This window comes from Streptomyces glaucus, from assembly GCF_039533365.1.
Classification (GTDB): domain Bacteria; phylum Actinomycetota; class Actinomycetes; order Streptomycetales; family Streptomycetaceae; genus Streptomyces; species Streptomyces glaucus.
On sequence record NZ_BAAATK010000040.1, the window covers coordinates 1 to 56,101 of the forward strand.

Here is a 56,101-nt window from a genome sequence, read left to right on the forward strand (position 1 = left end):
GGGCGGGCGGTCCCGGGCGCCGGATGCGGTGCGCCGCGCCGTCCCCGCCGGGCCGGGCCGCGGACTCCGCGCGGCGGACGGGCGGCCGCCGCCCGGAGACTTCGGGGCCGGTGGGCCGTGAGCCGCTCCGGTGGGTCCGGACGCCGGGCGCGCCGGTGACGGCCGGGGCGTCCGGGCGGGCGGCGCGCGGCGGTGCCGGCGGAGGTGCCGCCTCCGTCGGCCCGGAACTGCCAGCCCGCCACGTCAGTATCCCGCTTCCGCGCTGCTCACAGCGCCCGGAGGCCGTTGATCACGTCGCGCAGAATACTCTCGTCCGGCAGTTCCGCCGGGGGCACGGGCCGGTTGACGTGGACGAGTCCGGCGTCCACGAGGTCTCCGACGAGGACCCGTACCACTCCGATCGGCAGGTCGAGTTCGGCGGCCAGTTCGGCGACCGACTGCGGGGTGTGACGGCACAGTTCGACGATGTCCACGTGTTCCGGGGACAGCGTCGAGTCGGCTTCCGGGTCGTCCGCGTGGGGCTCCGTGACGACCACCGCGATCAGGTCGAGGCGGTGCTGGACCGCGCTGGTGGTGCGGCCGCGTGTCATGGCGTACGGGCGGACGACCGGTCCGGCCTCGTCGTCGAACCAGTGGCTTCTTCCCTGACCGTCAGCGCTCATGTCATCCCACTACCCGCCCGAGGGCAGGTCGGTGCGCGGAGCGGTGCCCAGATGCACGCCGACCCGCTTCACGAGGAGGGTCATCTCGTAGGCGACCTGGCCGACGTCCGCGTCGGCGTCGGCCAGGACCGCGAGGCAGCTGCCGTCGCCCGCGGCGGTGACGAACAGGAAGGCCTCGTCGAGCTCGACGACGGTCTGCCGGACGTCGCCCGCCTCGAAGTGGCGGCCCACCCCCTTGGCGAGGCTGTGGAAGCCGGAGGCGACGGCGGCCAGGTGCTCGCTGTCCTCCTGGGTCAGGTCCTTCGAGGCGCCCGTCGGCAGGCCGTCTCCGGAGAGCACGACGGCCTTGCGGATGCTCGCGACGCGGTCCACCAGATCGTCGAGGAGCCAGTTCAGCTCCCCGGACTTGGTCGCGGTCTGGCCGGTCGCCTTCGATGCGGTCATCGACCGTCTCCCTTGGTCGTTCCTTGTGGTGCTGTGCCGCTGTGGGCGTCGTCGCCCGCGGCGTTCTCTGCACGGCCGCGCTGCCAGCCGCGCTGGAGCGAGGCCATACGGCTGCGTACTTCGTCGGCGTCCCGTTCGGCGGGTCCGGCCCGCTCCTCGGTGCGCCGTCGGGGGCCCTGCCTCAGCTGGGGGGCCAGGCTGGCCTGCCGCACGCGCCGGGGCAGCGAGCGCGTGCCCGAACCGTCCGGTTCGGCGTCCCGCGGATCGGGGCCGGCGGGCCGGGCGGGGCCGTCCGGGCCGGCCGGGGGTTCCCCGCCGCCGCGACGGGCGGCCGGCGGGGAAGCGGACCCGGGTTCGTGCCCGCTCGTGTCCCGGCCGGCCGGGGCGTCCTGGCCGCGGCGGCGGGCCGGCAGCGAAGGCAGTGCCGCCGGCTCCGGGCGGCCGGTGGCCGCGGGCTCCTCCCCGGTCCGCTCCCGCCGGGTGCGCTCGGTGACCGGGCGCCCGTGCGAACTGACCAGCTTGGGGGTGCGGGGGCGGGGCAGCGGGCCCGGGGCGCCCGGGCGGTCCCCCGTTCCGGCCCCGCCGCGGGTCCCGGGCGCCTGGTGGCGCTGTTCGCCGTCGCGGGCCGCCGGCTCGTCCTGCGCGCGGGCGAGGGAGCGGTGCGGACGCGACGGGCCGCCGCCGTCGCCGGCGAAGTCGTCCAGGGCGTCCAGGTCGACGGGGGCCTCCAGTTCGACGGGCCCGTCCAGCGGCGCGGCGGGCAGGCGGCCCGGCAGCCGCCCGGGCACCCGGGAGAGCCCGGCGCGGCGCCCGTCGTCCGGTTCGCCCGCCGTGGAGCGCTGGGGGCGGTCGAGGCGGAAGCCGATGCCGTTGGTGTCGGGGACGTCGTCCGTCAGCAGCGTGTCGGGGATGAAGACGACGGCGGTGGTGCCGCCGTACGGGGAGGGCTGCAGGGAGACCCGGACGTTCTGCCGCTGGGCGAGCCGGCTGACCACGAACAGGCCGAGCCGGTCGGTGTCGGACAGCTCGAACTCGGGTGTCTCGGCGAGGCGGAGGTTGGCGTCCAGCAGGGCGTCGGCCGCCATGCCGAGGCCCCGGTCGTGGATCTCCAGGGTGAAGCCGTTGGCGACCCGCTCGCCCACGACCTGGACGGCGGTGTGCGGCGGGGAGAACACCGTGGCGTTCTCCAGGAGTTCGGCGACGAGGTGGGTCAGGTCCGCGACCGCCGGGCCGGTGACGGCGATCCGCGGCAGGCGGCGGACCTCGATGCGCTCGTAGTCCTCGACCTCGGCGACGGCGGCGCGCACCACGTCCATCAGCTGGACGGGCTTGCGCCACTGCCGGGAGGGGGCGGCGCCGGAGAGGATCACCAGGCCCTCGGCGTGCCGGCGCATGCGGGTGGTCAGGTGGTCCAGGCGGAACAGGTCGGCGAGTTCCGCGGTGTCCTCGGTCCTGCGCTCCATGGCGTCGAGCAGCGTGAGCTGCTTGTGCAGCAGGACCTGGCTGCGCCGGGCGAGGTTGACGAAGACCTCCGAGACGCCGGCGCGCAGTTCGGCCTGCTTGACGGCGGCTTCGACGGCGGCGCGCTGCAGGGTGTTGAGGGCCTGGCCGACCTCGCCGATCTCGTTCTTGTCGTACTCCAGGCGCGGGACCTCGGTCTCCACGTCGACCTGTTCGCCGGCCGAGAGGCGGCGCATGACGCTGGGCAGCCGGACGCCGGACGCCTCGTGGGCCTCCAGGCGCAGCTGCCGCAGGTCCCGGATGAGGCCGCGGCCGACGCGCACCGACAGGAAGAGCGAGAACAGCAGGGCGAGCAGGCCGAGGACGCCGACGACGACGGACTTGGTGATGACGGACATCGCGGCCGGGCGGACCCGGTCCTGGTAGCGGTCGTTCGCCTGGTCGTTGAGCGCGGCCAGGTCGCCGAGCACGCTCTCGGCGGCGGCGTCCCAGCTCCGGGCGGTCACCGTGCGCGGGGGCTCGGAGCCGACGGAGGAGATGACGGCCTGTTCCTCCGAGCGCAGGGGGGCGGTGGTGGCGCCCTTCCAGAAGCGGGTGTAGCGCTCGCGCTCGGCCGCCGGCAGGACCGGCAGGCTGACGTCGTACAGCAGGTTGCGCTGGGCGACGAGGTAGGAGACGTCCAGGACCTCGTCGCGGGAGAGCTCGCCGACCACGAGGGCGGAACCGAGCAGGGCGTCCTCGCGGGCGAGCAGTTCGCGGGCGCGGGCCAGGTTGACGAGGGCGCGGTTCTGCTTGTCCATCTCGACGCTGTCGATGCCGTCGAGGGAGGCGAGCAGGACGTAGCACGGGTCGACGAGGCGGTTGTACAGGTCGAGGGCCTGGGCCCGGGTGACGGAGCCGTCCTCGACGCTGCGCCGCACTTCGTCGATGCCCTGCAGGGTGTCCAGGACCGCGGTGAGGTGCTCCCCGTCGTCCTCGTCCACTCCCCCGCGGATGTCGGGATCCTGCCCGTTCCGCCGGATCCCGGCGACCGCCTCGTCGGTGGCGGTCCGGGTGGCGCGCAGCGCGGACAGCGCGTCCGCCGCGCGGGGGTCGGCGAGGTACACGAGCGTCTGGCGGCGTTCCTGCTGCAACGCGCGGACGACGTCCTCGGCGGGATAACCGATCTTCTCCACCAGGGACGTCACGTGCCAGAGCTGGGCCACCTCACGCCCCGTCAGCGCCGTGGTGAACGCCCAGATCGCGGCCAGGGACATCAGCGGCACGAGAAGCAGCGCCACGATCTTCCGGCGGATCGACTTCCCGCGAAAGCGCATGGCCTCCCCCAGCTCGACCCCCACTGACAGGGGGTACACATGTGCGTCAACAAACGGCGTGAGCCTACTACTGAAGTCCGGTCGGCTCGAAGGCAGATCCGGGGAATGAACTTTCGCACAGCGGCGGGGTATGCGGAGTTGTCCGCCTATTGCGGGAGATTGCCCCCGGATCCGGCGAGGACCGCGGGAACGGATGGGCCCGGCGGGCTCGGGCAGTTGGCCGGATTCTTTCGCTCCCCGGGAATCCTGGGGCCGCGCCGTTCGTCCTTCTCCACGGGAGACGGGGGCGGAACCGGCGGCAGGAGCCGCATTCCGCGTCCCGGCGGCGTAGAACAGCGCAAGCCGGGCAGCCACTGGGGAGCCGGGTCTTCGGACGCGGGCGAGGGGTCTGCCGGCGGTGGGGAGTGACACGGTGATGGGCACGGCGGAGCGGCGCGAGGCGCCCGGGGACGGCGGGACGGTCCGGCCGGCGGCGCAGCGGGGGCCCGGCGTCCCGGCGGCCGGACGCGGGACGGTGGGCGCGCGTGAGCTCCCGGCGGACGCGGCCGGCGGGACGGCGGCGTACGCGGCGGGGACGGCGCCCGGCGGGGACGGCGGGGAGCAGCCGCCCGGCCGGCCGTTGTGGACGGAGGAGCCGGCGCGGCGGCGCCGGCTGCCCGACCCGGTGCGGACGGCCGCGGTGCGGGCCGTGCTCGTCGTGGCGGTGACGCTGATCCAGGCCATGGTGGCCTTCCTGTGCACGATGGCCGGATCCTGGCTGGCGTTCCCGATGGTGATCAGCAGTGTGGCCAGCACGGTGGTGGCCACCTGGGGCGTGCTCGACGTCTGGGTGACACGCCAGGTGTGGAACCAGCGCAACGGCGTGGTCTCGACACCGAGCAGCACCGCGCGCGCCCTCCGGCGCGAACGCCGCCGGGCCCGGCGCCGGGCGCGGGCCGCCGAACGCGCCCAGGAGCGCATACGGCGGCGGGGCGGCACCGGCCAGCTGTCGCACTCGTGAGGACCGGCGCCGGGCGCCGTGTCCCCGGGAGCCGGCGCCCGGCGGCCGCGCTCCCGGGGACCGGCGGCCGGGACGGTCGCGGACCCCGGCGGCACGGACCCGCCGGGAGCGCCCGCTTCCTGACCGGCCCCGGGGTGCTCTCGTCCCGGCCGGCCGAGGTGCTCCCGGAGTCCGCCGGCGCTGCGCCGCCCGGCCGTCACGACGACGGCCGGCGTGCCGTGCGCGGATCCGCCGCGGGAGGACGCCCGACGGCTACGCGGGCCGTCTGAACATCCGGGTCGCCGTGATCTCGCTGTGCACCGCCTCCCCGGCCGGGATCTCCCGCGGCAGCCCCGGCCGGAGGTGTTCCTCCACGCTGATGTACTTCAGCCCGGCCCTGAGGTCCGCGTCGTTGCGCAACCGGATGACGAGGGGGAACTCGGCGAGCGCGGTGGTGTCGAACAGGCCGGTGGTGTACAGCAGTTGCACGCCCAGCGCGTCGGCGACGGCCCGCTGGAGCTCCAGCAGGTACGTGGCATTGGCGCGGCCGATCGGGTTGTCGAGGAACAGCGTGCCGGCGTGCCGGTGCCTGTCGCGGCCCCGGTCGTTGCTGCGCAGCGCGGCCATCGTGCAGTACAGGGCGATGGCCGCGGTGAGCAGCTGCCCGCCGGAGAACACGTCGCCCATCTGCCCGACGGGCACCCGCTCGGCGCGCAGCACGGCGTCCGGCTTGAGGATCTCCACAGCGACGCCCTTGGGCTGGAGGGCGGCGGCGACGCCCCGCAGCAGCAGGGACATGCCGTCGCGCCGCAGGTCGGAGTTCTTCTTGACGGCGGCGCGGGTCGCCTCGTCGATGACCTCGCCGAGCCGCTCGGTGAGCGTGGCCTGGTCGGGCTCCTCGAAGCGGATCCGCAGGAACTCCTGCCCGGACCACTCGCCGAGCCCCTCGGGCAGCCGGGACAGCCGCTGGGCCGACCGCAGGGTGGCGAGGGCCGACTCGACCAGTCCCCGCAGCCGGTCCACGATCGAGTCGCGGTTGCGTTCCAGCTGCGCCAGCTCGTCCGTCAGGACCCGCAGCCGGGGCGCGAAGGCGTCCGCCCACTTCTGCGCGTGCTCGGGCAGCGCGGCCGCGGGCAGCTCGCGGATCTGCTGCCGCGCGGGGGTGCGGACCTGTTCGTAGCGCGTGGAGTTGGCGTGCCGGACGAGCACGTCGCCGGCCTCCCGCACGGCGGCCTCCGCGGCGGACAGGTCGGCGGCGCAGCCGCGCAGCGACCGGCGGGCCTCGGCGGCGGACCGCCGGGCCTCCTCCAGAGAGCCGGGGTAGGGCTCGGGCTCCTCCCGCTCCTCCTCCGGGGCCTGCTCGCGCAGCAGGTCGCGGAGCATCGCGGCGATCTCGTCGAAGCCGCCGGCCGCGTCCTCGGCGGCGCGGTGGGCCTCGAGGAGTTCGGCATGCGCCTCCCGGGCCCCGGCCAGCTCCTCGGTGCGGGAGGCGAGTTCGGCCGTCGCCGTGCGCAGCAGCGCCTGCGCGTGCTCGGCGTCACGCGGCACCAGCTCCTCGGGCAGCTCGGTGTGCGCCTCGCCGTCCTCGGGCGCGAGCCGCTCCGCCTCGCCGCGCAGCCGGCCCAGCTGCTCGCTCGCGCTGGACATCCGGGTCTCCAGGAGCTGCACCAGTTCCTCCGCGCGCGCGGCGGCGGCCTGCCGGGAGGGCCCGTCCGCCCCGTCGGGGGACTCCAGCAGCTGCTCCGCCCGGGTGCGGACCTTGTTGCTGAGCCGGTCCAGCTCCGCGCGCGCCGCGCTCTCGTCGCTCTCCGCCCGGGCCTGCTCGGCCCGCAGGTCGGCGCCGACGCCGACCTTCTCGTAGACCTGGGAGGCCGCCCGGTAGGCCTCGCGGAGCGCGGGCAGGGACGCCTTCGGGGCGTCCGTCCCGTCCTGCGGCACGTCGTCGGGGGCGCCCGCGATCTCGGAGCGCTCGGCGCGCAGCGCACGCGCGGTGCGGCGGGCGTCGTCGGCGGCGCGCTGGGCGGCCCGCCGGTCCTCGTCGGCGGCGCGGGCGTGCTCCAGGCAGGCCTGGGCGCGGGCCTCCGCCTCGGTCGCCTCGTCGGCCAGCTCCCGCAGCCTGGCCTGCCAGCCGGCCCGTTCGCGCAGCCGGAAGGCGAGCCCGGCGAGGGCGTCGGCGGCGCGCCGGGCCTTCTGCGCGGTCTCCTGCCGCTCGTCCCGCACCCGTACGGCCTCGGCGGCGGCCTCCTCGGCCTCGGCCCGCTCGGTCCGCGCCTCGGCCAGCTCGGCCTCGGTCTCCTGCGCGAAGGCCCGTGCCTCGCGCGCGGTCTGCGCCAGCTCGGCGAGCCGCCCCGCGGGGCAGCCGGTGCGCCAGGAGGCGAGCCGCGCGGCCAGTTCCCGGTCCTTGCCGAGCCGCGCGGCGAGGGTGCGGATCTCCTCGTCCCGCTCGGCCGCCCGCGCGCGCAGCGCCTGCCGCTCCTCGTCGGCGGCGTGTTCGTCGTGCATGGCGGGGTTCGGCGGTACGAGGAAGACGTCGTCGGCGCCGGCGTCCGGGGCGGGGGTCGGGGCGAGCAGGGCGGCGGCGGTGCCGACCGCGACGGCGGAGCGCGGCAGCAGGGCGGCGTCGCTCAGCGCCGCGCGGGCCCGCGCGTGCGAGTCCGGGTCGGTGATGATCACGCCGTCGACCAGCTCGGGCCGGGCGGCCAGCACCCGCGCGTGGTCGGCGGGGTCGACGGCCTGCGCGAGGTAGCGCCAGCCGGGCAGCGCCGGGATGCCGTGCTCGCCGAGGAACTCGACCGTGGCCAGCACGTCCGGGCCGGGCGGCAGCAGCCCGCCGTCGCCGAGCGCCCCGAGGATCCGGGCGTCGTCGGCTGCGGCCGTGCGCAGCTCGAACAGCTGCCGTTCGGCGGCGGACACGGCGTCGTCGAGGAGTTCGCGCAGGTCGTCGGCGAAGCGGTCGAGTTCCTCGGGGGTGAGGGGGCCTTCGGCGCCGGAGGCGTCGTCGTCGCCCGTCCGGGGGTCCGGCGCGCCCGCGGCGCCCGCCAGCCCCAGCAGCTCCACCAGCCGCTCCTCCGCCGCCAGCGCCTCGGCCGTACGCCGCTCCCCGTCGTAGGCGCGCTCGGCGGCGATCGCGGCGTCCGCCGCACGCGCCGCCGTCAGTTCCGCCCGGGTCTCGGCGGCGGCCGCCTCGCGGGCGTGCTCCGTGGCGCGGCGGGCCGTCTCGCGGGCGGTGTCCCAGGCCGCGACCGCCGTCTTCTCGGCGTCGCTGGCGGCGAGGGCGGCGCGGGCCGGGTCGGCGTCGGGCGCGCTGTCGTCGAGCCAGCCGGCGCGCACCGCCTCGGCGGTCTCCTGCTCGACCTCGGCGAGGCGCTGCCGCAGATGCCCGGCCTCGCTGCGGGCCCGCTGCGCCTCGGTGGCGGCGGCGGTGGAGTCCCGGTACGCGGCCTCGCCGGCCTGCTGCAGCGCGGCCGACCGCTCCTCCTCCTCGTTGGCGAGGTGCTCGGCGTCCCGCGCGGCGGCGTGCAGGGCGCGGACGAGGTCGACGGCGGCCCTGGCGCGGGCGGCCAGCGCGGGGGCCGCGTCCCGCTCGGCCTCCTGGATCGCGGCGGACACCCGGGCGACGCGGTCGGCGGCGGCGCGGTGGCGCAGGACGGCCTCGGCGGCCTGCCAGGCGGAGTACAGGGTGCGCGCGTCGGCGAGCTCCCGCTTCTGCGCGGCGGCGGCCTTCTCCGCGGCGGCGAGCGCCAGCGAGGCGTGCCGGTAGGCGAGTTCGGCGGCGATCAGCGCGCTGCGCTCCCGGGCCGTCTCGGCGTGCGTGACGGCGTGCGCGGCGGCGGTGACGCGCTGCGCGAGGTCGGCGGCCCGTGCCCGCTCCCGGGCGCCGCGCGCGGACAGGCGGCGCGCCAGGGTCCTGGTCCGGCGCTCGGCGGCGGCGTGGACGTCCCGCGCGCGGGTGCGGGCCCCGGCGGCCTCGACGATCCGGCCGAGCAGGTCGACGGACCCCGCGGTGAAGTCGCGTTCGGCGATCAGCTCGGCGCGGCGGCCCAGCTTGTTGCCGAAGCCGCTGACCAGGTCGGCGAGCCCGTCGGTGTCGCGGGTGTCGGTGACGGCGCGCAGCAGCAGGTCGGTGAAGTCGGAGTCCTTCTTCACCGCGAACAGGCCGGCGGCCTCGCCCTCGTCGGCGTTCATCTCGCGCTGGTAGCGGAAGAGTTCGGGGTCGAGGCCGAGTTCGCCGAGGTGCTCGGTCCAGCGCTCGTGGATCTCCTCCCAGTGCACCTCCAGGTGCGGGTAGGCCTTCCCGGCCTCCATGAGGGCGTCCCGGAAGCCCTTCATGGTGCGGCGGCGTCCCTGCGCGCCCGAGGCGCCCTCGACGGGCGGGCGTACGGCGGTGGACTCGGCGACGGGCAGGTTGTCCAGGGACAGTCCGGGGCCGGGCCGGAAGGAGTACCAGGCCTCGGCGAACTTCCGCGGGTCGCTGGAGACCTGGCGTCCGCGCCACTCGCTGACCTTGCCGACGACGACGCACTCGCCGGTCTGCACGTGCTGCCACTCCAGGGCGACGTGCCCGCAGTCGTCGGCGAGCAGGAACTTGCGCAGCACACCGGAGCTGGCGCCGCCGAGGGTGTTGCGGTGGCCCGGCAGCATCACCGAGAAGATCAGTTTGAGCAGGACGGACTTGCCGCCGCCGTTCTCCAGGAAGAGCACCCCGGCGGGCGCGGGCCGGCGCGGCGGGCCGACGGGCTCCTCCTCGAAGAACTCCGCCTGGGTGGGCGCGGGGTCGGGCACGGGCTCGCCCACCCCGCGCAGGTCGAGCACGGTGTCGGCGTAGCGCGCACCGGCCGGCCCGATGGAGTAGAGGCGGACCCGGGACAGCTCGTACATGGCGGACTCTCGTAAGTCTTCTTCGGGCGGGGATGCGGGGAACGGGGGGACGGGAGGGTCAGGAGGAGTGGAAGGGCAGCCCGGCGTCGGCCACCAGCTCCAGGTCGTCGGTGTCGTCGGGGGGCAGCAGGGTCGGCGTGCCGTCGGTCACCGGGACCACGCCGAGTTCCAGCAGCTCGGCCATGGCGGCGCTGCCCGCCATGTCGCGCACCTGGAGCTGGTAGCGGGCCGTGGTGCGGTAGGTGCCGCCGTTGTCGTCGCCGGTGCGCTGCAGGAACCCGGAGTCGGTGAGGAAGGCCAGCGCCTTGGCCACGATGCCCGTGGTCGAGGAGGCCGGCCGGCGCGCGTCCTTGGTGGCGCCGGTCGCGCTGCGCCTCGACCAGATCCGCCAGGCGGCCTCCAGGCCGGGCGCGTCGGTGGCCGGGTCGGTGTTCTCGCCCTGCTCGGCGGCCCGCTCCTCCAGCCGCCGGCAGGCCTGGCGGACGAAGGCGTCGACGCCGTTGACCGTGACGCGGCCGATGTAGCCGTCGTCGGCGAGGTCCTCGGGGCGCGGGAACGCCAGGGCGGCGACGGCGAGGTGGGCGAGCCCGTGCAGGAACCGGTCGCCGGAGTCGGCGGCGGTGCGACGCGCGTAGTCGCTCATGCGGACGGCGAACACCGAGTCCTCGGCGGCGGTCACGGCCATCCCCGCGCGCGGGGACACCTCCAGGACGACCAGCCCGAGCCCGGCGGCCACGGCGTCCGCGAGCCGCGCGAACGCCGGGTCCTCCCGGTAGCGGCGCAGCAGGTCCGCGTACTCCTGGTCGCGTGCGGGCGCCAGCTTGGGCTGGAGGCCGAAGGCGACGAGCCGCGCGGCGTCGGCGGCGTCGGCGGGCGTGACGGCGGCGGGGGCCGGTACGGCGCCGGTCTCCGGTTCGCTCCGGTCGGCGTGCTCGGTCACGGTCGGTGCTCCTTGCTGCGCTGTCGCTGGTACGTGCTGGTGCGGCTCATGCGGCCTCGGTCCGGTCCGCCGCCATGCCCGCCGCGTCCAGCAGGGCCGTGCCGACGATGAGGTCGGCGCCGCCGAACTCGGGGTCGTCCAGCTCGGTGCCGTCGTCCACGGCGAACAGCAGTTTCTCCTCGCCCTGGCGATAGGCGGTGCCGACCGGCGGGCTGGCCGCGTGGATCGCCAGCAGGGCCACCAGGTACGGCAGCTCGGGGTCCCGTCCGCGCGCCTCGGCCAGCAGCCCGGACAGCCGGCGGGGCGCGTCGGCCGGCAGGTCGAGGAGTTCCGTCGCGGCCGCCAGCTGCTCCTCGCTGAAGCGGCTGTCGTCCGGTGTGGCGATCAGGTCGGGCTCCGGCATCTCGGCGCCCAGGTGCTCCCGTTCCACCGGCGGGGTCAGGAGGATGTCGACGAGGTCGCCGACCCGGACGGACACCGGTGTGCGCAGCCCGGTGCCGTGCGCGAAGAAGGCGTCGGTGACGCGGATCGCCTGCTCCAGGGGCAGCGGCAGCACGGGGGCGAGGAGATGGCCGTACAGGTCCATCGCCGAGGCCGCCGCGGGTGCGGCGAAGGCCTGGCGGTCCTGCTCGGCGCGGAAGAGGGGTCCGGCCTCCAGCAGCCGGGACTGCAGTTGGGTGTGGCGGCGGATGCAGTCCTTGACGATGTCCACCAGCTCGGCCGCGCGGCGCTTGTGCTCGGGGTCCTCGGACTCGTCGCGGGCCTTGCGGATGTTGGTGAGGATCGCGTTCTCGTGGCGGTACCGGTCGGCGACGTGGTCGAGGGCCTCGGCGATCATGTCGGGCACGGCGTTGAGCCAGTCCACCGCGCGGACGTTGCGCCGGGTGGCCTCCAGTGCCTTGCGCAGCGTCTCCGAGTACTGCACGGTCCGGTAGCGGGCCTGCTCGGCGGCGAGCTGCGCGTCGGCGAGCCGACCGCGGCTGATCAGCACCTCCAGTTTGACCTCGGCGGCGATCTGCGCGCTGGTGACGTCGGTGTCGAGGGCGCCGACGAGGACGTTGACCGCCTCGTCCGTCGTGCGCAGGTAGACGGTGCCGCCGGGGCCGGGGACCTCCTCGATCAGCTTGAAGTCGTAGTCGCGGCGCACATAGGTGCCGTCCGGCTCGAACGTGCCGTACACGGCGCGGAAGCCGCGGTCGGCGCTGCCGACGTTGATCAGGTTCTCCAGCACCCAGCGGGCCACGCGCTCGTGCTCGGCGGCGGGCCGCTGCGGGGCCTGGGCGGCGACGCGCGGGACGAGCCGGGCCACGATCTGCTCGTGGTCCGCGCCCGTGTCGAAGTCCATGTTCAGCGTGATCAGGTCGATGGCGGCGAGGGCCGTCTCCGCCATGCCGTACACCGAGTACTCGCCGGCCAGATTGACCTTCCGCGCGTCGAGATCGTGCAGCGGCGCGGTGCAGGCGAGCGCGCGCAGCCGCCGCGCCAGTCCTTCGTCGGCGGCCGGGCCCTGCGCGGGCCGCGGCCCCGCGCTGAGCTGGGGCGGAACACTGTCCGTCGATGCAGGCGAAGTCACGATGCACAGACTAGGTCCTGGGTCCGACAACGAACCAAACGGCGCTTCCCCGCCCCGGCGCGACGGCCGTCGCGCCCCTGCCCGGCGCCCCTGCCCGGCGCCGCGGAGCCCGCCCCGCGCGACGGCCGCCACGCCCCTGTCCGGCGGGCCCGTCCCGGACGCGACGGCCGCGTCCGCCCGCCCGGCGCGGCGACCGCCCCGTCCGGTCCTCCGGCCTCCGGCCCCTAGTGCTCTGACCGGGAAGGTTCGCCGGGGCGGTCGTCCGGGCGGTTGGATGCACGGTGACGTCCGATCCGATTGCTGGGGGTGGAGTGGCTGAGCTTGTCCATGTGCGCAGGTTGACCGACCAGGAGGGGCAGAAGCTGCAGCAAATCGTGCGCCGGGGCAGCACCAGTTCGGTGCGGTTCCGGCGCGCGATGATGCTGCTGGCCTCGGCCGGCGGAAACCGGGTGCCGGTGATCGCGAAGCTGGTGCAGGCCAACGAGGACACCGTCCGCGACGTGATCCACCGGTTCAATGAGATCGGCCTGGCCTGCTTGGACCCTCGGTGGGCGGGAGGCCGTCCCCGCCTGCTCAGCGACGACGACGAGGACTTCGTCATCCAGACGGCCACCACCCGCCCGAGCAAGCTCGGTCAGCCCTTCACCCGCTGGTCCATCCGCAAGCTCGCCGCCTACCTGCGGAGAGTGCACGGCCGTGTCATCCGGATCGGCCGCGAGGCGTTACGGTGCCTGCTCGCCCGCCGCGGTGTCACCTTTCAGCGGACCAAGACGTGGAAAGAGTCGCCTGACCCCGAGCGCGACGCCAAGCTGGACCGCATCGAGGAGGTGCTGGAGCGTTTCCCGGATCGTGTATTTGCGTTCGACGAGTTCGGGCCCCTGGGCATCCGGCCCACCGCCGGGTCGTGCTGGGCCGAGCAAGGCCGGCCCGAGCGGCATCCCGCGACTCACCACCGCACCCACGGGGTGCGGTACTTCCACGGTTGCCACTCGATCGGCGACGACACCCTCTGGGGCGTCAACCGCCGCGGGAAGGGTGCCGCGAACACCCCGGCTGCGCTGAAGTCGATCCGGACCGCCCGCCCGGACGGCGCCCCGATCTACGCGATCCTGGACAACCTGTCCGCCCACAAGCGCAGCGACACCCGCCGCTGGGCGAAGAAGAACAAGGTCGAGTTGTGCTTCACCCCGACCTACGCCTCGTGGGCCAACCCCATCGAGACGCACTTCGGACCGCTTCGCCAGTTCACCATCGCGAACTCGCACTACCCCAACCACACTGTGCAGACACGGGTCCTGCGCGCCTACCTCCGCTGGCGCAACGCCAACGCCCGCCACCGCGATGTCCTGGCCGCCGAACGCAAGGAGCGCGCCCGCATCCGCAGCGAGAAAGGGATCCGCTGGGGCAGACGCCCCCTCGCCACCGCAGGCTGAACGATCCAACGAATGTACGCGGTCACAGCACTGGCGAGCATGGGTTCACCGGGCAGGCGAACCGCTCGTGACCACGGACTCATGCGGGCGAGAGCATCTCCTGAAGGATGCGCTGCAGCTCGGTGCGGTCCCGCGGAGTGATCCTCGCCAGTCTGCGGTCGTACTCCGCCGCGAGGGCTGCAAGTGCACGATCCCGTGCCTCTGTGCCCTCAGCGGTCAGTACGAGCCGGTGACGCCGCAGGTCCGCCTCGTCGATCTCGCGGCGGACAAAGCCCTTGGCGACGAGGTTGCGGACGTAGACCGTCACGCTCGCCTTGGGCAGCAGCAGCGCCGTCGCGATCTCGGCCGGGTACGGCGATGCCTCCACCTCGGCCAGGACGAAGAACTCCTTCGTCTCCAACCCGAGCTCGGCCAGCTTCCCCGTGCAGGCATCCATCACGACGCCCAGCAGCCGCTGGTTCAGCGTCCACAGCTGCGCCCCGTCGACTGACATCGACCCTCCATCCAGATGATACAGTTTCGTATTAGTTTCATATCGTACAAGATATTGTTTTGTACTGGACTCCTATGGAACAACAATCTCACGAAGGAAGCCAGGCATGCTTCAGCACCTCACGATCCCGCGCGGTCCCATCAACCTCGCCGCCAACCTCCACCTGCCCGACAACGCCGACAGCAGCGCACCGCTGCCCGCCGTGGTGCTCTCCACCCCAGGCAGCAGCGTCAAGGAGCAGATCGGCGCCAACTACGCCTCCCGTCTCGCCGCCCACGGCATCGCCGCCCTTGTTCTCGACCCCGCCCACCAGGGCCAGAGCCAGGGCGAGCCACGCGACCTCGAAGACCCCTACCGCCGCGGTGAGGACATCTCCTACGCCATCGACGCGCTCACCACGACCCCCGGCATCGACCCGCAGCGCATCGGCGTCCTCGGCATCTGCGCCGGTGGCGGCTACGCCGTGCACACCGCCCGCACGGACCACCGCATCAAGGCGGTCGGCACGGTCGTCCCCGTCAACATCGGCCACGCGTTCCGCAGCTTCTCCCCCGACGGTCCGGCCGCAGCACTCGACGCCCTCGCGGACGCACGGACCGAGGAGGCCCGCTCCGGCGAGACGACCCGCGTGAACTGGCTGCCCGACACCCTCGAGGACGCCGCAGCAGCGGGCCTGACCGACATCGACACCACTCAGGCCATCACCTACTACCGCACCGAGCGCGGCGGCAACGAACACTCCACGAACCGGCGCCTCCTGCGCAGCGACTCCCTCCTGCTGGGCTACGACGCGTTCCACCTGGCCGATCAGCTCATGACCCAGCCCCTGCAGGTCATCCTCGCCGGACGCATCGGCAACACCGGCTCCTACAACACCGGCATGCAGCTGTGGAAGCTGGCCCCCAACCCCGTCGACCTCATGGTGATCGACGACGCCGGCCACTACGAGATGTACGACGAACCCGCATACGTCGACGCCGCCGTCGAACGACTCACCAGCTTCTATGCGAACAACCTGTAAGGCATCCGAACCGGCGAACCTTCCCGGTCAGAGCACTAGCCCTCCTCGCCGACCCTCCTGCGGTAGACCTCCACGATCTCCTTCAGGGAGTCGTCGAGGTAGACCGAGAGCAGCCGCTCGGCCCCGGCCCGGTCCCCGGTCCGCAGGGCCTGGAGGATCTCCTGGTTGCGGGCGATGTACGGCTCGTGCAGGCGGCGCGGTTCGTCCACGACGTGGAAGGCGAGGCGCAGTTCGGCGAAGACGCTGCGCATCAGCTCGTCCGTGCGCTCGCTGCCGGCGAGGGCCACCAGCTCCCGGTGGAAGTGGATGTTGGCCGTGCCCACCGCTTTCCAGTCCCCTTCGCGGGCCGCCCGCCGCCCCTCCTCGACGGCTTCGCGGAGCGCGGCGAGGTCGTAGGGGGGCGCGCCGAGTCCCCGGACGACCGCGCACTCGACGAGGGCGCGGGTGCGGTAGATGTCCTCGACGTCCCCGACGGTCAGGACCCGGACGAAGACGCCCCGGTTCAGCTCGTGGACGAGCAGGCGTTCGTGCGTGAGCAGCCGGAACGCCTCGCGCAGCGTGTTGCGAGAGACGCCGAGCGCCCCGCCGATGCCGTCCTCCGACAGCCGTGTCCCCGGCGGGAAGAACCCCTCGGAGATCCGGCTCCGGAGGATGTCGGAGACCCGTTCGGCGGTACTGGTGCGTCCGAGGAGGGCCCGGTCGCCGGCGAGTGACGTCAGCTGCTCTGCCATGCCGGAATTCAATCGCAGGGAACAAGAACGAAACAACATGGGTATTGAGGGATCGTTGAACGATCCTCTACGGTGCTCCGCAAGGTGCCGCTTCCCGCACCGCGGCGCCGACGGCTTCCGCACGGCACGGCTCACCCCTCACGCACCCTCCGTCCCCCCTCTGCGAGGTGCCCATGAGCACGACTCCTCCCCCGCGGGCCCCGGCCGCCGAAGCGCACCCCCCGGCGGCCGGACACGCCGCCGGCGACGGGGCGCCGGGCTGGCTGCGCGCCCTCGGCCCGCGCGGCCGCCGCGCCTTCGCCGGCGCGTTCGGCGGCTACGCCCTGGACTCGTACGACTACTTCACGCTGCCGCTGAGCATGGTCGCGCTGTCCGCGTACTTCGGCCTGAACAGCGGCCAGACCGGGCTGTTCACCACGGTCACGCTGGTGGTCTCCGCGATCGGCGGCGCCCTCGCGGGCGTGCTGGCCGACCGGATCGGCCGGGTGAAGGCGCTGCTGGTCACCGTGGTCACGTACGCGGTGTTCACGGTGGCCTGCGGGTTCGCGCCCGACTACGAGACGCTGCTGGTCTTCCGCGCCCTCCAGGGCCTCGGGTTCGGCGGCGAGTGGGCGGTCGGCGCGATCCTGGTCGCCGAGTACGCGAGCGCGAAGCACCGGGGCCGCACACTGGGCGCGATCCAGAGCTCCTGGGCCGTGGGCTGGGCACTCGCCGTCCTCGTGTACACGCTGGTGTTCTCGGTGGCCGACGACGACCTGGCCTGGCGGATCATGTTCTGGACCGGTGCGCTGCCCGCGCTGCTCGTCGTCTGGGTGCGGCGCAGCGTGCACGACGCGCCCAAGGCGGCCGCCGCGCTGGAGCAGGGCGCCGGCAAGGGCTCGTTCACCGCGGTCTTCCGGCCCGGCCTGCTGCGCACCACGGTCTTCGCGACGCTGCTGTCCACCGGCGTCCAGGGCGGCTACTACACGCTGGCCACCTGGGTGCCGACGTACCTGAAGACCGAGCGGGACCTGTCGGTCGTCGGCACCGGCGGCTACCTGGCGTTCCTGATCTCGGGCGCCTTCACCGGCTACCTGACCGGCGGCTACCTCACCGACCGGCTGGGCCGGCGGCGCAACATCTGGCTGTTCGCGCTGCTGTCGGCGATCTGCATCGTGGCGTACGCCGACATCCCGAGCGGCGCCGACACCCTGATCCTGGTGCTCGGTTTCCCCCTCGGGTTCTGCATGTCGGCCATCTTCAGCGGCTTCGGCTCCTACCTGAGCGAGCTGTACCCGACCGCGGTGCGCGGCACCGGGCAGGGCTTCACCTACAACGCCGGGCGCGCGGTGGGGGCGGTGTTCCCCACGACGGTCGGTTTCCTGGCGGACAGCTGGGGCGTGGGCGGCGCGCTGGTCTTCGGCGCGATCGGCTACGGCCTCGCGGCGCTGGCGCTGCTGGGACTGCCGGAGACGCGCGGGAAGGAGCTGGCGTGAACTTCCCGCACCCCCTAGACCGCCCGCCGGCCCCCGTCGACGAGCAGGCGCACGCGTGGAGCCCGCAGACCGCGCGCGCCCGCTTCCGGGCGGGCCTCACACGCCCCACGGCCGGGGTCGCGGCGGGCCGCACCCAGGCCAACCTGATCCCGGTGCCCGCCGACCGGGCCTACGACATGCTGCTGTTCTGCACCCGCAACCCCAAGCCCTGCCCGGTGCTGGACGTGACGGACGCCGGGTCCTGGACCACGGTCCTCGCGGACGGCGCGGACCTGCGCACCGATCTGCCGCGCTACCGGGTGTGGCGGGACGGCGAGCTGGTGGCCGAGCCGACGGACGTGCGCGCGCACTGGCGGGACGACCTGGTGTCGTTCCTGATCGGCTGCAGCTTCACCTTCGAGTGGGCGCTCACCCGCGCGGGCGTCCCGATCCGCCACGTCGAGCAGGGCCGCAACGTCCCGATGTACGTCACCAGCCGCCGGTGCCGCCCGGCCGGGCGGCTGCACGGGCCGATGGTGGTCTCCATGCGCCCGGTGCCGCCGGAGCACCTGTCGGCGGCGGTCCGGGAGACCAGCCTGCTGCCGGCGGTGCACGGCGGCCCCGTGCACCGCGGCGACCCCTCGGTGCTCGGCATCGACGACCTCGGCCGCCCCGACTTGGGCGACCCCGTGACGGCCGGCCCGGACGACATCCCGGTGTTCTGGGCCTGCGGAGTGACCCCGCAGGCCGCCGTCACGGCCTCCCGCCCGCCCTTCGCGATCACCCACGCGCCGGGGCACATGTTCCTCACCGACGCCCGCGACGAGCAGTACCGCGTGGCCTGGACCGGAGTTATCAAGGACTCATGACCTCCATCGATCTGAACGCCGACCTCGGCGAGGGCTTCGGCCGCTGGCGGCTCACCGACGACGAGCGGCTGCTGTCCGTCGTCACCAGCGCCAACGTGGCCTGCGGCTTCCACGCCGGGGACCCGGCCATCATGCGGCGGGTGTGCGAGCTGGCGGCCGGGCGGGGCGTGACGATCGGCGCCCAGGTCTCCTACCGGGACCTGGCCGGGTTCGGGCGGCGCGCGATGGACGTGCCGCCCGCCGAGCTGGCGGCCGAGGTCGCGTACCAGATCGGCGCCCTGGAGGTGTTCGCGCGCGCCGCCGGGACCCGGGTGGCGTACGTCAAGCCGCACGGCGCGCTCTACAACCGCGTCGTGCACGACGAGGAGCAGGCCGCCGCGGTCGTCGACGGCGTGCGCCTCGCCGGCGGCGCGCTGCCCGTGCTCGGCCTGCCCGGCTCGCGCCTGCTGGAGCTGGCCGCGAAGGCCGGTCTGCCGGCGGTCACGGAGGCGTTCGCGGACCGCGCGTACACCGACCGGGGCACGCTCGTGCCGCGCGGCCGGGAGGGCGCGGTGATCACCGACCCGGAGGCCGTCGTGGAGCGCTCGGTGGAGCTGGCCCGCTCCGGCGCGGTCACCGCGCACTCGGGGACCCGCATCGAGGTCCGCGCGCGCTCGCTGTGCCTGCACGGCGACACGCCCGGCGCGGTGGAGCTGGCCCGCCGGGTACGCGAGCGGCTGGAGGCGGCCGGTGTGCGGGTGGAGGCGTTCGCATGAGGGTCCTGCCGGCCGGCGACGCCGCCCTGCTGGTGGAGGTGGCCTCGGGCGACGAGGCGCAGGCGCTCCACGCGGAGCTGGTGCGCCGCCGCGCGCAGGGCGCGCTGACGGCCCGCGAGATCGTCCCCGCGGCCCGTACGGTCCTGCTCGACGGCCTCGACGACCCGGATCGCCTGGCAGCCGAACTGACCGCCTGGCGGATCCCGCCCGTGCCCCCGCGCGCGGGGGAGGCGGTCGAGATCCCGGTGCGCTACGACGGCCCCGACCTGGCCGAGGTGGCCGCGCACTGGGGCGTCTCCCCCGAGGAGGTCGCCCGGATCCACGCGGGCACCGGGTTCCGCGTCGCCTTCTGCGGGTTCGCGCCCGGTTTCGGCTACCTGACCGGCCTGCCGCCGCGCTACGACGTCCCGCGCCGGGCCACCCCGCGCACGGCCGTTCCGGCCGGTTCGGTGGCGCTGGCGGGCCCGTACACCGGGGTGTACCCCCGCTCGTCGCCCGGCGGCTGGCAGCTGATCGGCACCACGGACGCCGTGCTGTGGGACCACGCGCGCGTGCCGGCCGCGCTGCTGTCGCCGGGCACGCGCGTGCGCTTCGTCCCCACGGGGCCGGCCGCGTCCCCGGAACCCACCGGCCCGGCCGCGTCCCCGGAACCGGCCGGGCCGGTGGGGACGGCGGGTGCGGCATGACGGACCGCGCGCTCCGCGTCGTCCGGGCCGGGGCCCTGACCACCGTGCAGGACCGGGGGCGGCCCGGCCACGCGCACCTCGGCGTCCCCCGCTCCGGCGCGCTCGACGCCCCCGCCGCCGCGCTCGTCAACCGGCTGGTCGGCAACCCGCCCGGGGCGGCCGTCCTGGAGACCACGCTGGACGGCTGCGCCCTGCGGCCCCGTTCGACGGTCACCGCGGCGGTCGCGGGCGCCCCCTGCCCGGTTGCGGTGGACGGCCGCCCGGCGCCGTGGGGCGCGCCGGTGCGCGTGCCCGCCGGGGCGCTCCTGGAGGTCGGGGCGGCCGTGTCCGGGGTGCGCAGCTACGTGGCCGTCTCCGGCGGCATCGCGGTCGAGCCGGTGCTCGGCAGCCGCTCCACCGATCTGCTGTCCGGCCTCGGCCCGCCGCCGCTCACGGACGGCTCGGTGCTGCCGCTGGGCAGGGTCCGCGGGGTCCCCGGGCGCGTGGACGTGGCTCCGCAGCCGGCGCCCCCGGCCGAGCTGGTGCTGCGGGTGGCGCCGGGCCCGCGCGACGACTGGTTCACGCCGCGGGCCGTGCGGGCGTTCACCTCGCGCCCGTACCGGGTGTCCGCCGCGAGCAACCGCATCGGGCTGCGCATGGAGGGGCCCGCCCTGGAGCGTGCCGTTCCGGGCGAGCTCCCCAGCGAGGGCATGGTGCTGGGGGCGGTCCAGGTGCCGCCCGACGGCAGGCCGGTCGTCTTCCTGGCCGACCATCCGACCACCGGGGGCTACCCGGTGATCGCGGTGGTCCGCGCGGCCGACCTCCCGGCCGCCGCCCAGGCCGTCCCGGGCACCCCGGTCCGCTTCGTGGCCGTACGGCGCCGCTGACGCGCCGTACGGCGCCGCGTTCCGCTCCCCCGCCCCGGGACACCGGCGCCCCGGCGGCCGCGGCCCCGGCTACGCGGCCCGGGTCGCGTCCTGCCGCTCCCCCGCCGGCAGCGCCGCGAGCGCCGCCGCCACCGCGGCCGACGCCCGCAGGTCGAGCCGGGCGCTCGTCCCCCGCGCGCGGTGGCCGAGTTCGTCGGCGGCCAGTCTCAGCAGCTGCGGCAGCAGGTCGGTGCAGCGCCGGGCCACCCAGCCGGTGCCCGCGGTGGCCAGCCACCGCAGGCGTGCCGCGCGGGTGGGCGGGGGGAACTCCGGCTCGGGCGAGGGCGCGGCCCCGGTCGCGACGCCGTGCTCGGCCAGCAGGGCGTGGAAGCGCACGGCCAGCTGCCGGTGTCCCCGTTCGCCGGGGTGCAGCCGGTCCGCGCTCCACAGGGCGCGGTCGGTGATCCAGTCGCCCGCGCAGGCGTGCAGGTGCAGGGCCCCGTACCGGTCGGACAGCGCGTGCACCACGGTGTTGACGGCCCGTTGCCGCCGGGCCAGCGGACCGGCCAGCGCCCCCGGCAGCCCGAGCATCGCGCCGGGGTCGGGCAGGCACGCCGTGAGCAGCACCGCGTCCCGCCGGGCGAGGGCCGCGTACACCTCGTCCAGCCGTGCGGCCACCGCGTGGATGTCGAAGGTGCGGCGCAGCGTGTCGTTGACGCCGACGACGACGGACGCGACGTCGGGCCGCAGCGCCAGCGCGGCGGGCAGCTGCCGCTCCCGCACGTCCCGCGTCTGCGCCCCGCCGACCGCCAGGTTGGTGAACTCCACGGGCCGCTCGGCGAGGGCCGGGGCGAGCAGCGCGGCCCACCCGCGCCACCCGTCGCCGACGGGGTCGCCCACGCCCTCGGTCAGCGAGTCGCCGAGGGCGGCGAACCGCAGGGCCCTCATCCGGTGCTCCCGGGCGCGAAGGGACGGGCCGGGACCGTCGCGTCGTGCGCCGTGAGGAAGGCCGCGACCGCCGTCCCCCAGCCGAAGCACTCCGCACGCGCGCGGGCGGCCTCCCGCCGGTCGGTCTCCGGGCTCTCCAGCAGCATGTCCACGGCGTCCGCGAAGGCCTCCCCGTGGTCCGCCGCCACGGCGCCGGCGGAGCCGATCACCTCGGGCAGCGCGGAGGAGGCGCTGGCCACGACCGGCGTGCCGCACGCCATCGCCTCCAGCGCGGCCAGCCCGAACGTCTCGGCGGGGCCCGGCGCCAGGGCCACGTCGGCCGACGCCTGCAGCGCGCCCAGCTCACCGCGGCCGCAGACGTGCCCGAGGAAGGTGACCGGCAGGCCGCGCTCCCGGGCCCGCTGCTCCAGCCGCGGCCGCAGCGGCCCGTCCCCGGCCACCACCAGCACCGCCCGCCGGCCCCGCCGACGCAGCGCCTCCAGCGCGTCCAGCGCCGTGCCGGGCCGTTTCTCCACGGACAGCCGGGAGCACATCACCAGCAGCGTCTCGTCCCCGCGCGCGTACCGGGCCCGCAGCCCCGCGTCCCGCAGCGCCGGGTGCCGCTCGACGAGGTCGACGCCGAGCGGGGCCCGCACGACGTTGCGCGCCCCGATCCGCACGAACTCCCGCTCGGCGAACTCCGTGGTGCACACCACCCGCGCGTACGTGTGGGCGGTGCGGGTGTTGAGCGCGTCGGCGGCGCGCCGGGCCGCCGCCTCGGGCAGGCCCCAGGTGCGCAGCACGCCGTCGGCGGTCTCGTGGGAGACCATCACGGCGGGCACCCGGGCGCGCCGGGCCCACTTGCCGGTCCAGCGCAGCGTCGTGCGGTCGGACACCTCCAGCCGGTCGGGCTCCAGCTCCTCCAGGAGGCGGGCCAGGCGCCGCCGGTCGGTCAGGACGCGGTAGCCGCCGGTGCCGGGCAGCAGCGGCCCCGGCAGGGTGATCACCCGTCCCTGTTCGGTCTCCCGGTCGCTCGCGCGTTCGCCGGGCACGACGAGGACGGGTTCGTGTCCGGCCGCCCTGAAGCCCTTGCCCAGTTCGCGCAGCGCGGTGCGCAGGCCGCCGGAGGCGGGCGCGACGAAGTTGGCGAGCCGTACGATCCGCAGCGAGGCGCTCATGCCGCCACCACCGCCCGGCGCGCGGCGAGCACGTCGTCGTAGTGCCCGATCAGCCGGTCGCCGACGGCCGCCCAGGTGCGTGCGGCGACGGCGGCGCGGGCGGCGGCCCCGAACGCGGTCCGCAGCCCGGCGTCGGCGGCCAGGGTCCGCACCGCGTCCCGTACGGCTCCCGCGTCGCGCGGCGGGACCAGCAGGCCGGTGCGCCCGTGGGCGACCAGGTCCAGCGGGCCGCCCGCGGCGGGCGCGACGACCGGCACGCCGCTGGCCATGGCCTCCTGCACGGTCTGGCAGAAGGTCTCGAAGGGGCCGGTGTGCACGAAGACGTCCAGGGAGGCGAAGATCCGGGCCAGGTCGTGGCCGGTGCGGCGGCCCAGGAAGACGGCGCCCGGCAGCGCCTGCTCCAGGCCCGGCCGGCTGGGCCCGTCGCCGACGACCACGACCCGTACGCCCTCCAGGCCGCAGGCGCCGGCCAGCAGCTCGACCTGCTTCTCGGGGGCGAGCCGTCCGACGTAGCCGACGATCAGCTCGCCGTCCGGGGCGAGTTCGCGGCGCAGCGCCTGGTCGCGGTGGTCCGGCCGGAACCGTTCGGTGTCCACGCCGCGCGGCCACAGCCTGACCCGGGGCACCCCGTGCGCCTCCAGGTCGCGCAGGGCCGCGGTGGACGGGGCCAGGGTGAGGTCGGCGGCGGAGTGCACGGACCGGATGCGCCGCCAGGCCGCCGTCTCGCCCGCGCCCATGTAGGTGCGGGCGTAGCCGGCCAGGTCGGTCTGGTAGACGGCCACGGCGGGGACGCCGAGCCGGGCGGCGGCCGCCATGCCGCGGACGCCGAGGACGAAGGGGCCGGCCAGGTGGACCACGTCGGGGCGGTGCTCCAGGAGCGCGGCGGCCAGGCGCCGGCTGGGGAGTGCGACGCGGACCTGGGGGTAGCCGGGCAGCGGGAGGGAGGGGACGTGGACGACGGGGCACGGCGCGAAGGCGGCGGGCCGGTGCCCGGGGGCGGGGGCGGGGGCGACGACGACGGGGGCGTGACCGCGATCGACGAGGTGCCGGGCGGTCTGGAGCGCGCAGTGGGCCACGCCGTTCACATCGGGGGGAAAGGATTCGGTCACGATGACGACACGCATACGGGTGTTGTCGCCGTACCGGACGTGGCCGCGTCAACGTGGATCTTTCCGGGCGAGGAACGTCCCATGAGCGTTGCGCTCCGTGCCCGGGCGGGTCAGGCGGCGTCCATGTCCGCCTGACCCGCGGGCCGGCTCCCGTTCACCGGCCGGGCGCGCGTCCGCCCGGGGTCTTGTCCGTGCCCGGGGGGTCAGGCCGCGGGCGCGTCCGGTCCGATCCGGCTGCGCACGGCCGTCTGGACCTCGGCCTCCTCGGCCGGGTCGGCGGCGAGCCGGCGCAGTCGCTCGACGACGCGGGCGTCACCGGTCTCGGCGTGCCGGGCGGCGAGTTCGCGGGTGGACTCCTCGCAGTCCCAGAGGCACTCGACGGCGAAGCCGGCGGGGAAGGAGGGGTCGGTGGCGGCGAGGGCGCGGGCGGCCCGGCCGCGCAGGTGGGAGGAGGCGGTCTCGCGGTAGACGTGGCGCAGCACGGGGGCGGCGCAGCCGATGCCGAGCCGTCCGGCGCCGTCGACGAGGGTCCACAGGGTCGGCGCGTCGGGCCCCTCGCCCCGTACCGCCTCCCGCAGCGCGGCGAGGACCAGGTCGCGGTCCCGGGTTCCGCCGCGGCAGGCGAGCACCCGCCCGGCGGCGGCGCCCAGCGCGTCGGGCCGGTGCGCCCAGCCGCGCGCCCGGTCGACGGCGATGGGACCGCGCATGCGTTCGAAGGCGTCGACGGCGGCCTCCACGACCGTCGCCGAACCGGTGACCACCGCGCCCTCGATCAGGTCGAGGGCGTCGGGATCGTCGCTGTCGGCGAGGTAGCGCAGGGCGGCGCAGCGGGCCCCGTCGGCGCCGTCCCGGGCGGCGGCCACGATCTCGGGCCGGTCCTCGGGGCCCGCCACGGCCGTCAGACAGCGGGCCGCCGGCACGTGCAGCGCGGCGCCGCGGTCGGCGCCCTGCCGGGCCCATTCGAGGACGGCCCGCACGCTCCAGTCCGGCCGTGGGCCGGTGGGCCGCAGCTGCCGCTGCCAGCGGTCGAAGCAGCCGGCCTCCTGGGCGGCGCGCACGCGCGCGGCGACGGACGCGCGCGGATCCTCGGCCCACAGCCGCCAGGGCCGCGGTTCGAAGGCGTCGCGTACGGCGGCGGCCAGCTCGGCCTCGCCCTCGGCGTCGGTGGCGAAGCGGGCCAGGACCGGCACGGCGAGGGCGCGCAGGCCCGCGTCGTCGTCCCGGAGGGCGAGTTCGTCGAGGGCCCAGGCCCAGTTGGAGCCGTGGGCGGCATACCTGCGCAGCAGGTGGAGCGCGTCCCGCCTGCCGTAGGAGGCGAGGTGGCCGAGGACGGCGAGGGCGAGCCCGGTGCGCGACTCGTCGGTGTCCAGGGCGTCCTCGGGGTCGAGGAGGTGGGCCTCGATCGCGTCCAGTTCGCCGTTCAGGTCGAGGTAGAGGCGGGCGTAGTAGAGGGAGCGGTTCTCCACCTGCCAGTCGTGGCGGGGGTCGCGCAGCACACAGTGGTTCAGCGCCGCGAGCGCGTCGGCGCGCGGGGCGGTGAGCGCGTGCAGCGTGCCGTCGCCGCGGCCCCGCTGGAGCAGGCCGAGCAGCGTACCGCTGGGCGCTATGACCGGATCGAACATGGGAAACAGCCTCACATCAAGCGTCGACGCAACCGGGGACGTGCCTTACCTGGCCGCGTGACAGCACGTCGGGGCGCCCGCCGTTTCCTGCTCGCTGTAGACCATCTTCCTCTGCCTCTCGTCGGTGGCCCGTGCGGACCGCGTCACGGTCCGCGCGGTGCGGCAACACCTGCCCAGCCATCACGTCCGTGAACCACGACGTCATGATGGCCCGGCGGTCACACCCGCCGCGACCGAAATTCCGGCGGCCCGGTACCGCCTCCCCCGTCTTCCGCGTCTTCGCCGGTCACCGCCGTGGGGTCACCGCTCGCCGAAGAGTTCGAGCAGGTGCGTCCGGCCGAACATGCGGGCCGTGTCGACGGCCGACGGCGTGCCCGCGGACGGGTCCGCGCCGCCCTCCACGAGGGCCTCGACCACTTCCGTCTCGCCCTTGAAGACCGCCCCCGCGAGGGGGGTCTGGCCCCGGTCGTTGACGCGGTCGGCCTCGGCGCCGCGGGCCAGCAGGGCGCGCACCGCGTCGGCGTGGCCGTGGTAGGCGGCGAGCATGACGAGGGAGTCGCCGCGGTCGTTGGTGAGGTTGGCCGGAACGCCCGCGTCGACGTAGGCCACGAGTTCCTCGGTCCGCCCCTGCCGGGCGAGATCGAAGATCTTGGTCGCCAGCTCCACGACCTCGGGGTCGGGGACTTCGCTCATCGGCCGGACCGCCTTTCACTGCGCACACGAACGGGGACGGAAGGGGCGTACGGCCGCGAGCGGCGCGTCCGTACGGGTGAATCGCCAGGGTACTGGCTCGCGCGGCACATGCCCGGATGCGCCGGAGGCAAAGATCATCACGGATCGGGCCCGGCACGGAAGTCCGGCCCGGACGGAGCGGGGACCGCTCCGTCACCCAGAGTGACATATCCGTTTTCCCCCGTTTGCGCCTTTAGTCGTACAGATACATCCTGTGAGCCTGGAAGCACCCATGGTGACTGTCCCCGCGAACCAGGAGAACTCGCATGATCCTCTCCATCTCAGGCGTGGTCCTGCTCGGCATCGTCGTCTTCATCTTCTTCCGCAAGGACGGGCTGAAGGCGTCGCACGCGCTGATCTCCGCCCTGTTCGGCTTCTACCTGGCGAGCACGGCCATCGCCCCGAGCATCAAGGCGGGCGGCGAGAGCCTGGCGAGCCTCATCGGCGGCATCACGTTCTGACGGCCGCCCGCCCCCTCCCCGCACGCACCCCCAGGAGACAGCAGTGGCCCGGCGCCCCCTCCCCCGCATTCTGAGCAACGGCAGCGCGCAGCTCGCCCGGAGCCGGGAGCTGGCCCGGACGGCGGCCGACAGCGCCACCGACGTCCTCCAGCCGCTCATCGTCATCGCCCGCGGCCTGCGCCGGCTGGCGTCCGCCGGACGGCGCAAGTGGGCCGCCACCCCCAAGGACAGGCGCGGAACGCTGCTGTTCCTGGCGGCCGCGGTGGTCCTGGCCGTGGCGCTCGTGCCCTACGGCCCGCTGCTCGCCGTCATCACCCTGATGGCGGCGGCGGCCCGGCAGGGCCGGGACCGCGCCCCGTCCGCGTCCGGCGGCCCGGACGCGTCGCAGGCCGAGCGCCTGAGGTCGCTGTACGAGGCCCTGGTGCCGTACTTCTCGGCCGCCGAGGACCCGGCGCCGCTGTACGCGCACGGCGGGGCGTGGGAGAAGGCCTTCCCCGAGTACGAGTTCGACGACGGCGGCCGCGTCACCCGTCTGGTGGTCCGCTACCCCGCGTACTTCACCGACGGCGAGGCCGAGGCCCGTGCCCGGATCGAGCACCTGCTCACCGTGAAGTCCGGCCGCGGCCGCGAATACCACTTCGCCTGGGACGAGGAGGGCAACCAGCTCACCCTCACCGTCCTCGCGCCGCTGCCCACCGACATCGCCGCCCAGCGCTTCGTCACCGCGCCCGGCGAGACGGTCCTCGGCTTCACCGACCCCACCGCGGTCCACCGCACCCTGCCCCTCGCCCACGGCGCGGAGCGGCGCGACGCGCCGCCGGTCGTCTGGCGCACGGGTCCCCGCTCCACCGAGCCCCACCTGCTGGTCCTGGGCCAGCCGGGCAGCGGCACCTCGACCCTGCTGCGCTCGATCGCCCTGCAGGCCCTGCGCCACGGCGACGTGGTCGTCGTCGACGGCGGCGGCACCGGCGAGTACGCCTGCCTGACCGGCCGTGACGGCGTCCTGGCCGTCGAGTGCGGGCTGGCGGGGGCGCTGGCGAGCCTGGAGTGGGCGGCCACCGAGACCGAACGCCGGCTGATCGCGGTCAACCGTGCCCGCCAGGCCGGCCATCCGCCGCCGGACGACGCCAAGCGGCCCCTGTGGCTCCTGCTGGACCGCCCCACCGCGTTCACCCACGTGGCCGCCGCGGACGGCCGCAAGGACCCGCAGTCCCTGCTCCAGATCCCGCTGCGGCACGGCCGCGCGGCGAACGTGACGGTGGTCGTGGCCGACCAGCTGGACGGCGTGGAGGGCCTCGGCGAGGCCGTACGGCAGTACACGCGCGCGCGGGTCGTGCTCGGCCCCGCGACGGCGGACCAGCTGGAGGCCGTGCTGGGCGCGCCCCCGCACACGACGCCGGTCGCCCACGTCCCGCCCGGCCGCGGTTACGCCCGCCTGGGCACGGGCCCGGTCCACCGCCTGCAGGTCCCGGCCACCCCGGACCCCTACGACGACGCGACCGGCGACGCCCACCGGCAGGCGGTGCTGGACCTGCTCCCGCCGCGCACCACACCGGCGGACGGGGAGACCGTCCCGGAGTCCGCGCGGCCCGCGCCGGAGCCGGCCGAGGCGCCCCCGGACCGCGCCCGGCCGGAACCGGCGGGCCCCGTCCCGACGCCGGCCGAGCCGGAGCGGGCGAAGACGCTCCCGACCCTCAGCAAGCCGTAGCCCGCCCCGGACCACCCGCCGGCGCGGGCGAGCGCCTCCCGCCGCCCGCGCCCCGCCGGTTCACGCCACGAACGTCCGCGGGTCCTCCGTCCCGGCCGTCCCGCCCGTCCGCACCAGCCGCGCCGCCGCGGCCAGCCGCGCCGCCGCCTCCTCCGCCACCGCGCCCCCCACGGTGAACGGCAGCCGCACATAGCCCTCGAACGCCCCGTCGACCCCGAAACGCGGCCCGGACGGCACCCGCACCCCGACCCGCTCCCCCGCCTCCGCGAGCCGCGACCCGGACAGGCCCCCGGTGCGCACCCACAGCGTGAGCCCGCCCCCCGGCACCTCGAACTCCCAGTCGGGCAGCTCCCGGCGCACCGCCGCGACCAGCGCGTCCCGGTTCTCCCGGGCCTGCCCGCGCCGCAGCTCCAGGGCCCGCTCCCAGCCTCCGGTGCCGAACAGCCAGTGCACGGCCAGCTGCTCCAGCACGGGCGTGCCCAGATCGGCGTACGCGCGCGCGGCGACCAGGCTGCGGATCACGTCGGGGGCCGCGCGCACCCAGCCGATGCGCATCCCCGCCCAGAAGGCCTTGCTGGCCGAGCCGACGGTGACGACGGTGGACCCGGCCGGGTCGAAGGCGCACACCGGCCGCGGCAGCGCGCCCGCCAGGTCCTCGTCCAGCCACAGTTCGCTCATCGTCTCGTCGGCGACGAGCACGGTCCCCGCCGACCGGGCCGCGTCCACCAGGCGCCGCCGCTGGTCCTCGTCGGCGAGCGCGCCGGTCGGGTTGTGGAAGTCGGCGACGACGTAGGCGATCCGGGGCGCGGCGTCCCGCAGCACCTGCCGCCAGCGGTCCAGGTCCCAGCCGGCCAGTCCCTCGGCCATCGCCACGGGCACGAGCCGGGCGCCCGCCTCCCGCATCAGCTGGAGGATGTTGGCGTAACTCGGCGACTCGACCGCGACGCGCTCGCCGCGGCCCGCGAAGAGGTGGCAGATGGCGTCGATGGCGCCCATCGCCCCCGTGGTCACCATGATCTGCTCGGGCATGGTCGGGATCCCGCGCGCGGTGTAGCGGTCGGCGATCATCGCACGCAGGACGGGCAGCCCGGCCGGGTAGTCGCCGTGCGTGTGCGCGTAGGGCGGCAGCTCCTCCAGGGCGCCCTGCACGGCCCGGGTCAGCCACGGCTCGGGTGCGGGCAGCGCCGCGGTGCCGAGGTCGATCATCGAGCCGAGGGCCTCGGGCGGCAGCGGCTCCAGCCCCCGCGCGGGCAGCGGGTTCCCCGCCGGTACGGCGGTCCAGCTCCCGGCGCCGCGCCGCGACGCCAGGAACCCCTCCGTGCGCAGCGCCTCGTAGGCGGCGGCGACCGTGGTGCGGCTGACGGACAGGGCCAGGGCCAGCTCCCGCTCGGCGGGCAGCCGGGCGGCCACCGGCACGCGCCCTTCGAGCACCAGCAGCCGGATGCCGTCGGCGAGCGCCCGGTAGGCGGGCGGGCGGCGGGTCCCGGGGCCCGCCGGGCGGTCCTGCTGGGAGGTGAGCAGCCGCGCGAGCTGCGCCGCCCCCACGGCCGAGGTCCACTGCGCCATGCGAATCGGTCCACCTTCCCCGGATTGGCCATGGAAGACATCGCTTCCCGAGCCACAGGGTGTCATGCATCGGTCCATTACCACCACAGGGGGGCAGCACTGTGTCCGCACGGCACCATGTCGGGAGACGGTTGATCCAGCTGTACGCCGGCCTCGCTCTGTACGGGGCGAGTTCGGCGCTGCTCGTCGAGGCGGGCCTCGGCCTGGAGCCGTGGAACGTGCTGCACCAGGGGCTGGCCCGGCTGACGGGCCTGACGATCGGCGCCGTGTCCGTCGTCGTGGGCGCGGCGGTGCTGCTGGCCTGGATCCCGCTGCGCCAGCGCCCGGGCCTCGGCACCGTCTCCAACGTCTTCGTCGTCGGCGTCGTCATGGACGGCGCGCTCGCCCTGCTCCCCGAGGCGCGCACCCTGGCGGTGCGGGTGCCGCTGCTGCTGGCCGGCGTCCTCCTCAACGGCGCGGCCACCGGCCTGTACATCGCCGCGCGCTTCGGTCCGGGCCCCCGGGACGGGCTGATGACGGGGCTGCACCGGCGCACCGGCCGCTCGATCCGTCTGATGCGGACGGCCGTCGAGGCGGCCGTCGTGGTGACCGGCTTCGTCCTGGGCGGCACCATCGGCGTCGGCACCCTCCTGTACGCGGTGTCCATCGGTCCGCTCGCCCAGCTGTTCCTGCGCGTGTTCGCCGTCCCCCCGGCACCCGGCGGCAGCACGGTCGTCGCCGCCGGGCCACCCCGGGGGGCGATACTGCGTCGGTGAGCACGCGGACACGCCATCCCTACCTCGACCATCCCGGCCCGATCGCCTTCGCCCACCGGGGCGGGGCGGCGGACGGTCTGGAGAACACCGTGCGGCAGTTCCGGCGCGCGGTCGAGGCGGGTTACCGGTACATCGAGACCGACGTCCACGCCACGCGGGACGGCAAGCTGGTCGCCTTCCACGACGCGGCCCTGGACCGGGTGACGGACGGGGCCGGCCGGATCGCCGACCTGCCGTGGTCGGACGTGCGCCAGGCGCGCGTGGCGGGCACGGAGCCCGTGCCCCTGTTCGAGGAGCTGCTGGAGACCTTCCCCGAGGTGCGCTGGAACGTCGACGTCAAGGCGGAGGCCGCGCTGCTGCCCTTCCTGCACCTCGTCGGGCGCACCGGGTCCTGGGACCGGATCTGCCTCGGCTCCTTCTCGGAGGCGCGCGTCGCGCGCGCCCAGCGGCTGGCCGGGCCGCGCCTGGCCACGTCGTACGGCACCCGGGGCGTGCTCGGCCTGCGGCTGCGCTCGTGGGGCCTGCCGGCCGCACCGCGTCCCTCGGCGGTCGCCGCCCAGGTCCCCGAGTCCCAGTCGGGCATCCCGGTGGTGGACCGCCGCTTCCTGCGCACCGCCCACGCGCGCGGGCTGCAGGTGCACGTGTGGACGGTCAACGACGCCGACCGCATGCACCGGCTCCTGGACCTGGGGGTGGATGGCATCATGACCGATCACATCGACACGTTGCGCGAGGTCATGGAGGACCGCGGCGTCTGGGTCTGAGACCCCGGGCCGGGGCCGGGCCCGGCCGTCGCGCGTTCACGGGGAAGCGAGGGCACGGGTGGACACCGACACCGTGCGGGCGGCTCAGCCGGGGGACGCCTCCGGGCGGCGGCGCGAGCAGCGCGGCTGGTACTTCTACGACTGGGCCTGCTCGGTCTACTCGACGAGCGTGCTCACCGTGTTCCTGGGCCCTTATCTGACGTCGGTCGCCGAGTCCGCGGCGGACGCGGACGGGTTCGTCCACCCCCTGGGCGTCCCGGTGCGCGCGGGGTCCTTCTTCCCGTACGCCGTGTCCCTGTCGGTGATCGTGGCCGTGCTGCTGATGCCCCTGGTGGGCGCCGCCGCCGACCGCACCGGCCGCAAGAAGCCGCTGCTGGGCGCCGCCGCCTACACGGGGGCCGCGGCGACCGCCGGCATGTTCCTCCTGGACGGCGACCGCTATCTGCTCGGCGGGGCGCTGCTGGTCGTCGCCAACGCGGCGCAGTCCGTGGCGATGATGCTCTACAACTCCTACCTGCCGCAGATCGCCCCGCCCGAGGAGCGCGACGCGGTCTCCTCCCGGGGCTGGGCCTTCGGCTACGCGGCGGGCTCGCTGGTGCTGGTCGCGAACCTGGTGCTGTACCTGGCGCACGACTCCTTCGGCGTCTCGGAGTCCATGGCCGTCCGCATCTGCCTGGCCTCGGCCGGCCTGTGGTGGGGCGCCTTCACGCTGGTGCCGCTGCGGCGGCTGCGCGACCGCCGCTCCCCCGCGCGGGAGGCGGCCCCGCCGGGCCTGCGGCAGCTCGCGGCGACCGTCCGCGACATGCGCCGCCACCCGCTGACGCTCGCCTTCCTGCTGGCGTACCTCGTCTACAACGACGGCATCCAGACGGTGATCTCCCAGGCGTCGGTCTACGGCGCCGAGGAACTGGGGCTCGGCCAGTCCACCCTGATCGTGGCGGTGCTGCTGGTCCAGGTGCTGGCGGTGGCGGGCGCGCTGGGGCTGGGCCGGCTGGCCCGCAGGTACGGGGCGAAGCGCACGATCCTCGGCTCGCTGGTCGCGTGGACGGCGACGATCGGGGCCGGGTACTTCCTGCCCGCCGGGGCGCCCGGGTGGTTCTTCGCGCTGGCCGCCGGGATCGGCCTCGTCCTCGGCGGCAGCCAGGCGCTGTCCCGCTCCCTGTTCTCCCACCTGGTCCCGCCGGGCAAGGAGGCCGAGTACTTCTCGGCGTACGAGGTGAGCGACCGGGGCATGAGCTGGCTCGGCCCGCTGCTGTTCGGCGTCACCTACCAGCTGACCGGGAGCTACCGGGACGCGATCATCTCGCTGGTGGTCTTCTTCGTGCTCGGCTTCGCGCTGCTGGCGCGGGTGCCGGTGCGGCGGGCGATCGCCGAGGCGGGGAATCCGGTACCGGAGAGGATTTAGCGCTCGGTGCCGAAGGGCTGTAGTGTACGCGTTTGGCCTGCCAGGCGTACCGTTACTGCGTGTCAGAGATGCCGAAACGCTGGGTCATATCTGCTAGCAGATGTGACAAACCGGGCGCCGGTGGGTACGACATTGGTCAGCAAGGCTGCGGCTACGACGGCGACGCACGACCCGGAACGGGACTCGGAACGGGAATCTTTACCGCCGACCGGACGTTGACCGGATGACGACGACAGCGACACCTGTCCTGTGGGCGACAAGCCCGGGAGGCACGATTCATGAGTGAGCGAGCTCTTCGCGGCACGCGCCTCGTGGTGACCAGCTACGAGACGGACCGCGGCATCGACCTGGCCCCGCGCCAGGCCGTGGAGTACGCATGCGAGAAGGGGCACCGCTTCGAGATGCCCTTCTCGGTCGAGGCGGAGATCCCGCCGGAGTGGGAGTGCAAGGTCTGCGGGGCCCAGGCACTCCTGGTGAACGGCGACGGCCCGGAAGAGAAGAAGGCCAAGCCCGCGCGTACGCATTGGGACATGCTGATGGAGCGGCGCACCCGTGAGGAGCTCGAAGAGGTCCTCGAGGAGCGGCTGGCCGTTCTGCGGTCGGGCGCGATGAACATCGCGGTTCATCCGCGGGACAGCCGCAAGTCGGCCTAGTCCCCGCGCGGCTCGGGCGAGAGCCCGGCGCGCCGGTCACCGCGGGCGCCGCACGTGAGGTTCACGTGCGGCGCCCGCGGTTTCGTCGTGCGGTCGGGGCGGACGGCGGCCCGCCCCCGGTCCCGTCCCGGCTCCCGCCGTCCTGAGCGGCCCCGCCCCGGCTCCCCGGGCCCCTGCGGCGTCCCCGAGCCGTGCGGCAGGGGATGCCTCCGGGACGGGCCGCGCACAGCCGGCCGGCGCGGCGGGGTCAGCGCGTCAGCGGCGGACGGGGCTCCCGGGGGGCGTCCCCCGGCTCGTCCCTGACGACCTCGCCCGGGACCACCTTGCCGTCCGGGCGGTGGATGCGGGCCTGCCGGAAGGCGTCGCCCAGGGTGCCCCGGGCGGCCTCGCGGAGCCTGCGGTCGAAGGCGCGCTCCGCGTACCGGCTCACGGCCTTCTGGACCGGCGGTATCAGAAGGAGCAGGCCGGCCGCGTCCGAGATCAGGCCGGGAATCATCAGCAGCAGGCCGCCCAGCATCATCAGGCCGTTGCCCTCGCTGCCGGCCCGGGCCGCGGGCGGCGCGCCGGCCTGCTGTCGCTGCAGCGTCTCCGTGAGGCTCCGGAAGGCCCGGCGTCCGGCCCGCTTGATGACGACGGAGCCGAGGACGAAGCCCGCCACCAGGAGCAGGAAGACCACGAGGCCGGTCGACGCGGACGCGACCAGCGTCAGCAGCCAGATCTCCAGCACGAGCCACGCGGCGAGGCCCAGCGGCAGGAATGTGCGCGTCCGGGAGCGCCGGGGCAGGGTGGAACGGCTGGGGATCCGAGTGCCGGTCGTCATGTTCCCAGTGTGCCCGGCCCGGCCTCAGCACGGGATAAGGGCCCGGCCCGCCCCGCGGCGTCCCGCGCCTACGGCTGCGCCGGCTTGTCGCCGCGGCCGAGGGCCTTGCCGACCCGCTCCCCGACGCCCCACGCCGTGACCCGCCACAGCGCCTCCACGAGGATGTCGCGGTTCATCTTGGAGTCGCCGAGCTCCCGCTCGACGAAGGTGATGGGGACCTCGACGACGTGGTAGCCCGCCTTGACCGCGCGGCGGGCGAGGTCGACCTGGAAGCAGTAGCCCTGGGAGGCGACGTCGTCGAGGCCGAGGCCCTCCAGGGTCTCGCGGCGGAAGGCGCGGTACCCGCCGGTGATGTCGCGCAGCGGCAGGTCGAGCGCGAGCCGGGAGTAGAGGCTGCCGCCGCGCGAGATGAACTCGCGGGACCTGGGCCAGTTCACCACCCGGCCGCCGGGCACCCAGCGGGAGCCGAGCACCAGGTCGGCCCCCTTGAGGGCGGTCAGCAGGCGGGGCAGTTCCTCGGGCTGGTGGGAGCCGTCGGCGTCCATCTCGACGAGCACGCCGTAGCCGTGCTCCAGGCCCCAGCGGAAGCCCGCGAGGTAGGCGGCGCCCAGCCCCTCCTTGCCCTTGCGGTGCAGTACGTGGACGTGGTCGTCCCCGGCGGCCAGCTCGTCGGCCAGCTTGCCGGTGCCGTCCGGGCTGTTGTCGTCGGCCACGAGAACGTGCGCCTCGGGAACGGCCTCCCGCACCCGGCCGACGATCTTCTTGATGTTCTCCGCCTCGTTGTAGGTCGGGATGATCACCAAGGCCGTGCCGAGCGGGCCGAACTTCCTCTCCTGGCCTGCTGCCGCGAGGGTCCCGTCGCCGTCGTTCACTGCTGCCCCTTCATGTCCGTACGCAGGGGTCCACCATAGTGCTCCCGGCCTGCGGTGACGTGACGGCGCGTTCATATGGTGGTGTCACTGTCGCCCGACCCGGACAAGAGGGGCGTTCCGGCGGGCGGCGGCCGGGGCGCGCCGGCGCCCCGGCCGCGCGGATCACTCGCCCGGCCGCGCGAAGACCGTCCGCCCGCCCACCACGGTCCGCAGACAGACGGGCAGGTCCCGGCCCGGCGTCAGGTCGGGCAGGCCGGGCGTGCCGGAGCGGGGGTCGGTCGACCAGCGGGCGACCCGGTCGTCGGGGGCCTGGACCACCAGTTCGCCGGTGCGCCACACGGCGTAGTCCGCGGGCGCGCCCGGCACCAGGACGCCCGCGTCGTCGCGCCCGATCGCCCGCCAGCCGCCCCGCGTGTGCGCGGTGAACGCGGCGCGCACGGAGACCCGGTGCTCCGGCGTGCGGTGGAAGGCGGCGGCGCGGACCGTGCCCCACGGGTCGAGGGGGGTGACGGGGCTGTCGGAGCCGAGGGCGAGCGGCACGCCGGCGCGCAGCAGGGCCGCGAAGGGGTTGAGGGTGCGGGCCCGCTCCGCGCCCAGGCGCTGGGCGTACATGCCGTCCTCGCCGCCCCACAGCGCGTCGAAGGCGGGCTGCACGGAGGCGGTGAGGCCGAGTTCGGCGAAGGCGGCGACGGTCTCGGGGGTGAGCATCTCGGCGTGCTCGACGCGGTGCCGGGCGGCGCGTACCCGGGTGAGGCCCAGTTCCTCGGCGGCGGCGCGCACCCCGTCGACGACGGTGCTCACGGCGGCGTCGCCGATGGCGTGGAACCCCGCCTGGAGCCCCGCCTCGGTGCAGGCGACGACGTGCGCGGCGACGGCGGCGGCGTCCAGGTGGGCGGTGCCGGTGTGGCCGGCGTCGGCGTAGGGCTCGTGCAGGCAGGCGGTGTGCGAGCCGAGGGCGCCGTCGACGAAGAGGTCGCCGGCGGCGCCGATCGCGCCCAGCTCGCGCGCCTTGGCCACGTCCTGCTCGGCCCAGTAGCCGACGACCCGCGGGCCGGGTTCCTCGGCGGCGAGCCGCAGCAGGCCGGTGAGGTCGTCCTCGGAGGAGATCTCCGGGCCGGCGCACTCGTGGACGGTGCCGATGCCGAGGGAGGCGGCGTGCGCGAGGGCGGCGCGCTGGGCCTCGGCGCGCTGGGCCGGGGTGATCGCGCCCAGCGCGGCGGCGCGCACCGCGTGGTGGGCGTCGCCGGTGAGCGGGCCGTCCGCGCGGCCGGCGGCGCCCGGGACCAGGTCGAGCAGGGCCGTGCTGACGACCGCCGAGTGGACATCGATGCGGCTCAGGTACAGGGGGCGGCCGCCGGTGGCCTCGTCGAGCTCGGCGCGCGTCGGGGGGCGGCCGCCGGGCCACCGGGAGGCGTCCCAGCCGTGTCCGAGCAGGACGCGGTCGTGGGGGCGGGCGGCGGCGAAGTCCCGGACGAGGGCGAGGGCGGCCTCCAGGGAGGGGGCGCCGGACAGGTCGAGGCCGGTGAGCGCCAGACCGGTGGACGTGGTGTGCACGTGCGCGTCCGTGAACGCCGGAGTGACCAGCGCCCCGGCCAGGTCGATCACTTCGTCGACCCCGTCCGCGAAGGCGTCGGCGGCGCCCTCGGAACCGACCCAGGCGATCTGTCCCCGCTCGACGACCATCGCCGTCGCGAAGGGATCGGCGGGGCTGTGGACTTCGCCGCGGCGGAGCAGGACGGTTTTCGGCGGGGCGGTGCGTTCGCTCATGACGGACAGTTTCGCGCGCCGCGTCACGGGAGCCGCACGGGGGGCACGCCGCCGGGCACGGCGGATCGCGCCCGGGGGCGGCGGACGCGTCAGATCCGCGGCGGCCGCGCCTCGTACGGCGTCGACAGCACCACCGTCGTCCGGGTCGAGACCCCCGCCAGCGACCGCAGCCGCGCCAGCAGCTCCTCCAGCTCGTGCGGGGTGGCCACGCGCACCTTGAGGATGTAGTTCTCGTCGCCCGCGACACTGTGGCAGGCCTCGATCTCGGGGACGTCGGCCAGCCGGTCCGCGATGTCGTCCGGGGCGCTGGGGTCGAAGGGCTTCACCGAGATGAACGCGGTCAGGGGCAGCCCGACGGCCTCGGGGTCGACGACCGCGGCGTAACCGCGGATGACGCCGCGCTGCTCCAGCCGGCGCACCCGCTGGTGCACGGCCGACGTGGACAGGCCCGTGGCCTTGCCCAGGTCGGTGTAGCTCATCCGCCCGTCCTTGACGAGCAGCTGCACGATCTGTCGGTCCAGCTCCTCCATGGCGCTAGAACCTACAGTGCGTCTGACCTCCTCGGGCACCCGAGGAGCCCAGGTCATGCCCGGTTCGTGATGTGGCCGGGGTCCGTCGCGGGCCGGCGGGGGACGAACGCGCCGCACGAGGCACCTGCGACCGGCATGTGACGAACACCACATCGCCCGAACGGTCTCCGTGATGTTCCCGTGATTACCGCCGAGGGGTGACGGGAAGTGCTTGCTGTGGTCGAGGCCGCAGCGCCTTCACGGCCCAGCCCGAGGGGGAGAATCCCATGCAGAGTCTTAAGCGCCCTGGTCGTACCGCGTCCAAGCGTCGGCAGCCGGTCGTCGAGTCCGAGCCGGAGGGCGTCGAACCCGACGTCTTCGACGACGGGGAGTCCGAGGAGTCCGACGCGTACGACACCTTCGAGATGTACCGGGTGATCTGCCCGGACTGCGCGCAGCCCATCGCCCTGCTGGCGGACGAGGAGGTCCTGCCGGAGCACGCGCTGTGCGCCTCGCCGTGGAACCCGTTCGGGCTCACGGTGTGTCCCGGCACCGGCCGCGGCGCCTCCGAGGCCCGGCCCGCGGACGAGTCCTTCCGGCCCCAGGAACAGGACACCGCCCTGCTGCTGACGCTCCCTCAGGGGCTCGACTGGCGGACGCAGCCGTTCTCCCACGTCGGCGGGCCCGGCTCGCGCCCCGTCAGGTTCCCCGTCATGCGGCGCCAGGCCGCCTGAGCACCGTCGCCCGGCCCCGCCGGCCGTCCCGCACCACGGGGCGCACGCTGCCGTGGCGCGGGCCGGCCGGTTCAGCGCGTCTCGGGGCCCGTGAGGTGCCGGGCGATGACCATCCGCTGGATCTGGTTGGTGCCCTCGACGATCTGCAGGACCTTGGCCTCGCGCATGTAGCGTTCGACGGGGAAGTCCGCGGTGTAGCCGTAGCCGCCGAGGATCTGCACGGCGTCGGTGGTGACCCGCATCGCCGTGTCGGTGCAGTGCAGCTTGGCCATGGCCGCCTGCCCGGCGAACGGCCGGCCCGCGTCCCGCAGCCGCGCCGCCGCCAGGTACAGGGCGCGGCCCGCCTCGATCTGGGTCGCCATGTCGGCGAGCATGAACCGCAGGCCCTGGAAGTCGGCGATCGGCCTGCCGAACTGCCGCCGCTCGGCCGCGTACGCCACCGCCTCGTTCAGCGCCGCCTGCGCCAGGCCAATCGCGCAGGCCGCGATGCCCAGCCGCCCGGAGTCCAGCGCGGACAGCGCGATGGCGAAGCCCTGGCCCTCCTCGCCGATGCGCCGGCCGTCGGGGACCCGTACGCCGTCGAAGTGGACCTGGGCGGTGGGCGAGCCCTTCAGCCCCATCTTCTTCTCCGGCGCGGCGGCGCTCAGACCCGCGGCGTCGCCGGGCACCAGGAAGGCGGTGACGCCGCGCGGTCCCTCCTGTCCCGTCCGGGCCATGACGGTGTAGAAGTCGGCGACCCCGCCGTGCGTGATCCACGCCTTGGTGCCGGTGATCACCCAGTCGTCGCCGTCGCGCACGGCCCTGGTGCGCAGGGAGGCGGCGTCCGACCCGGAGGACGGCTCGGAGAGGCAGTACGCCCCGAGCAGGCCGCCGCCGAGCATCGCGGGCAGGTGCTCGGCCCGCTGCTCCTTGGTGCCGTGAGCGGCGAGCGCGTAGGAGGCCAGGGTGTGCACGCTGGCGCCGAGGCCGACGGTGAGGCGGGCCGCGGCGAGTTCCTCGAGGACCTGGAGGTAGACCTCGTACGGCTGGTCGCCGCCGCCGTACTCGGAGTCGTACGGCAGGCCGAGCAGGCCGGAGCCGGAGAGCAGGGTGAAGACCTCGCGCGGGAAGCGCCCGGCGTCCTCCTCCTCGGCCGCCTTCGGGACGATCTCGTGCTGCGCGATGTCCCGGACGAGCGAGATCAGGTCCCGGGCCTCGTCCGTGGGCAGTTGTCGGTCCACCGGCTGCGGGGCGCGGTCGGGCATGGCGACGCTCTCCTCCCTGTCGGGCACATCGGCGGACGTGCGCCCTGGGTGGAGGCGGCGCCGCCGGGTCGTTCCGGTGCCTGCCGATGCTCGCACTCCCGGGTCACGGAAGCTGCTGGCCAGCGGCTGTGCGCTGTGAGTATGCCCGATCGGACGCGCCGCGTCACCGGTTAACGACCGCTTACTTCAGGAATTCCGGCGGGCGCCGGAAACCGGGCCGGCCGGCCCCGGAGGGAGGTCCGGAACCGGGCCGGCCCACGCGGCGCGGCGACCGTCGCCGGGTTCCACGGCCGCGGCCGGACGGCGTCACCCGGCCGGTGCCCGGCGGCGCCGCGGCGGGCACGTCCGAGCCGGGCGCCGACGGCCACGAGGCGTCCGGGACGGAGCCCGGCGGGCGGCGCGTCCGTGGAGGGCGCGTCGTACGGCGTGCCGGCGCACGGCCTCTGCCCGAGGGCGACGAGTTCGGCGGGGCGCGCCGGCGAGCGTTCGGCGCCGCGCGCTCCCGGGCGTGCGGCGGGCCGCTGACCGGTGTCCGATTCCGCCCCCCGGTCCCCGGCGGGCGGCGGGGCGCCCGCGGCACGGCGGGTCGGACGCGGGTCAGGTCACAGCAGGCCGAGCTGGGTCACGAACATCGCGATCACCACCACGAGGGCCCAGCCCATGACGTGCTCGAGGAGTTCGGGGCCGTCGCCCCCGGGGCCGCCGGTGCGGACGCGGGCGGCGGTGGCTGCGTGTGCGGTCATGGCTTCTCGCTGGTCTCGGACGTGCGGTGGACTCCCCCGTGGCTGATGTCCACCTTGCCACCGCCGGCGGCCGGTGCGGCGGAGAGGTTGGTCACAGGCGGCGGCCCCGGACCGGCCCGGGGCCGCCGCGGGGCCGGTCAGCGCACGCCCACCGCGGCGAGCGCCGCCCGCCGGCGCGCACTCGGACGGGCCGGGAAGTACAGGTAGCAGACGCCTCCGGTGCCGGAGACGACCTTGCCGGAGGCGTTGTACCGCTTCGTCCTCAGCCAGATGTTCTCGAACTCGCGCCGCCGGTAGACGCGCCGCACGGCCTCGTTGTCCGGCGCGGCCGGATCGTTGGCGATCACGTCCCCGCCGGCCGTGAAGCCGATCACGGTCATCAGGTGGCCGGCGGTGCCGTACCCCGCCCCGGTCAGCTCCTCCCTCAGGAAGGACTGGGACGTGATGACCGGGATGCCGGCCGCGATCAGCCGCTCCACGTCGGTGAGGGAGCCGAGCCGGGTCACCACGCCCCGGAGGCCGTCGAAGGTCGCCGCGTAGGCGGCGTTGAACGGCCAGTTGCCGCAGCCGGCGTACTGGTGGTCGTACGTGTGCCGGGCGGCGTGGCACACCTGCGGGTCGGTGTACGACGGGTCGACCCAGGCGAGCTGTTCCGGGGTGAGGCGGCCGCCCCAGTACTCGACGACCATCTGCGAGGAGGTGGGGCTGCACCAGGCCTCGCCGCCGTTGTCGTACTCGGGGTACCGGCCCTTGTGGATCTCCTGCGAGTAGCGCGGGACGGGCAGCTCCTTCGCGAGGCCGGGGACGGACGCGGGGACCTCGAAGCGGTCCGGGACGTCCGAGCCCATGACGTCGGTCCGCCACACGGTGGGGGTGAGCCCGGTGCCCGGCCGGCGCAGGAGCGTCAGCCGCAGCCGGTACGACACCAGGCGCAGGCCGGTCGCCGGGTCGTCGACGGCGAGGGTGTCGGTCCAGACGGTGCTCCTGCCGTCGCTCTGGCCGTCGACCGAGGTGCGCTTGATGTCCCGGTCGCCGGCCGCCCAGCGGCCCATCACGTACCAGGGTGTCTCGGTGCCGTCGGAGTAGGCGCCCTTGAGCTCGGTCTGCAGCCAGGTGCCGTCCGGGGTGTGCGCGTTCCAGGAGGCGATCGCCTCCGTCGCGGGGACGGCGAGCCGGCGGACGGGAGAGGTCCAGGTCGCGTACTCCCAGGTGGAGGTCGTACCGGTGTGCGGGTCCGGGTGGTCGAGGGTGCCCGCCGGGGCGGCGATCACCAGGCCGGGCCGGGCGCCCGCGACGGCACGGGTGCCGCGCGCGGCGCCGGCCCGCCAGTCGTCGTACGTCGTCCAGGAGTGGTGGTCGACCGGGCGCGCCGGGGCCCGGCGGGTCCCGGCGCCGGCCGCCGGGGCCACGCTGCCCACGGTGGCTGCGGCGACGGCGACGGCGGCCAGGACCGTTCTGCGGGACGGCTGTTCGGCTCTGCTCATGGGCGGGAAGACCCCCAGGTGTCCGAAGTCGGGTCGGGTCCGTTGCACGGCTGTGCGCCCACTATGGACGCGGACGGCGGGTCCCGGAAGGACCCCGGCCCGTGCCGCGCCGACCGGCACCGGTCCTCACCACCGGCGTGCGCCGGGCGTGGCGTGCGCGCCGCCGGCGCCCCGGCGGGCGGCGGCCTCCGGCGCGCGCTCCCGCGCCGGACGCGCCCGGTCCTCTCGGCCGGTGCTGCCGGCGGGGCGCCGGCCGCGCCCGTGAGGCGGTGGGGAGGCGCCGGGCGCCGCGACCGGGCGGACGCCGCCCGCCGGGCACTAGAGTGCTCGGCGACAGCCGTCCGCCCCCCACCCCGGGACCAGCCATTCACGACCTCGCCGCCCGGCTTCGCCGGCTGCCCCCGTCCTGCGGCCCGGTCCGCCTGATCGGCGTCGACGGGCACGCCGGCTCCGGGAAGACCACGTTCGCCGGGCGCCTGGCCGAGACGCTCGGCGGGGCGCCGGTGCTGCACCTCGACGACATCGCCAGCCACGACGCGCTCTTCGACTGGACCGGGCGGCTGCTGAGCCAGGTGATCGGGCCGTTCCGCCGCGGCGAGACCGCCCGCTACACCCCCTACGACTGGCGCACCCGGCGCTTCGGCCCGCCCGTCCCGCTGCCGCCCGCCCCGGTGGTCCTCGTGGAGGGGGTCGGCGCGGGCCGCCGCGCGCTGCGCCCGCATCTGGCGCTGCTGCTGTGGATGGAGGTGGGGTGCGAGGAGGCGTGGGCGCGCGGGCGGTCGCGCGACGGCGAGGAGCAGCGGGAGTTCTGGGCCGGGTGGGTTCCGGCGGAGCGCCGGCACTTCCGCGGTGATCCCTCACGCCCCTTCGCCGACCTCCTGGTGCGGCAGGACGAGCGGGGATACGAACTGGTCCGGGGCCCCCGGGAGACCATTGGCCCGAACCATTCCTTCACGCAGGGTGACGACTCATCCGCAATGTGCTGAACCCGTGAAGACCCTTGCGGCCGACTTCCCGGAGTGTCCCAACTCGGCTTGACCAAGGGGCCGTACAGGACTTACGTTCTCAATGTGCGGTCATTCGCGGCCGCCACCATACGCGAAGCCCCCGGTTGTTCCCCCGTGACCGGGGGCTTCGTTCTGCCCTCCGCGGCCCCTCCGAGCGCCGAGCGGCGCGATCCGCTCACCCTCGGTCACCACCGCGGGCCCGTCCAGCCGCTCCCACCTCGCCGAACGGCCGGGACGGCACCCTTCGGCGCCGGCACCGCCGCAGGTACGATGCCCTCGGTGCGACCTACGGACGGCTGCTTCGCGCACCTTGCAACTCCGGTCCGCGGCACAGCGGTTCGACCAGGGCGGCCGGCGGGCGACGGCCCGGCGGCATACCGACGGGGGCACGGTTTGTGGGGGACGTGATGGACTTCGGCACGCAGGGCCCGCAGGCCCCGGCCGACCTCGCCTGGCTGCGAGGTGTGGACGCCTACACCATGGGCGCCTATCCACAGGCGGAAGAGGAGTTCCGGACCGCCGTGCGGATGGACCCCGGGATGGCCGACGGCTGGCTCGGGCTGCACGCGCTGCGCGTCGACACGACGACCGCGCTGCTGAAGATGTTCCGCCACCGGGACCGCTTCGGCGAACAGCGTGCCCGGCACCGCCGCACCCTCAATTCCTGGTACTGGCTCGGCTGGTGGGTGCAGCCCGTGCTGGAGACCCCGCGCGACCTGCTGCTGGCGCACGCCTCCCACTGGCTGGACGGCCGCCACGTCCCGGAGCTGGACCAGGCCCTGGCCGGGCTGCCGCCCGTGGACACCGACCCCCAGGTCCGCTTCCTGCACGCCTGCCGCGCCTACCTCGTCAAGGACTGGGAACAGCTCGTGCGGCACACCGACCCGCTGCTGGACGACCCGCTGCTCGGCATCGAGGCGGGCCTGTTCGGCGGCATGGCCCGGGTCCGCCTGGAGATGTACGGGCAGGCCGAGCCGCTGCTGTCCGCCGCGCTGATGCGCTGCCGCAGCGAGCAGCCGCAGCGCAAGGAGCTGCGCTACTGGCTGGCCCGCGCCCACGAGGGGACGGGCCGCAGCGCCGCCGCGCTGCCGCTGTACCGGGCCGTGCACCGCGTCGACCCGGCGTTCATGGACACCTCGGCCCGGCTCGCGGCGATCGCCGAGGGCGACGGGTACGACGACGGGTCCGACCTCGCGTCGCTCACGTTCACCGGTACCGGCCCGGACGCCGCGGACGGCCCCGACGGGCTGGACCCGCTCTTCGGCACCGAGGAACGCGACCTGAAGCTGTCCGACCCCGAGCCGCCGGCCGGCCCCCTGCCGTCGGTGCCGGGTCCCGCGGTGCGGGAGAAGACGGCCGCCCCCGCCCCGTCGCTGCCGGCCGGCCCCACCGACCCCGCCCTGCTGGAGGAGGCGCTCGCCGAACTGGAGCGCATGGTGGGCCTGGAACCCGTCAAGCGGCAGGTCAAAGCGCTGTCGGCGCAGCTGAACATGGCCCGGCTGCGGGCCGGGCAGGGCCTGCCCGTCCAGCCGCCGAAACGCCACTTCGTCTTCTCCGGCCCGTCCGGCACCGGCAAGACCACGGTGGCCCGCATCCTGGGCCGCGTCTTCTACGCCCTCGGCCTGCTCGGCGGCGACCACCTGGTGGAGGCGCAGCGGGCCGACCTGGTCGGCGAGTACCTGGGCCAGACGGCCGTGAAGGCCAACGAGCTGATCGACTCCGCGCTCGGCGGGGTCCTCTTCGTCGACGAGGCCTACTCCCTGTCCAACTCCGGCTACGGCAAGGGCGACGCCTACGGCGACGAGGCGCTGCAGGTGCTGCTGAAGCGGGCGGAGGACAACCGCGACCACCTCGTGGTGATCCTGGCCGGCTACCCGGAGGGCATGGACCGGCTGCTGGCCGCCAATCCGGGCCTGTCCTCCCGCTTCACGACCCGCGTCGACTTCCCCTCCTACCGGCCCCCGGAACTCACCGAGATCGGCAAGGTCCTCGCCGCGGAGAACGGCGACGTGTGGGACGAGGAGGCCCTCGACGAACTGCGCTCGATCGCCGGGCACGTGGTCGACCAGGGGTGGATCGACGAGCTGGGCAACGGGCGGTTCCTGCGGACCCTGTACGAGAAGAGCTGCGCGTACCGGGACCTCAGGCTGTCGTCGTATCCGGGGCCGCTGACGCGGGAGGACCTGGCGACGCTGCGGCTGCCGGACCTGATGCAGGCCTACGGGGAGGTCCTGTCGGGGCGGGGGCCGCAGGACCCGCCGGGGCTGTAGCGCCGGCGGGTCCCGCGGCCGGCGTCAGCCCGCCAGGGCCTGCTCCGGCTCACCGCTCGCCCGCGGCTCGGTCACCCTCACCTCCGGGACCTCCCGGTGCGCCGGGTCCCGCACCTCGCCGACCAGCAGCTCCAGCACGTCCTCCAGCGCGACCAGACCGAGCACCCGCCCGGACGCGTCGGCGACCTGCGCCAGGTGCGTCGCCGCGCGCCGCATCACCGTCAGGGCGTCGTCCAGCGGCAGCTTCGGCCGCAGCGTCGTCATGGGCCGCCACAGCCGCTGCGGCACGGCCCGGTCGGACTCCTCCAGGTCGAGCACGTCCTTCACGTGCAGGTATCCCATGAAGGCGCCGTTGTCCGCGGCGACCGGGAAGCGGGAGTACCCGGTGCGGGCGGTGAGGTCGACGATCTGCCCCGGGGTGACCGACGGCGGGACCGTCACCAGCGACTCGCGCTTCAGCAGCACGTCGGTGACCGGGCGGGAACCCAGCTCCAGGGCGTCCTCCAGGCGCTCCTGCTCCTCCGGGTCGAGGAGGCCGGCCTGGCCGGAGTCCTCCACCAGCCGGTTGAGCTGCTCGCTGGTGAAGACCGCCTCGACCTCGTCCTTCGGTTCGACGCGGAACAGCCGCAGGACGCCCTGGGCGACGGCGCCGAGTGCCACGGTGACCGGCCGGCACAGCCGGGCGAAGGCGACCAGGCCGGGGCTGAGCCACAGCGCGGCCTTCTCCGGCGCGGCCATCGCCAGGTTCTTCGGGACCATCTCGCCGATCACGAGGTGGAAGAAGACCACGGCGGCCAGCGCGATGACGTACCCGAGCGGGTGGATCATGCCGTGCGGCAGGTGGATCCACACGAAGACCGGCTCCAGCAGCCGGGCGACCGTCGGCTCGGCGACCGCGCCCAGGGTCAGCGAGCAGACCGTGATGCCGAACTGGGCCGCGGCCATCATCTGGGGCAGCCGCTCCAGGCCGTACAGCACCTGGCGGGCCCGGGCGGTGCCGAGCGGTTCGATCTGGCTGCGGCGCACCGAGACCAGCGCGAACTCGGCGCCGACGAAGAAGCCGTTGGCGAGCACGAGCAGCGCGGCGAACAGCAGTTGGAGCACGCTCATCGGGCCGCCTCCAGGTCGTCCGCGGCCTCCTCGGCGAGTACCGCCGGGGCCGTCCGCACCAGCCGTACCCGCTCGGCGCGGTAGTGCCCCACCCGGCGTACGGACAGCCGCCAGCCGGGCAGCTCCGCCCGGTCGCCGACGGCCGGGATCCGGCCGAGCAGGTCGGCGACCAGGCCGGCGACGGTCTCGTACGGCCCCTCGGGCACGTCGAGGCCGATGCGCCGCAGGATGTCGACGCGGCAGCCGCCGTCGGCGTCCCAGGCGGGACGGCCGTCCTCCGGCGGGGCGGGGGCGAGTTCGGGCAGGTCCTGGCCGTCGTGCTCGTCGCGGACCTCGCCGACGATCTCCTCGACGATGTCCTCCAGGGTGACGACGCCGGCCGTGCCGCCGTACTCGTCGACGACGACGGCGATGGGCTGCTCGCTGCGCAGGCGGGTGAGCAGCGGCCGTACCGGCAGGGTCTCGGGGACGAGCAGCGCGGGCCGGGCGATGCGGCCGACGGGGGTGCGCAGCCGGTCCTGCGCGGGCACCGCGAGGGCGTCCTTGAGGTGGACCATGCCGACGACCTCGTCGATCCTCTCCCGGTAGACCGGGAAGCGGGACAGGCCGGTGGCGCGGGTCAGGTTGACCACGTCCTCGGCGGTCGCGGACGACTGCAGCGCGCTCACCTTCACGCGCGGCGTCATGACGTGCTGCGCGGTGAGCTCGCCCAGCGACAGGGTCCGCACGAAGAGGTCCGCGGTGTCCTGTTCCAGGGCGCCGGCCTGGGCGGAGTGCCGGGCCAGGGAGACGAGTTCGCCGGGGGTGCGGGCGGAGGCCAGCTCCTCGGTGGGTTCCACGCCCAGAGCCCGTACGAGGCGGTTGGCGACCGCGTTCAGCCCGGCGATCACCGGGCGGAACAGGCGGGCGAAGAGGTGCTGCGGGCCGGCGACGAAGCGCGCGACCTGCATCGGCCGGGACACCGCCCAGTTCTTCGGCACGAGTTCGCCGATCACCATCTGCACGGCCGAGGCCAGCAGCATGCCGACGATCACGGCCACGCCGTGCACCGCGCCCTCGGGGACGCCGACGGCGGTGAACGGGCCGCCGAGCAGGTCGGCGAGGGCCGGTTCGGCGAGCATGCCGACGACCAGGGAGGTGATGGTGATGCCGAGCTGGGTGCCGGAGAGCTGGAAGGACAGCTCCTTGAGCGACTCGACGACCCGGCGGGCCCGTCGGTCGCCCTCCGCGGCGGCCTTCTCGGCGTCCGTGGCCTCGACGGTCACGAGGCCGAACTCGGCCGCGACGAAGAAGCCGTTGGCGAGGATCAGCAGGAACGCGGCTGCCAGGAGCAGCAGGGGGGTGGTCATGATGCCGCCGCCCGAACACGCTCGCGGACACGGTCCGCGCTATGTCGGCAGGGGGCGGCGCAGGTACTACAGGACGATCCGTCCATCGCCGGAGGGAGTCACTCCTCGGGTAGCAGGAACCCCTGTGTTCCGGGCGGAACGACAGGGGCGGAGGCGCGACGTCCGCGCCTCCGCCAACAGATTAATCAAGACAGGGCCGGCTGCGGCAGGGCGGACGGCCCCGAAAGGGCTCCCGGGACGGTCCCGGGGGGCCTGCCGCGGCTTCCCGTCAGCCCCGGTGCGGCCCGGGGTCCGCCGTGGCGCGGGCCTCGGCGAGCGCGCGCAGGGCCCGGGCGTCGGCGATGGCCCGCTGCTTGGCGATGCCCGGCTGGATGCCGAGCGCGGGCAGGCTGGTGCCGTCGCTGAGGTCGAGGAAGACCCAGGGGTCGCCGGGCCGGAGATTCACCCGGACGATCTCGGCCCATTCCAGGCGGCGCCGGGAAGCGAGGTTGACGACGGTGACGCCGGAGTCGTCGGCGACGACCTTCGGCCGGGCCAGCACGAGCAGCACGCCGTCCAGCAGGAGCGCCGTGACGACGAAGCTGAGCCGCTCCGCCGGGCTGAGCCCCTTCAGCAGCATCGCCACCGTCGTGATGACCACGAATATGGCGATCGCGGCGCCGAGCAGGACCGCGCGGGTGCGGCCGGGCCGGAAGGTGACGGGCAGGGTGGGCAGATCGGACATCGGTGTCTCTCAGGCCGTGGCTGTGGGCGTCCCTCAGAGACGGCAGGCGTGGATGGCCGTGGTCAGGATGGCCCGGGCGCCGATCTCGTACAGGTCGTCCATGATCCGCTGGGCCTCCTTGGCCGGGACCATCGCCCGGACGGCGACCCAGCCCTCGTTGTGCAGCGGGGAGACGGTGGGGGACTCCAGGCCCGGGGTGAGGGCGACGGCCTTCTCCAGCTGCTCGACGCGGCAGTCGTAGTCCATCATCACGTACGTCCGGGCCACCAGGACGCCCTGGAGGCGGCGCAGGAACTGCTGCACCTTCGACTCGGTGGTCTCCTCGCCGTCCGCGCCGGTGCGGCGGATCACGACGGCCTCGGACTTCATGATCGGCTCGCCGATGACCTCCAGGCCCGCGTTGCGCAGCGAGGTGCCGGTCTCGACGACGTCGGCGATGACCTCGGCGACGCCGAGTTCGATGGCGGTCTCGACGGCGCCGTCGAGGTGGACGACGGAGGCGTCGATGCCGTGGTCGGCGAGGTGCTTGGCGACGATGCCCTCGTAGGAGGTGGCGACCGTCATGCCGGTCAGGTCCTCGACGCCGTTCGCCGTGCCCGGCTTGGTGGCGTAGCGGAAGGTGGAGCGGGCGAAGCCGAGGGGGAGGATCTCCTCGGCGTCGGCGCCGGAGTCGACCAGCAGGTCGCGGCCGGTGATGCCGATGTCGAGGCGGCCGGAGGAGACGTAGATCGCGATGTCGCGGGGGCGGAGGTAGAAGAACTCCACCTCGTTCTCCGGGTCGACGATGCGCAGTTCCTTGGACTCGCGGCGCTGCTGGTAGCCGGCCTCATGCAGCATCTCCGCCGCAGGGCCGGACAGTGAACCCTTGTTGGGGACGGCGATGCGCAGCATGAGGTCGGCTTCCTTTGCGTGGAGGGGTGTGGTTCCGAAAGCTGGTTCTACAGGTGGGCGTAGACGTCGTCGAGGGTGATGCCGCGGGCGACCATCATCACCTGGACGTGGTACAGCAGCTGCGAGATCTCCTCGGCGGCCGCTTCCTTGCCCTCGTACTCGGCGGCCATCCAGACCTCGGCGGCCTCCTCGACGACCTTCTTGCCGATGGCATGGACGCCCTTGCCCACCAGTTCGGCGGTGCGGGAGGTGGCGGGGTCGCCGTGGGCGGCCTTGTGCTGGAGCTCGGTGAAGAGCTCCTCGAACGTCTTCTTGGACATGGTGGTCCCACCCTACGCGGTGCGCGGCACTCCCTAGCGCCAGGGTTCGGATACCGAGCGCAGGGTCGCCGCGGTCGCCACCGCCGCCGTCACCGCCTCGTGCCCCTTGTCCTCGCTGGAGCCGGGCAGGCCCGCCCGGTCGAGGGCCTGTTCCTCGGTGTCGCAGGTCAGCACGCCGAAGCCGACGGGGACGCCGGTGTCGACACAGACCTGGACGAGGCCCTGCGTCACGCCCTGGCACACATAGTCGAAGTGGGGGGTGCCGCCGCGGATGACGACGCCGAGGGCGACGATCGCGTCGTAGCCGCGGCCGGCGAGGACCTTGGCGACCACCGGCAGTTCGAAGCTGCCGGGGACCCGCAGCAGGGTCGGCTCGTCGATGCCCAGTTCGCGCAGGGCGCGCAGGGCGCCGTCCACCAGACCGTCCATCACCTTCTCGTGCCACTGGGCCGCGACGACGGCGACCCTGAGGTCGCCCACATTGCGGACGGACAGTTCCGGTGCACCCTTGCCGCTCACGTCTCTCCTCGGTGTCGCTGTTACTGGTTGCCGCAGGTGGACACCGGGGACGGGTCCAGCCAGGGCAGGTCGTGGCCCATCCGGTCCCGCTTGGTGCGCAGGTACCGGAGGTTGTGTTCGCCCGCCTGTACGGGCATCGGCTCGCGGCCGGTGACCCCGATGCCGTGGCGCAGAAGCGCCTCGGACTTGTCGGGGTTGTTGGTCATCAGGCGCACGCTGCGCACGCCGAGGTCGCGGAGCATCTGCGCGCCGGCGCCGTAGTCGCGGGCGTCGGCGGGCAGGCCGAGTTCCAGGTTGGCGTCGAGGGTGTCCCGGCCGCGCTCCTGGAGCTCGTAGGCCCGCAGCTTGGACATCAGGCCGATGCCGCGGCCCTCGTGGCCGCGCAGGTAGACCACCACGCCCCGGCCCTCGGCCTGGATACGGGCCAGGGAGGCGTCCAGCTGGGGTCCGCAGTCGCAGCGCTGGGAGCCGAAGACGTCGCCGGTGAGGCACTCGGAGTGGACGCGGACCAGGACGTCCTCGCCGTCGCCGAGCTCGCCGTGCACGAGGGCGACGTGCTCGACGCCGTCGACGGTGGAGCGGTAGCCGTACGCCGTGAAGGTGCCGTGGGCGGTGGGCAGGTGCACCTCGGCCTCGCGGCGGACGGTGGGCTCGGCGCTGCGGCGGTAGGCGATCAGGTCCTCGATGGAGATGATCGTCAGGCCGTGCTTGCGGGCGAAGGGGATCAGCTCGGGCAGGCGCAGCATCCGGCCGTCCTCGCCGGCGATCTCCACGATCGCGCCGGCCGGGCGCAGCCCGGCGAGGCGGGCGAGGTCGACGGCGGCCTCGGTGTGGCCGTTGCGCGTCAGCACCCCGCCGGGCCGGGCGCGCAGCGGGAAGACGTGGCCGGGGCGGACCAGGTCGGAGGGCTCGGCGGCGCCGCTCGCCAGGAGCCGGAGGGTGGTGGCGCGGTCGGCGGCGGAGATGCCGGTGGTCACCCCGTGGGCGGGGGAGGCGTCCACGGAGACGGTGAACGCGGTCCGCATGGACTCGGTGTTGTCCTCGACCATCTGCGGCAGCCGCAGCCGGTCGAGTTCCCCGCCCTCCATGGGGGCGCAGATCAGGCCGCGGCACTCGCTCATCATGAAGGCGACGATCTCCTCGGTCGCCTTCTCGGCGGCGATGACGAGGTCGCCCTCGTTCTCCCGGTCCTCGTCGTCGACGACCACGACGGGGCGGCCGGCGGCGATGTCGGCGACGGCCTGCTCGACGGGGTCGAGCACGAAGTCCTCGATGCCGTCGGTGCCGTACAGGGCGGGGGCCGTGCTCATGCGGGCGCTCCTTCCGGGACGGGCCGCGCGGCCTTGCGGGAGCGCAGCCACCAGTCGCGCAGGCCCCACAGGACGAGCGCGCCGTAGATGACGTAGACGAAGCCGGAGAAGGCGTAGCCGTTGGCGAAGTTGAGGGGCACGCCGACCAGGTCGACGAGCAGCCAGGCGAACCAGAACTCGACCATGCCGCGGGCCTGGGCGTACATGGCGACGACGGTGCCGACGAAGATGTAGGCGTCGGGCCAGGGGTCCCAGGACAGGGCGGGGTAGGCCGTGAAGAGCAGGGCGACGGCGACCGTGCCCGCCGCCGCGGCGGCGGCCATGGCCGCGCGCTCGCGCCAGGTGGCGAACCGTACGGAGATGTGGCCGTCGCCGGCCCGGCCCCTGCCGCGGTTCCACTGCCACCAGCCGTACAGCGCGACGGCCATGACGACGACCTGCTTGCCGGCGCTGCCGGTCAGGTGGCCGAAGAAGGCGCCGAAGAGGACGAGGCCGGCCAGGAACTGCACGGGCCAGGTCCACAGGGAGCGCCGCCAGCCGAGGGCGAGGGCGAGCAGGCCGAAGATGTTGCCGACCATGTCGGACCAGAGGATGTGCTGGCCGAAGAGGGCGAACGCCTCGTGGTTGAGCCAGTTCACCGGGCCGCCCCCTGACCGGTCGTCAGCAGCCGCTCCACGTACTTGGCGATGACGTCCACCTCCAGGTTGACCGGGTCGCCGGGCTGCTTCAGGCCGAGCGTGGTCAGGGCGAGGGTGGTGGGGATGAGGCTGACGGTGAAGTGGTCGGGTCCGGCCTCGACGACGGTGAGGCTGATGCCGTCGACGGTGACGGAGCCCTTCTCGACGACGTAGCGCGCGAGGTCCGCGGGGAGGGAGATCCGCACGATCTCCCAGTGCTCGGACGGCGTGCGCTCCAGGATCTCGCCGGTGCCGTCGACGTGGCCCTGCACGATGTGCCCGCCGAGGCGCGCGCCCACGGCGGTGGGGCGTTCGAGGTTGACGCGGGAGCCGACGGCGAGGGCGCCCAGGCTGGAGCGGTTCAGGGTCTCGGCCATCACGTCGGCGGTGAACTCGTCGCCCTCGTGGTCCACGACGGTGAGGCAGACGCCGTTGACGGCGATGGAGTCGCCGTGCTTCGCGCCCTGGGTGACGACGGGGCCGCGCAGCCGGAAGCGACAGGCGTCGCCGAGGTTCTCGACGGCGGTGACCTCGCCCAGCTCTTCGACGATTCCGGTGAACACTTCCCGGGTCCTCCTGCCTCTTCGGGCACGGACTCCGGGGCTGCCGACGACGGCAGAGGACACGGGCGGAAAGCACCGGGGGCGACGCCGGAGGGAGTCCGCCCCTGGGACGGACCACTTCGGCGGCGCGCACGCAGGCCCGCCCGCCGCGCACTGCCTCCCATCCGGACTTTAACCGTCGGTCCAGGAATTTCACCTGGTCAACCGGCCGCTGGAGGCGACCGGGTCGCGGACTGTAACCGCCGGTTCGGACTTTCACCGACCCCGGAGTGCGCTGCTGTAGGTACAGGGCCAGTGTGCCACGCCCGGCCGGGGTCCAGACGGGTGACGACTGTGGGGTGCCTCACAGACGGGGCCGGAAGGCTTCCGTCCGGGCCATGTCCGCCGCGCCCGCCTCGGCCGCCGCCCGCGGGGCCGCCTCGGCGCGGGGCCGCCTCGGCGCGGGCCGCACCTATTGACGTAATGGTCTAGTCCTTTTAAGGTCCGGCTGGGCGCGGACGTCCGGGATCCGGCCGCACACGGACCGGCCCGGCGGCGGTGACGACGGCCCTTGCCCGCCGCCGGGCCTCCAACCCCCTGCCGCGCCGTCCCCGGGTGCCGCCCCGCCTCCGGGGCGGCGGGGAGGGCGGCGCCGTGCCGCGGGACGGGCCGGTCCCCGGGATGCGGTCCGCGCGGGATCCGGACAGGCTGCGGTGCGTGAGCCGTCAGCCGCCCCGCGCGCGGATCTGTCACATCCCGCGGCGTCTGTTCGGTCTCGGTGGGCGAGGGGCGCTCCGCCCGGGAGCGCCCGGCACGTGGAAGGGACCGAACAGCGATGACCACGATCCTGGTGACCGGCGGCACCGGAACGCTCGGCCGGCTCGTCACCGAGCGGCTGCGGGCGGCCGGGCACGAGGTGCGGGTGCTCAGCCGGCACACCCCGCCGTACGCCGTCGATCTGCGCGAGGGCGGCAGCGGGCTGGACGCGGCCGTCGCGGGCGTGGACACGGTCGTGCACTGCGCGAGCTCGCCGCGCGGCGGTGACGAGCAGGCGGCCGGGCATCTGATCGCGGCGGCGCGGCGGGCCGGGGTGCGGCATCTGGTCCACGTCTCGATCGTCGGCGTCGACCGGGTGCCGCTCGGCTACTACCGGAGCAAGCTGGCCGTGGAACGGCTGGTCGAGCAGTCGGGGCTGGGCTGGACGGTGCTGCGGGCGACGCAGTTCCACGAGCTGCTGGCACGGCTGTTCCGGACGCTGGCCGCACCGCCGGTCATGCTGGTGCCGGCCGGGGTGAGCGACCAGCCGGTCGCGGCGGCCGAGGTCGCGGACCGGCTCGCCGAGCTGGCCGTGGGCGCGCCGGCGGGGCGGGTCGGGGACCTGGCCGGTCCCGAGGTGCGCACGCTCGACTCGCTGGCCCGCGCGTTCCTGCGGGCGACGGGGCGGCGCCGGGCGGTGGTGGGCGTGCCGCTGGCGGGGAAGGCGTACCGCGGGTTCCGGGCGGGCGGGCACCTGGCGCCGGAGCGGGCCGTCGGCAGGACCACGTTCGAGGAGTACCTGGCGGTGCGGCGGGGGTGAGCAGGCGCGGGCGGCCGCGGGCGGGGCCGGATCCGCCCGCGGGGACGCCGCCGCCCGGGGCCGCGGCGGTGCGCCGGGGCGCCCCCGGCTACCGCCCCGTCGGCGCGAACAGCTCGTCCTGCGCCCGGTCCCGCGCCGTCAGCAGCGCTCCGCGCAGTACCGCGCCCCCGCCCAGAGTGCTGGACCGCACCTCGGTGACCAGGGGCGACATCCGGGCGAGACGGTCCTGCACGCGGGCGGCGAACGCGTCGCCGCCCGCGCGGCCGATCTCGCCGGCCAGCACCAGGCAGCCGGGGTCCAGCACGGCGACGGCGGCGGCGGCGCCGAGCGCGACCCGGCCGGCGAGGGCGTCGAGGAAACGCGCGGCGGCGGCGTCCGTGCCGGAGCGCTCGACCGCCGTCCGCACCAGCGCCGCGGCGTGCGGTTCGTGCGGGGGGACGGGGGCCGCCACCCCGTGCCGGGCCGCGAGGCCGGCGACCGCTTGCGCACCGACGAGCGAGTGGAAGCCGCCGTCGCAGTCGGTGGCCGACGGCAGCCCCGCCGTCCCCGGTACCGGCAGGAAGCCGATCTCGCCCGCGCCCCCGGAGGCCCCGCGCCGCAGGGCGCCGTCGAGGACGACGGCGGCGCCGACGCCGAGGCCCAGCCACAGCAGCACGAAGGTGTCCCGGTCCCGGGCGGCCCCGTCGCGCTGTTCGGCGAGGGCGGCGAGGTTGGTCTCGTTCTCGACGCTGACCCGGGCGTCGGGGAACCGCTCCTGCAGCACGGCCACCAGCCGCCGGTGCCACGCGGGCAGGCCCGTGGAGTCGCGCAGCTCGCCGCCGGCCGGGTCGATCAGTCCGGGCGCCCCGATGCCGACGGTGTGCAGCCGGTCGGCGCCGGCCTCCTTGGCGGTGCGTTCGACCAGCGCCACCGCCTGCTCCACGGCGGGTCCCGTCCCCGCGTCGCCGCCGATCGGCGCGGACGCCTCCGCGAGCACCCGGCCGAGCAGATCGGACACGATCACGGAGACGCCCTCGGTCCGCACGTCCAGCGCGGCCAGATGGGCCCGGTCGGCGACGATCCCGTACAGCCTGGCGTTGGGCCCGCGGCGCTGCTCGCCCGACTCCCCCACCACCGCGATCAGACCGGAGGCGGTGAGGCGTTCGACGAGGTCGGCGACGGTCGGCCGGGACAGGCCGGTCAGCTGCTTCAGCTGTCCTGCCGTCAACGGGCCCTCCTGCTGGAGCAGACGCAGGGCGAGCCGGTCGTTGATGGCCCGGGCGGTGCTCGGGGATGCGGGCATGCCGGGATCCTCCCAGATGGACGGGGCCGCGCGGGGGTGAGCGCCGGCGGCCCCGGAGGGCGGGACCGCCGGTGCGCGACGGTCCCCGGGGCGGCGCCCCGCACCGTCGGCGGTCCCGCGACCGGCGGCCCTCTATTTATCAGGCAGGGTTCCTGATAGTTTACGCCGGGCACAGAGGAGTGTGGATCCGGGAGGAACCCGAGAATGAGTGCAGTGGTCTACGGGCAACGCGAGGTGCGGCGGGCCCGGTACGCGGTGGCCGCCGTCTTCGCCGTGCACGGCGCCGTCACCGGCTCGTTCGCGACCCGCGTGCCGTGGATCCAGGACCACGCCGGCGTCAGCGCGGGCCAGCTGGGCCTGGCGCTCGCCTTCCCGGCGCTCGGCGCCTCCGTCGCGATGCCGCTCGCGGGCGGCATCAGCCACCGCTTCGGCGCCCGGACCGCCCTGCGCGGACTGATGGCGCTGTGGACGCTCGCCCTGGTCCTGCCCTCCCTCGCCCCCGACCTGCTCACCCTGTGCCTGGCCCTGTTCACGTACGGGGCGACGGCCGGCATGGCCGACGTGGCGATGAACGCGCTCGGCGTGGAGGTCGAGAACCGCCTCGGCCGGTCGATCATGTCCGGCCTGCACGGCATGTGGAGCGTCGGCGCCCTGGTCGGCTCCGCGGCCGGCACCCTCGCCGCCCACCTGGGCGCGGACGCCCGGCTGCACCACCTCCTGGCCGCCGCGGTGCTGACGCTGCTGGGCCTGACGGCCTGTACGTGGGTGCTCGACCTCCAGCCCGCCGAGGACGAGGAGCCGCCGCCCCGGTTCGCGCTGCCGCCCCGGTCGGCGCTGCTGATCGGCGCGGTCGGGTTCTGCGCGGTGTTCGCGGAGGGCGCCAGCCTGGACTGGTCGGCGGTCTACCTGGAGGACCGCCTGGAGACCTCCG

Annotated in this window: 50 protein-coding genes and 1 riboswitch (1 of these 51 cut by a window edge); of the genes, 19 read left to right on the top strand and 31 right to left on the bottom strand. The window is 75.1% G+C overall.

The annotated features are described in order from the left end of the window. Positions 1-266 precede the first annotated feature (266 nt). From ABD363_RS24580 to ABD363_RS24590, 3 genes are read right to left on the bottom strand one after another with little or no spacing between them, the layout of a single operon-like run. Complete coding sequence (locus ABD363_RS24580; RefSeq protein WP_344607197.1) at positions 267-662, bottom strand: DUF742 domain-containing protein; 396 nt, start codon at positions 660-662, stop codon at positions 267-269. 9 nt (positions 663-671) lie between these two features. Continuing rightward, a complete protein-coding gene (locus ABD363_RS24585) occupies positions 672-1,106 on the bottom strand; it encodes a roadblock/LC7 domain-containing protein (protein WP_344607199.1) in 435 nt (144 codons plus the stop codon). Continuing rightward, positions 1,103-3,883, bottom strand: a complete 2,781-nt coding sequence (locus tag ABD363_RS24590) for a nitrate- and nitrite sensing domain-containing protein (protein WP_344607297.1) — start codon at positions 3,881-3,883, stop codon at positions 1,103-1,105. The genes ABD363_RS24585 and ABD363_RS24590 overlap by 4 nt, the downstream gene beginning before the upstream one ends. A gap of 415 nt (positions 3,884-4,298) precedes the next feature. Between ABD363_RS24590 and ABD363_RS24595 the strand changes: the two genes are divergently transcribed. Then, complete coding sequence (locus ABD363_RS24595; RefSeq protein ID WP_344607299.1) at positions 4,299-4,883, top strand: hypothetical protein; 585 nt, start codon at positions 4,299-4,301, stop codon at positions 4,881-4,883. 252 nt (positions 4,884-5,135) lie between these two features. Here the strand turns inward: ABD363_RS24595 and ABD363_RS24600 are convergent, their stop codons facing one another. From ABD363_RS24600 to ABD363_RS24610, 3 genes are read right to left on the bottom strand one after another with little or no spacing between them, the layout of a single operon-like run. Next, the gene (locus ABD363_RS24600; protein WP_344607201.1) at positions 5,136-9,740 is read right to left on the bottom strand and encodes a coiled-coil domain-containing protein; all 4,605 of its coding nucleotides are present in this window, start codon (positions 9,738-9,740) and stop codon (positions 5,136-5,138) included. A 58-nt stretch (positions 9,741-9,798) separates the two neighbouring features. Next, positions 9,799-10,680, bottom strand: a complete 882-nt coding sequence (locus ABD363_RS24605) for a hypothetical protein (protein WP_344607203.1) — start codon at positions 10,678-10,680, stop codon at positions 9,799-9,801. Positions 10,681-10,726: 46 nt separating this feature from the next. Continuing rightward, positions 10,727-12,253: a hypothetical protein gene (locus tag ABD363_RS24610; RefSeq protein ID WP_344607205.1), complete on the bottom strand. Its 1,527-nt coding sequence runs from the start codon at positions 12,251-12,253 to the stop codon at positions 10,727-10,729. Between the two features lie 311 nt (positions 12,254-12,564). Between ABD363_RS24610 and ABD363_RS24615 the strand changes: the two genes are divergently transcribed. After that, complete coding sequence (locus ABD363_RS24615) at positions 12,565-13,686, top strand: IS630 family transposase (protein ID WP_344607207.1); 1,122 nt, start codon at positions 12,565-12,567, stop codon at positions 13,684-13,686. 79 nt (positions 13,687-13,765) lie between these two features. Here ABD363_RS24615 and ABD363_RS24620 read toward each other — a convergent pair whose 3' ends face one another. Next, entirely contained in the window at positions 13,766-14,179 is a 414-nt protein-coding gene (locus tag ABD363_RS24620) for a MarR family winged helix-turn-helix transcriptional regulator (RefSeq protein ID WP_344607209.1), read from the bottom strand. An 85-nt stretch (positions 14,180-14,264) separates the two neighbouring features. Between ABD363_RS24620 and ABD363_RS24625 the strand changes: the two genes are divergently transcribed. Beyond that, positions 14,265-15,200 (top strand): alpha/beta hydrolase, encoded by a 936-nt coding sequence (locus ABD363_RS24625; protein ID WP_344607301.1) that lies wholly within the window; start codon positions 14,265-14,267, stop codon positions 15,198-15,200. A gap of 35 nt (positions 15,201-15,235) precedes the next feature. Here ABD363_RS24625 and ABD363_RS24630 read toward each other — a convergent pair whose 3' ends face one another. Then, positions 15,236-15,931, bottom strand: coding sequence for a GntR family transcriptional regulator (locus ABD363_RS24630; protein WP_344607211.1), 696 nt, complete (start codon positions 15,929-15,931; stop codon positions 15,236-15,238). Between the two features lie 173 nt (positions 15,932-16,104). Here ABD363_RS24630 and ABD363_RS24635 point away from each other — a divergent pair, with 173 nt between their 5' ends. From ABD363_RS24635 to ABD363_RS24655, 5 genes are read left to right on the top strand one after another with little or no spacing between them, the layout of a single operon-like run. Then, positions 16,105-17,406, top strand: coding sequence for an MFS transporter (locus ABD363_RS24635; RefSeq protein WP_344607213.1), 1,302 nt, complete (start codon positions 16,105-16,107; stop codon positions 17,404-17,406). Continuing rightward, positions 17,403-18,254, top strand: coding sequence for a putative hydro-lyase (locus ABD363_RS24640; RefSeq protein WP_344607215.1), 852 nt, complete (start codon positions 17,403-17,405; stop codon positions 18,252-18,254). Before ABD363_RS24635 ends, ABD363_RS24640 begins: the two co-directional genes overlap by 4 nt. Continuing rightward, a complete protein-coding gene (locus tag ABD363_RS24645; protein WP_344607217.1) occupies positions 18,251-19,009 on the top strand; it encodes a LamB/YcsF family protein in 759 nt (252 codons plus the stop codon). Before ABD363_RS24640 ends, ABD363_RS24645 begins: the two co-directional genes overlap by 4 nt. Next, complete coding sequence (locus tag ABD363_RS24650) at positions 19,006-19,695, top strand: 5-oxoprolinase subunit B family protein (RefSeq protein WP_344607219.1); 690 nt, start codon at positions 19,006-19,008, stop codon at positions 19,693-19,695. The genes ABD363_RS24645 and ABD363_RS24650 overlap by 4 nt, the downstream gene beginning before the upstream one ends. Next, entirely contained in the window at positions 19,692-20,561 is an 870-nt protein-coding gene (locus tag ABD363_RS24655) for a 5-oxoprolinase subunit C family protein (RefSeq protein ID WP_344607221.1), read from the top strand. Before ABD363_RS24650 ends, ABD363_RS24655 begins: the two co-directional genes overlap by 4 nt. Positions 20,562-20,630: 69 nt before the next feature. On the opposite strand, the gene ABD363_RS24660 is transcribed toward ABD363_RS24655, so the two are convergent. The 5 genes from ABD363_RS24660 to ABD363_RS24680 all read right to left on the bottom strand — a co-directional run bounded on the left by ABD363_RS24660 (position 20,631) and on the right by ABD363_RS24680 (position 26,069). Continuing rightward, the gene (locus tag ABD363_RS24660) at positions 20,631-21,488 is read right to left on the bottom strand and encodes an SGNH/GDSL hydrolase family protein (RefSeq protein WP_344607223.1); all 858 of its coding nucleotides are present in this window, start codon (positions 21,486-21,488) and stop codon (positions 20,631-20,633) included. Further along, positions 21,485-22,645, bottom strand: coding sequence for a glycosyltransferase (locus tag ABD363_RS24665; protein ID WP_344607225.1), 1,161 nt, complete (start codon positions 22,643-22,645; stop codon positions 21,485-21,487). Before ABD363_RS24665 ends, ABD363_RS24660 begins: the two co-directional genes overlap by 4 nt. Further along, entirely contained in the window at positions 22,642-23,769 is a 1,128-nt protein-coding gene (locus ABD363_RS24670; RefSeq protein WP_344607227.1) for a glycosyltransferase family 4 protein, read from the bottom strand. The genes ABD363_RS24665 and ABD363_RS24670 overlap by 4 nt, the downstream gene beginning before the upstream one ends. 188 nt (positions 23,770-23,957) lie before the next feature. After that, positions 23,958-25,376, bottom strand: a complete 1,419-nt coding sequence (locus tag ABD363_RS24675) for a HEAT repeat domain-containing protein (protein WP_344607229.1) — start codon at positions 25,374-25,376, stop codon at positions 23,958-23,960. 300 nt (positions 25,377-25,676) lie between these two features. Then, positions 25,677-26,069: an ankyrin repeat domain-containing protein gene (locus ABD363_RS24680; RefSeq protein WP_344607231.1), complete on the bottom strand. Its 393-nt coding sequence runs from the start codon at positions 26,067-26,069 to the stop codon at positions 25,677-25,679. Positions 26,070-26,374: 305 nt separating this feature from the next. On the opposite strand from ABD363_RS24680, the gene ABD363_RS24685 reads away from it, so the two are divergent. Together ABD363_RS24685 and ABD363_RS24690 are read left to right on the top strand one after the other, a co-directional pair. Continuing rightward, positions 26,375-26,569, top strand: a complete 195-nt coding sequence (locus ABD363_RS24685; RefSeq protein WP_344607233.1) for a hypothetical protein — start codon at positions 26,375-26,377, stop codon at positions 26,567-26,569. Positions 26,570-26,612: 43 nt separating this feature from the next. Then, positions 26,613-28,277, top strand: a complete 1,665-nt coding sequence (locus ABD363_RS24690; RefSeq protein ID WP_344607235.1) for a hypothetical protein — start codon at positions 26,613-26,615, stop codon at positions 28,275-28,277. Positions 28,278-28,337: 60 nt separating this feature from the next. On the opposite strand, the gene ABD363_RS24695 is transcribed toward ABD363_RS24690, so the two are convergent. Then, positions 28,338-29,843 (bottom strand): SCO1417 family PLP biosynthesis transcription factor, encoded by a 1,506-nt coding sequence (locus ABD363_RS24695; RefSeq protein WP_344607237.1) that lies wholly within the window; start codon positions 29,841-29,843, stop codon positions 28,338-28,340. 68 nt (positions 29,844-29,911) lie between these two features. On the opposite strand from ABD363_RS24695, the gene yczE reads away from it, so the two are divergent. The 4 genes from yczE (at position 29,912) to ABD363_RS24715 (ending at position 33,420) form a co-directional block, all read left to right on the top strand. Beyond that, positions 29,912-30,598, top strand: coding sequence for a membrane protein YczE (gene yczE / locus ABD363_RS24700; RefSeq protein WP_425578023.1), 687 nt, complete (start codon positions 29,912-29,914; stop codon positions 30,596-30,598). Continuing rightward, a complete protein-coding gene (locus ABD363_RS24705) occupies positions 30,595-31,362 on the top strand; it encodes a glycerophosphodiester phosphodiesterase family protein (protein WP_344607240.1) in 768 nt (255 codons plus the stop codon). Before yczE ends, ABD363_RS24705 begins: the two co-directional genes overlap by 4 nt. A gap of 58 nt (positions 31,363-31,420) precedes the next feature. After that, positions 31,421-32,767, top strand: coding sequence for an MFS transporter (locus ABD363_RS24710; RefSeq protein WP_344607242.1), 1,347 nt, complete (start codon positions 31,421-31,423; stop codon positions 32,765-32,767). 278 nt (positions 32,768-33,045) lie between these two features. Then, positions 33,046-33,420: an RNA polymerase-binding protein RbpA gene (locus ABD363_RS24715; protein ID WP_307134522.1), complete on the top strand. Its 375-nt coding sequence runs from the start codon at positions 33,046-33,048 to the stop codon at positions 33,418-33,420. Positions 33,421-33,667: 247 nt separating this feature from the next. On the opposite strand, the gene fxsA is transcribed toward ABD363_RS24715, so the two are convergent. The 4 genes from fxsA to ABD363_RS24735 form a co-directional block, all read right to left on the bottom strand. Next, a complete protein-coding gene (gene fxsA, locus ABD363_RS24720; protein ID WP_344607248.1) occupies positions 33,668-34,240 on the bottom strand; it encodes an FxsA family membrane protein in 573 nt (190 codons plus the stop codon). Between the two features lie 68 nt (positions 34,241-34,308). After that, positions 34,309-35,112, bottom strand: coding sequence for a polyprenol monophosphomannose synthase (locus tag ABD363_RS24725; RefSeq protein WP_344607250.1), 804 nt, complete (start codon positions 35,110-35,112; stop codon positions 34,309-34,311). A 162-nt stretch (positions 35,113-35,274) separates the two neighbouring features. Then, entirely contained in the window at positions 35,275-36,879 is a 1,605-nt protein-coding gene (locus ABD363_RS24730; protein WP_344607252.1) for an amidohydrolase, read from the bottom strand. A gap of 89 nt (positions 36,880-36,968) precedes the next feature. Next, positions 36,969-37,409 (bottom strand): Lrp/AsnC family transcriptional regulator, encoded by a 441-nt coding sequence (locus tag ABD363_RS24735; RefSeq protein ID WP_076092236.1) that lies wholly within the window; start codon positions 37,407-37,409, stop codon positions 36,969-36,971. 266 nt (positions 37,410-37,675) lie between these two features. Here ABD363_RS24735 and ABD363_RS24740 point away from each other — a divergent pair, with 266 nt between their 5' ends. Further along, positions 37,676-38,122 (top strand): hypothetical protein, encoded by a 447-nt coding sequence (locus ABD363_RS24740; protein WP_344607254.1) that lies wholly within the window; start codon positions 37,676-37,678, stop codon positions 38,120-38,122. A gap of 71 nt (positions 38,123-38,193) precedes the next feature. Here ABD363_RS24740 and ABD363_RS24745 read toward each other — a convergent pair whose 3' ends face one another. The 3 genes from ABD363_RS24745 to ABD363_RS24755 all read right to left on the bottom strand — a co-directional run bounded on the left by ABD363_RS24745 (position 38,194) and on the right by ABD363_RS24755 (position 41,593). Further along, the gene (locus ABD363_RS24745) at positions 38,194-39,366 is read right to left on the bottom strand and encodes an acyl-CoA dehydrogenase family protein (protein ID WP_344607256.1); all 1,173 of its coding nucleotides are present in this window, start codon (positions 39,364-39,366) and stop codon (positions 38,194-38,196) included. Between the two features lie 602 nt (positions 39,367-39,968). Next, complete coding sequence (locus ABD363_RS24750) at positions 39,969-40,109, bottom strand: SCO1431 family membrane protein (RefSeq protein ID WP_344607258.1); 141 nt, start codon at positions 40,107-40,109, stop codon at positions 39,969-39,971. Positions 40,110-40,246: 137 nt separating this feature from the next. Continuing rightward, positions 40,247-41,593, bottom strand: a complete 1,347-nt coding sequence (locus tag ABD363_RS24755; protein WP_344607260.1) for a peptidase C39 family protein — start codon at positions 41,591-41,593, stop codon at positions 40,247-40,249. 323 nt (positions 41,594-41,916) lie between these two features. Between ABD363_RS24755 and ABD363_RS24760 the strand changes: the two genes are divergently transcribed. Together ABD363_RS24760 and ABD363_RS24765 are read left to right on the top strand one after the other, a co-directional pair. Continuing rightward, on the top strand, positions 41,917-42,579 hold the full coding sequence (locus ABD363_RS24760; RefSeq protein WP_344607262.1) for a uridine kinase family protein: 663 nt from the start codon (positions 41,917-41,919) through the stop codon (positions 42,577-42,579). A gap of 428 nt (positions 42,580-43,007) precedes the next feature. Beyond that, positions 43,008-44,870: an AAA family ATPase gene (locus ABD363_RS24765; RefSeq protein ID WP_344607264.1), complete on the top strand. Its 1,863-nt coding sequence runs from the start codon at positions 43,008-43,010 to the stop codon at positions 44,868-44,870. Between the two features lie 24 nt (positions 44,871-44,894). Here ABD363_RS24765 and ABD363_RS24770 read toward each other — a convergent pair whose 3' ends face one another. The 9 genes from ABD363_RS24770 to ABD363_RS24810 all read right to left on the bottom strand — a co-directional run bounded on the left by ABD363_RS24770 (position 44,895) and on the right by ABD363_RS24810 (position 52,333). Further along, complete coding sequence (locus ABD363_RS24770) at positions 44,895-45,980, bottom strand: hemolysin family protein (RefSeq protein WP_344607266.1); 1,086 nt, start codon at positions 45,978-45,980, stop codon at positions 44,895-44,897. Then, positions 45,977-47,329: a hemolysin family protein gene (locus ABD363_RS24775; protein ID WP_344607268.1), complete on the bottom strand. Its 1,353-nt coding sequence runs from the start codon at positions 47,327-47,329 to the stop codon at positions 45,977-45,979. The genes ABD363_RS24770 and ABD363_RS24775 overlap by 4 nt, the downstream gene beginning before the upstream one ends. Positions 47,330-47,597: 268 nt before the next feature. Then, entirely contained in the window at positions 47,598-48,053 is a 456-nt protein-coding gene (locus ABD363_RS24780; protein WP_344607270.1) for a PH domain-containing protein, read from the bottom strand. Between the two features lie 33 nt (positions 48,054-48,086). Next, positions 48,087-48,944: an ATP phosphoribosyltransferase gene (gene hisG / locus ABD363_RS24785; RefSeq protein WP_344607272.1), complete on the bottom strand. Its 858-nt coding sequence runs from the start codon at positions 48,942-48,944 to the stop codon at positions 48,087-48,089. A 47-nt stretch (positions 48,945-48,991) separates the two neighbouring features. Continuing rightward, positions 48,992-49,264 (bottom strand): phosphoribosyl-ATP diphosphatase, encoded by a 273-nt coding sequence (locus tag ABD363_RS24790; protein ID WP_190059787.1) that lies wholly within the window; start codon positions 49,262-49,264, stop codon positions 48,992-48,994. A gap of 33 nt (positions 49,265-49,297) precedes the next feature. Beyond that, positions 49,298-49,783: a 6,7-dimethyl-8-ribityllumazine synthase gene (ribH, locus tag ABD363_RS24795; protein WP_344607275.1), complete on the bottom strand. Its 486-nt coding sequence runs from the start codon at positions 49,781-49,783 to the stop codon at positions 49,298-49,300. 20 nt (positions 49,784-49,803) lie between these two features. Further along, a complete protein-coding gene (locus ABD363_RS24800) occupies positions 49,804-51,093 on the bottom strand; it encodes a bifunctional 3,4-dihydroxy-2-butanone-4-phosphate synthase/GTP cyclohydrolase II (RefSeq protein WP_344607277.1) in 1,290 nt (429 codons plus the stop codon). Further along, positions 51,090-51,731, bottom strand: a complete 642-nt coding sequence (locus tag ABD363_RS24805; RefSeq protein WP_344607279.1) for a nicotinamide mononucleotide transporter family protein — start codon at positions 51,729-51,731, stop codon at positions 51,090-51,092. The genes ABD363_RS24800 and ABD363_RS24805 overlap by 4 nt, the downstream gene beginning before the upstream one ends. Continuing rightward, positions 51,728-52,333, bottom strand: a complete 606-nt coding sequence (locus tag ABD363_RS24810; protein WP_344607281.1) for a riboflavin synthase — start codon at positions 52,331-52,333, stop codon at positions 51,728-51,730. Before ABD363_RS24810 ends, ABD363_RS24805 begins: the two co-directional genes overlap by 4 nt. A 146-nt stretch (positions 52,334-52,479) precedes the next feature. Further along, a riboswitch (FMN riboswitch) is annotated at positions 52,480-52,610 on the bottom strand. Positions 52,611-53,147: 537 nt separating this feature from the next. On the opposite strand from ABD363_RS24810, the gene ABD363_RS24815 reads away from it, so the two are divergent. Continuing rightward, a complete protein-coding gene (locus ABD363_RS24815) occupies positions 53,148-53,888 on the top strand; it encodes an SDR family oxidoreductase (protein WP_344607283.1) in 741 nt (246 codons plus the stop codon). Positions 53,889-53,976: 88 nt separating this feature from the next. On the opposite strand, the gene ABD363_RS24820 is transcribed toward ABD363_RS24815, so the two are convergent. Continuing rightward, positions 53,977-55,170, bottom strand: a complete 1,194-nt coding sequence (locus ABD363_RS24820; protein WP_344607285.1) for an ROK family transcriptional regulator — start codon at positions 55,168-55,170, stop codon at positions 53,977-53,979. Between the two features lie 204 nt (positions 55,171-55,374). Here ABD363_RS24820 and ABD363_RS24825 point away from each other — a divergent pair, with 204 nt between their 5' ends. Continuing rightward, on the top strand, positions 55,375-56,101 hold the 5' portion of the coding sequence (locus ABD363_RS24825; RefSeq protein ID WP_344607287.1) for an MFS transporter. 485 nt of this gene lie beyond the right edge of the window; 727 of the gene's 1,212 nt are visible here — the first part of the coding sequence; the start codon lies at positions 55,375-55,377; its stop codon lies beyond the right edge, outside the window.

Coding starts and splice junctions, on each gene's coding strand:
- ABD363_RS24580 (WP_344607197.1), bottom strand. CDS start 662: ATGAGCGCTGACGGTCAGGGAAGAAGCCACTGGTTCGACGACGAGGCC.
- ABD363_RS24585 (WP_344607199.1), bottom strand. CDS start 1,106: ATGACCGCATCGAAGGCGACCGGCCAGACCGCGACCAAGTCCGGGGAG.
- ABD363_RS24590 (WP_344607297.1), bottom strand. CDS start 3,883: ATGCGCTTTCGCGGGAAGTCGATCCGCCGGAAGATCGTGGCGCTGCTT.
- ABD363_RS24595 (WP_344607299.1), top strand. CDS start 4,299: ATGGGCACGGCGGAGCGGCGCGAGGCGCCCGGGGACGGCGGGACGGTC.
- ABD363_RS24600 (WP_344607201.1), bottom strand. CDS start 9,740: ATGTACGAGCTGTCCCGGGTCCGCCTCTACTCCATCGGGCCGGCCGGT.
- ABD363_RS24620 (WP_344607209.1), bottom strand. CDS start 14,179: ATGTCAGTCGACGGGGCGCAGCTGTGGACGCTGAACCAGCGGCTGCTG.
- ABD363_RS24630 (WP_344607211.1), bottom strand. CDS start 15,931: ATGGCAGAGCAGCTGACGTCACTCGCCGGCGACCGGGCCCTCCTCGGA.
- ABD363_RS24635 (WP_344607213.1), top strand. CDS start 16,105: ATGAGCACGACTCCTCCCCCGCGGGCCCCGGCCGCCGAAGCGCACCCC.
- ABD363_RS24645 (WP_344607217.1), top strand. CDS start 18,251: ATGACCTCCATCGATCTGAACGCCGACCTCGGCGAGGGCTTCGGCCGC.
- ABD363_RS24650 (WP_344607219.1), top strand. CDS start 19,006: ATGAGGGTCCTGCCGGCCGGCGACGCCGCCCTGCTGGTGGAGGTGGCC.
- ABD363_RS24655 (WP_344607221.1), top strand. CDS start 19,692: ATGACGGACCGCGCGCTCCGCGTCGTCCGGGCCGGGGCCCTGACCACC.
- ABD363_RS24660 (WP_344607223.1), bottom strand. CDS start 21,488: ATGAGGGCCCTGCGGTTCGCCGCCCTCGGCGACTCGCTGACCGAGGGC.
- ABD363_RS24665 (WP_344607225.1), bottom strand. CDS start 22,645: ATGAGCGCCTCGCTGCGGATCGTACGGCTCGCCAACTTCGTCGCGCCC.
- ABD363_RS24670 (WP_344607227.1), bottom strand. CDS start 23,769: ATGCGTGTCGTCATCGTGACCGAATCCTTTCCCCCCGATGTGAACGGC.
- ABD363_RS24675 (WP_344607229.1), bottom strand. CDS start 25,376: ATGTTCGATCCGGTCATAGCGCCCAGCGGTACGCTGCTCGGCCTGCTC.
- ABD363_RS24680 (WP_344607231.1), bottom strand. CDS start 26,069: ATGAGCGAAGTCCCCGACCCCGAGGTCGTGGAGCTGGCGACCAAGATC.
- ABD363_RS24685 (WP_344607233.1), top strand. CDS start 26,375: ATGATCCTCTCCATCTCAGGCGTGGTCCTGCTCGGCATCGTCGTCTTC.
- ABD363_RS24695 (WP_344607237.1), bottom strand. CDS start 29,843: ATGGCGCAGTGGACCTCGGCCGTGGGGGCGGCGCAGCTCGCGCGGCTG.
- ABD363_RS24715 (WP_307134522.1), top strand. CDS start 33,046: ATGAGTGAGCGAGCTCTTCGCGGCACGCGCCTCGTGGTGACCAGCTAC.
- fxsA (WP_344607248.1), bottom strand. CDS start 34,240: ATGACGACCGGCACTCGGATCCCCAGCCGTTCCACCCTGCCCCGGCGC.
- ABD363_RS24730 (WP_344607252.1), bottom strand. CDS start 36,879: ATGAGCGAACGCACCGCCCCGCCGAAAACCGTCCTGCTCCGCCGCGGC.
- ABD363_RS24735 (WP_076092236.1), bottom strand. CDS start 37,409: ATGGAGGAGCTGGACCGACAGATCGTGCAGCTGCTCGTCAAGGACGGG.
- ABD363_RS24740 (WP_344607254.1), top strand. CDS start 37,676: ATGCAGAGTCTTAAGCGCCCTGGTCGTACCGCGTCCAAGCGTCGGCAG.
- ABD363_RS24745 (WP_344607256.1), bottom strand. CDS start 39,366: ATGCCCGACCGCGCCCCGCAGCCGGTGGACCGACAACTGCCCACGGAC.
- ABD363_RS24750 (WP_344607258.1), bottom strand. CDS start 40,109: ATGACCGCACACGCAGCCACCGCCGCCCGCGTCCGCACCGGCGGCCCC.
- ABD363_RS24755 (WP_344607260.1), bottom strand. CDS start 41,593: ATGAGCAGAGCCGAACAGCCGTCCCGCAGAACGGTCCTGGCCGCCGTC.
- ABD363_RS24765 (WP_344607264.1), top strand. CDS start 43,008: ATGGACTTCGGCACGCAGGGCCCGCAGGCCCCGGCCGACCTCGCCTGG.
- ABD363_RS24770 (WP_344607266.1), bottom strand. CDS start 45,980: ATGAGCGTGCTCCAACTGCTGTTCGCCGCGCTGCTCGTGCTCGCCAAC.
- ABD363_RS24775 (WP_344607268.1), bottom strand. CDS start 47,329: ATGACCACCCCCCTGCTGCTCCTGGCAGCCGCGTTCCTGCTGATCCTC.
- ABD363_RS24780 (WP_344607270.1), bottom strand. CDS start 48,053: ATGTCCGATCTGCCCACCCTGCCCGTCACCTTCCGGCCCGGCCGCACC.
- hisG (WP_344607272.1), bottom strand. CDS start 48,944: ATGCTGCGCATCGCCGTCCCCAACAAGGGTTCACTGTCCGGCCCTGCG.
- ABD363_RS24790 (WP_190059787.1), bottom strand. CDS start 49,264: ATGTCCAAGAAGACGTTCGAGGAGCTCTTCACCGAGCTCCAGCACAAG.
- ABD363_RS24800 (WP_344607277.1), bottom strand. CDS start 51,093: ATGAGCACGGCCCCCGCCCTGTACGGCACCGACGGCATCGAGGACTTC.
- ABD363_RS24815 (WP_344607283.1), top strand. CDS start 53,148: ATGACCACGATCCTGGTGACCGGCGGCACCGGAACGCTCGGCCGGCTC.
- ABD363_RS24820 (WP_344607285.1), bottom strand. CDS start 55,170: ATGCCCGCATCCCCGAGCACCGCCCGGGCCATCAACGACCGGCTCGCC.